The organism is Rhodococcus sp. 852002-51564_SCH6189132-a, from assembly GCF_001665495.1.
Lineage (GTDB): Bacteria > Actinomycetota > Actinomycetes > Mycobacteriales > Mycobacteriaceae > Rhodococcus > Rhodococcus pyridinivorans.
This window is the reverse complement of record NZ_LZMJ01000029.1, coordinates 1-57671: the sequence shown is the minus strand read 5'-3', so window position 1 is coordinate 57671 and position 57671 is coordinate 1. Positions and strand designations below refer to the sequence as shown.

At 67.7% G+C, this 57671-nt stretch carries 45 protein-coding genes, 1 tRNA gene and 1 riboswitch (1 of these 47 running past the window's edge); of the genes, 22 read left to right on the top strand and 24 right to left on the bottom strand.

Translation table 11 applies throughout. The features are described 5' to 3' along the window. The 3 genes in view from brxD to A5767_RS05820 are tightly spaced (each overlapping or abutting the next) and all read right to left on the bottom strand, a layout consistent with a single transcriptional unit that may run on beyond the window. A protein-coding gene (gene brxD / locus A5767_RS05830) for a BREX system ATP-binding protein BrxD (RefSeq protein WP_197483208.1) crosses the window boundary here: on the bottom strand, positions 1-537 show its 5' portion. The gene continues 744 nt to the left of window position 1, outside the view; only the first 537 of its 1281 coding nucleotides appear in the window; the start codon lies at positions 535-537; its stop codon lies off the left edge, out of view. Next, positions 534-3188, bottom strand: coding sequence for a BREX-2 system phosphatase PglZ (pglZ, locus tag A5767_RS05825; protein ID WP_064851909.1), 2655 nt, complete (start codon positions 3186-3188; stop codon positions 534-536). The genes brxD and pglZ overlap by 4 nt, the downstream gene beginning before the upstream one ends. Then, positions 3185-6892 (bottom strand): DUF6079 family protein, encoded by a 3708-nt coding sequence (locus A5767_RS05820; protein ID WP_064851885.1) that lies wholly within the window; start codon positions 6890-6892, stop codon positions 3185-3187. The genes pglZ and A5767_RS05820 overlap by 4 nt, the downstream gene beginning before the upstream one ends. A 1516-nt stretch (positions 6893-8408) precedes the next feature. Here A5767_RS05820 and A5767_RS22490 point away from each other — a divergent pair. Continuing rightward, positions 8409-10133, top strand: a complete 1725-nt coding sequence (locus tag A5767_RS22490) for an AIPR family protein (RefSeq protein ID WP_082937613.1) — start codon at positions 8409-8411, stop codon at positions 10131-10133. Positions 10134-10271: 138 nt separating this feature from the next. Here A5767_RS22490 and pglX read toward each other — a convergent pair whose 3' ends face one another. From pglX to A5767_RS05790, 5 genes are all read right to left on the bottom strand, one after another. After that, complete coding sequence (gene pglX, locus A5767_RS05810) at positions 10272-13820, bottom strand: BREX-2 system adenine-specific DNA-methyltransferase PglX (protein ID WP_064851907.1); 3549 nt, start codon at positions 13818-13820, stop codon at positions 10272-10274. After that, positions 13820-18052 carry a BREX system serine/threonine kinase PglW gene (pglW, locus tag A5767_RS05805; RefSeq protein WP_064851883.1) on the bottom strand — a complete coding sequence of 1411 codons (4233 nt, stop codon included), beginning with the start codon at positions 18050-18052 and terminating at the stop codon, positions 13820-13822. The genes pglX and pglW overlap by 1 nt, the downstream gene beginning before the upstream one ends. 228 nt (positions 18053-18280) lie before the next feature. Then, the gene (locus A5767_RS05800; RefSeq protein ID WP_064851882.1) at positions 18281-19519 is read right to left on the bottom strand and encodes a vWA domain-containing protein; all 1239 of its coding nucleotides are present in this window, start codon (positions 19517-19519) and stop codon (positions 18281-18283) included. Then, positions 19516-20745 (bottom strand): AAA family ATPase, encoded by a 1230-nt coding sequence (locus A5767_RS05795; RefSeq protein WP_064851881.1) that lies wholly within the window; start codon positions 20743-20745, stop codon positions 19516-19518. Before A5767_RS05795 ends, A5767_RS05800 begins: the two co-directional genes overlap by 4 nt. Positions 20746-20826: 81 nt before the next feature. Continuing rightward, the gene (locus A5767_RS05790) at positions 20827-22197 is read right to left on the bottom strand and encodes a hypothetical protein (RefSeq protein ID WP_197483207.1); all 1371 of its coding nucleotides are present in this window, start codon (positions 22195-22197) and stop codon (positions 20827-20829) included. Positions 22198-22374: 177 nt separating this feature from the next. On the opposite strand from A5767_RS05790, the gene A5767_RS05785 reads away from it, so the two are divergent. Next, complete coding sequence (locus A5767_RS05785) at positions 22375-25593, top strand: DEAD/DEAH box helicase (protein ID WP_064851879.1); 3219 nt, start codon at positions 22375-22377, stop codon at positions 25591-25593. Between the two features lie 51 nt (positions 25594-25644). Here the strand turns inward: A5767_RS05785 and mshC are convergent, their stop codons facing one another. The 5 genes from mshC to A5767_RS05760 form a co-directional block, all read right to left on the bottom strand. Further along, positions 25645-26886, bottom strand: coding sequence for a cysteine--1-D-myo-inosityl 2-amino-2-deoxy-alpha-D-glucopyranoside ligase (gene mshC / locus A5767_RS05780; protein WP_064851878.1), 1242 nt, complete (start codon positions 26884-26886; stop codon positions 25645-25647). A gap of 75 nt (positions 26887-26961) precedes the next feature. After that, positions 26962-27768, bottom strand: a complete 807-nt coding sequence (locus tag A5767_RS05775; RefSeq protein ID WP_060654473.1) for an SCO1664 family protein — start codon at positions 27766-27768, stop codon at positions 26962-26964. A 4-nt stretch (positions 27769-27772) separates the two neighbouring features. After that, complete coding sequence (locus A5767_RS05770) at positions 27773-28363, bottom strand: DUF3090 domain-containing protein (protein WP_006551966.1); 591 nt, start codon at positions 28361-28363, stop codon at positions 27773-27775. 45 nt (positions 28364-28408) lie between these two features. After that, positions 28409-29137 (bottom strand): histidine phosphatase family protein, encoded by a 729-nt coding sequence (locus A5767_RS05765; protein WP_064851877.1) that lies wholly within the window; start codon positions 29135-29137, stop codon positions 28409-28411. A gap of 36 nt (positions 29138-29173) precedes the next feature. Beyond that, entirely contained in the window at positions 29174-30019 is an 846-nt protein-coding gene (locus tag A5767_RS05760) for an undecaprenyl-diphosphate phosphatase (protein WP_174556291.1), read from the bottom strand. 211 nt (positions 30020-30230) lie between these two features. Here A5767_RS05760 and A5767_RS05755 point away from each other — a divergent pair, with 211 nt between their 5' ends. The 8 genes from A5767_RS05755 (at position 30231) to A5767_RS05720 (ending at position 37460) form a co-directional block, all read left to right on the top strand. Further along, positions 30231-31169: an aldo/keto reductase gene (locus tag A5767_RS05755; protein ID WP_006551962.1), complete on the top strand. Its 939-nt coding sequence runs from the start codon at positions 30231-30233 to the stop codon at positions 31167-31169. Positions 31170-31264: 95 nt separating this feature from the next. Next, entirely contained in the window at positions 31265-31930 is a 666-nt protein-coding gene (locus A5767_RS05750) for a biliverdin-producing heme oxygenase (RefSeq protein ID WP_064851876.1), read from the top strand. Between the two features lie 3 nt (positions 31931-31933). Beyond that, on the top strand, positions 31934-32959 hold the full coding sequence (locus tag A5767_RS05745) for a heme/hemin ABC transporter substrate-binding protein (RefSeq protein ID WP_064851875.1): 1026 nt from the start codon (positions 31934-31936) through the stop codon (positions 32957-32959). 7 nt (positions 32960-32966) lie between these two features. Further along, entirely contained in the window at positions 32967-34064 is a 1098-nt protein-coding gene (locus A5767_RS05740) for a FecCD family ABC transporter permease (RefSeq protein ID WP_019289327.1), read from the top strand. Beyond that, positions 34055-34927 (top strand): heme ABC transporter ATP-binding protein, encoded by an 873-nt coding sequence (locus tag A5767_RS05735; RefSeq protein ID WP_064851874.1) that lies wholly within the window; start codon positions 34055-34057, stop codon positions 34925-34927. Before A5767_RS05740 ends, A5767_RS05735 begins: the two co-directional genes overlap by 10 nt. Before the next feature lie 139 nt (positions 34928-35066). After that, positions 35067-36089: a hypothetical protein gene (locus tag A5767_RS05730; RefSeq protein ID WP_024100855.1), complete on the top strand. Its 1023-nt coding sequence runs from the start codon at positions 35067-35069 to the stop codon at positions 36087-36089. Then, on the top strand, positions 36089-36343 hold the full coding sequence (locus A5767_RS05725) for a DUF5703 family protein (protein ID WP_006551956.1): 255 nt from the start codon (positions 36089-36091) through the stop codon (positions 36341-36343). Before A5767_RS05730 ends, A5767_RS05725 begins: the two co-directional genes overlap by 1 nt. 46 nt (positions 36344-36389) lie before the next feature. Next, positions 36390-37460, top strand: a complete 1071-nt coding sequence (locus A5767_RS05720; protein ID WP_064851873.1) for a quinone-dependent dihydroorotate dehydrogenase — start codon at positions 36390-36392, stop codon at positions 37458-37460. Between the two features lie 57 nt (positions 37461-37517). On the opposite strand, the gene A5767_RS05715 is transcribed toward A5767_RS05720, so the two are convergent. After that, on the bottom strand, positions 37518-38060 hold the full coding sequence (locus tag A5767_RS05715) for a YbhB/YbcL family Raf kinase inhibitor-like protein (protein ID WP_064851872.1): 543 nt from the start codon (positions 38058-38060) through the stop codon (positions 37518-37520). A 30-nt stretch (positions 38061-38090) separates the two neighbouring features. Continuing rightward, a complete protein-coding gene (locus A5767_RS05710; RefSeq protein ID WP_019289324.1) occupies positions 38091-39443 on the bottom strand; it encodes a M20/M25/M40 family metallo-hydrolase in 1353 nt (450 codons plus the stop codon). A 133-nt stretch (positions 39444-39576) separates the two neighbouring features. Here A5767_RS05710 and A5767_RS05705 point away from each other — a divergent pair. After that, a tRNA-Leu gene (locus tag A5767_RS05705) sits at positions 39577-39662 on the top strand. A gap of 63 nt (positions 39663-39725) precedes the next feature. On the opposite strand, the gene A5767_RS05700 is transcribed toward A5767_RS05705, so the two are convergent. Then, the gene (locus A5767_RS05700) at positions 39726-39959 is read right to left on the bottom strand and encodes a PLDc N-terminal domain-containing protein (protein WP_033096644.1); all 234 of its coding nucleotides are present in this window, start codon (positions 39957-39959) and stop codon (positions 39726-39728) included. A gap of 86 nt (positions 39960-40045) precedes the next feature. Here A5767_RS05700 and A5767_RS05695 point away from each other — a divergent pair, with 86 nt between their 5' ends. From A5767_RS05695 to A5767_RS22485, 6 genes are all read left to right on the top strand, one after another. Further along, positions 40046-41515, top strand: a complete 1470-nt coding sequence (locus A5767_RS05695; RefSeq protein ID WP_006551546.1) for an SDR family oxidoreductase — start codon at positions 40046-40048, stop codon at positions 41513-41515. A gap of 109 nt (positions 41516-41624) precedes the next feature. Further along, positions 41625-41993: a universal stress protein gene (locus tag A5767_RS05690; RefSeq protein WP_019289321.1), complete on the top strand. Its 369-nt coding sequence runs from the start codon at positions 41625-41627 to the stop codon at positions 41991-41993. 61 nt (positions 41994-42054) lie between these two features. Beyond that, positions 42055-42435, top strand: coding sequence for a DUF2784 domain-containing protein (locus A5767_RS05685; RefSeq protein WP_019289320.1), 381 nt, complete (start codon positions 42055-42057; stop codon positions 42433-42435). Between the two features lie 14 nt (positions 42436-42449). Next, on the top strand, positions 42450-43685 hold the full coding sequence (locus A5767_RS05680; protein WP_033096643.1) for a saccharopine dehydrogenase family protein: 1236 nt from the start codon (positions 42450-42452) through the stop codon (positions 43683-43685). A gap of 293 nt (positions 43686-43978) precedes the next feature. Then, entirely contained in the window at positions 43979-45016 is a 1038-nt protein-coding gene (locus tag A5767_RS05675) for a sulfite exporter TauE/SafE family protein (RefSeq protein ID WP_064851871.1), read from the top strand. 298 nt (positions 45017-45314) lie between these two features. Continuing rightward, complete coding sequence (locus A5767_RS22485; RefSeq protein WP_082937612.1) at positions 45315-45524, top strand: hypothetical protein; 210 nt, start codon at positions 45315-45317, stop codon at positions 45522-45524. On the opposite strand, the gene A5767_RS22480 is transcribed toward A5767_RS22485, so the two are convergent. From A5767_RS22480 to A5767_RS05655, 4 genes are all read right to left on the bottom strand, one after another. Beyond that, positions 45506-46033, bottom strand: a complete 528-nt coding sequence (locus A5767_RS22480) for a lysoplasmalogenase family protein (RefSeq protein WP_082937611.1) — start codon at positions 46031-46033, stop codon at positions 45506-45508. The two genes, A5767_RS22485 and A5767_RS22480, sit on opposite strands and share 19 nt — an antisense overlap. Positions 46034-46159: 126 nt before the next feature. Continuing rightward, positions 46160-47209, bottom strand: coding sequence for a methylmalonyl Co-A mutase-associated GTPase MeaB (gene meaB, locus A5767_RS05665; protein ID WP_006551539.1), 1050 nt, complete (start codon positions 47207-47209; stop codon positions 46160-46162). 7 nt (positions 47210-47216) lie between these two features. Further along, entirely contained in the window at positions 47217-49463 is a 2247-nt protein-coding gene (gene scpA, locus A5767_RS05660) for a methylmalonyl-CoA mutase (RefSeq protein WP_006551538.1), read from the bottom strand. Next, a complete protein-coding gene (locus A5767_RS05655) occupies positions 49464-51329 on the bottom strand; it encodes a methylmalonyl-CoA mutase family protein (RefSeq protein WP_064256280.1) in 1866 nt (621 codons plus the stop codon). Between the two features lie 277 nt (positions 51330-51606). On the opposite strand from A5767_RS05655, the gene A5767_RS05650 reads away from it, so the two are divergent. Next, a complete protein-coding gene (locus A5767_RS05650; protein WP_006551536.1) occupies positions 51607-52278 on the top strand; it encodes a TVP38/TMEM64 family protein in 672 nt (223 codons plus the stop codon). Here A5767_RS05650 and A5767_RS23005 read toward each other — a convergent pair. Both A5767_RS23005 and A5767_RS22475 read right to left on the bottom strand, forming a co-directional pair. Beyond that, a complete protein-coding gene (locus A5767_RS23005; protein ID WP_064851870.1) occupies positions 52257-52568 on the bottom strand; it encodes a hypothetical protein in 312 nt (103 codons plus the stop codon). The two genes, A5767_RS05650 and A5767_RS23005, sit on opposite strands and share 22 nt — an antisense overlap. Positions 52569-52580: 12 nt before the next feature. Then, a complete protein-coding gene (locus A5767_RS22475; protein ID WP_231913128.1) occupies positions 52581-52991 on the bottom strand; it encodes a thioesterase domain-containing protein in 411 nt (136 codons plus the stop codon). Here A5767_RS22475 and A5767_RS05635 point away from each other — a divergent pair. The 3 genes from A5767_RS05635 (at position 52974) to A5767_RS05625 (ending at position 54490) form a co-directional block, all read left to right on the top strand. Continuing rightward, positions 52974-53315 (top strand): DUF6875 domain-containing protein, encoded by a 342-nt coding sequence (locus A5767_RS05635; RefSeq protein WP_019289313.1) that lies wholly within the window; start codon positions 52974-52976, stop codon positions 53313-53315. The two genes, A5767_RS22475 and A5767_RS05635, sit on opposite strands and share 18 nt — an antisense overlap. A gap of 81 nt (positions 53316-53396) precedes the next feature. Further along, complete coding sequence (locus tag A5767_RS05630) at positions 53397-53978, top strand: SatD family protein (RefSeq protein ID WP_064851868.1); 582 nt, start codon at positions 53397-53399, stop codon at positions 53976-53978. Further along, on the top strand, positions 53975-54490 hold the full coding sequence (locus tag A5767_RS05625; protein ID WP_006551531.1) for a hypothetical protein: 516 nt from the start codon (positions 53975-53977) through the stop codon (positions 54488-54490). The genes A5767_RS05630 and A5767_RS05625 overlap by 4 nt, the downstream gene beginning before the upstream one ends. A 17-nt stretch (positions 54491-54507) precedes the next feature. On the opposite strand, the gene A5767_RS05620 is transcribed toward A5767_RS05625, so the two are convergent. Both A5767_RS05620 and A5767_RS05615 read right to left on the bottom strand, forming a co-directional pair. Then, positions 54508-54717 (bottom strand): DUF2945 domain-containing protein, encoded by a 210-nt coding sequence (locus A5767_RS05620; protein WP_064851867.1) that lies wholly within the window; start codon positions 54715-54717, stop codon positions 54508-54510. Positions 54718-54794: 77 nt separating this feature from the next. After that, on the bottom strand, positions 54795-56120 hold the full coding sequence (locus A5767_RS05615; protein ID WP_197483205.1) for a DUF2254 domain-containing protein: 1326 nt from the start codon (positions 56118-56120) through the stop codon (positions 54795-54797). Between the two features lie 132 nt (positions 56121-56252). Continuing rightward, a riboswitch (glycine riboswitch) is annotated at positions 56253-56342 on the top strand. 142 nt (positions 56343-56484) lie between these two features. Here A5767_RS05615 and A5767_RS05610 point away from each other — a divergent pair. Continuing rightward, positions 56485-57552, top strand: coding sequence for a DMT family transporter (locus A5767_RS05610; protein WP_064851866.1), 1068 nt, complete (start codon positions 56485-56487; stop codon positions 57550-57552). Positions 57553-57671 lie beyond the last annotated feature (119 nt).

Genomic DNA, 57671 nt, shown 5'->3' with positions numbered 1-57671 from the left:
GGCGCCGTCGTTGTCCCCTTCCGCCACCATCCGGCGATAGGCCCGAATCGCCATGGGAAACACCGGTGCTCGCGCGGCGACGTCCGCGAGGCGACGTTCGAGGAGATCGTCGACGCTCACACCCTGCTGGGTCGCGTCGTCTTCGATGGTGAACAGCCACGCATCGAGGATCGGACGCAGCGCGGACGGCGGAATCGAGGCAGTGCGCAGAGATTCGATGCTGCGCCGATACACGGTTTCGAGCTTGTGCAGTGGCGTATCGATCTCGTTGATCTGCACTTCGGCGACGGCGAAACCGCGTTTGGTGGCGCGATCGGCGAGCCAGCGGGCGAAGAACGTTTTACCGGAGCCGTAGTCGCCGCGCACGGCCTTGAACATCGCTCCCCCGCCGGCAACCACCTCGAGCTCGGCGTCGAGTTCGGATTCGAACCGACCGAGTCCGACGGCGAGCTGGTCGAGACCGTTCGCGGGGACGGTGCCGCGTCGCAGCGCGTCGAGGATTTCTCGTCGCCTCCGTGGCGACACCGCCGCGCTCACGATTCGATCCCGAACTGTTCGCGCAGCGCCGCTTCGTCGAGTCCGACAACACCACTGTCGAGCAGCAACACCTCGTAGCCTTCGACGTCCAGAACCCGCTTGATCTGTAGCAACGCCCCACCGACTCGGCTCGGGGCCAGTCCGAGGAGAGCCGCTGCATGGGCGGTGGTCAGTTCCCGCGCGGGTGCCGCAAGCAGTGCAGCCAGCAGCGCGCGAATCTGGTCGGGACGCACCACGATCCGGCCTGCCAGCCGGATCTGATCGGCAAAGACCGTGGTGGCGAGCACCTGATCCGCCACATCCCCACCGGCGTCTGCAACGACGGGATCTTCGCTGTCGAAGAGGGTGGGTGCCGCATGCTTCGCTGCCGGTGTGGGGTGCACCTGGGGCGCATCGACCTGGACGGGACTGTGCCACCAGTGTGGCTCGACCGGACCGAGTGCGGTGAGCGTGTCGGGACGCACTCCGGTGTGCAGAGCGAGCACGGGCACCACTACCTCTGCGGGACTGGCCCCGCCGTGGTAACCGGCGTTGACGGGTCCGTAGCGGATGGTGTCGTCGACGGCGAGCACCACCGAACGACTGTCGGTGAGTACCCGCGGTCCTCGAACCACGATTTCACCCTCGTCCACCCGGTCGAGGTCACCGTGTGCGCGCTGCCCGTACACGGTGACACGGTCGCGTTTGACGGAGGTGCGGCGCTCGATGATGTGCCCGTGGTCGGAGGTGATGATCACCGCGCGACCTGCTCGCTGCGCGGCCTGCAGCAGTGGGCGCAGGTGGGTGATGGTGTCGATGCCCCAGTGGGTTCCACCAGGGTCGGTGTGGTGGAGGGTATCGTCGACGAAGTTCAGCACCGTAGCCACCAGCGGGCGGCCGGTGGTGTCGGCGATGGCATTAGCGACGTCGGTGGCCAGATCCGCTCCGGCGGGCACGGTGTCGAGTGCCTTCTTGTGGAAGATCGGGTCGGTGCGCCCCGGTGCCGCTTCCAGCTTCGCGTCCCGCAGGAGCTCGAGGAATCCGGTGCGTTCGGCAGCGTCGTTTCCTTCCCGCAGGTCACCGGCCAACAGTGAACAGCGGCTCCGTTGCGTGAGAGTGGGCAGGACAGCAAGTGCGCCCGTTCGCCGGGAGGATCCGAGGACACCCGCCTCCATCCAGCCGGATTCTGCGGCGGCCGCGGCAAGCTCCGTTGCGGCCGCGACCGACAACGCATCGACCACGATCAGCAGCGTGGGCGTCGACTTGGCCAGGGGCAGCACCACGGTGGGCAGTAACTGTTCGACCAGTACGCCGGTGGGGTGCGGCGTGTCGGCGAGGGCGGCTGCAAACCGACGATCGTGACCGCGGCGGTGCGCGGTGACCAAGGCGATGACCTGGGTGATCGCCTCGGCGAGACGCCGATGATCCGAACCGCGATGCGCGGTCACGAGGGCGGCATCGACCCAGCCGTCGACGTCGACATATCGGCGGGTCAACGTGTCGAGCCCACCGTCGGCCGGGGTGTCCACGGCGAGCCACCGCAGCAACCGCACGGCGGCTTCGGCCGCTCGGCAGGAGGTGGAGGTGCGGGCGGACAGATGTTGCAGCACCCCCTCCCATGCCCGTTCGACACCGTCGATGCCCTCATGTTTCGGTCCGCGGGCGGCGGCGGGCAGGGCGTTCTCGATGGCCTTCGCCAGCTCGTCGAGGCGGGCGGTCAAACCCTGGGGAAGAAGTTCGGACCTCTCGGCAAGATGTTCGACGTTCAGCTCGCGCACGTGTCCTGCGGCGGATTCGAGAACCGCGCGGCGTTCCCGTTCGACGAGGCTGCCGACAACCAGGCCCGAGGTGTCGTCGTACCACGCGGCGAGATCGTCGGCACTGAGGCTGTCGAGGCCGAAGCGCTCGAGAAATACTCCGAGTTTGAGATGAGTGGTGGGGTCGGAGAACAACCCCGCAATGAGACCGAGTGGCACAAGCTCGGTGATCCGCTGGGCTTTCAGCAGCGCCGCCACGGGTTTGCTGAGTCGCCCTGCTCGTTCGGCGAGCCATGCGGCGACCGTCTGCGTGACCTCGGTGCCTCCATCTGCGCGGAGCCGAGCGAGGTTGTCGGTCACGTCGGCACGACGGCTCCATTCGAGGATCGCTAAGGTGTCGATCTCGGTGGCGGGATCGTCGGTGATCGCGAGTACGGCGCGCGCGAGGGTGGACATCACGTGCGTGCGGGTGAGCACACCACCCGGCGCGGGGGTGGTCGCGGCGGTGGGAATCGCCGCGAGCAATCCGAGAGCCAAGGCCCGGTCGTTGGGTACGCGGTAGAGGGCGGGCTCGATGGTGGTGGCCGCGAACGTCGAGCGCAGCGCGTCCCACGGGTCGGGGCTGAGGAGCCGGCCGTCGATGAGGTGGGACAGCACCCCGTCACCGAGATCCTTGTCGTCGACGGGGGTGAGGATGACGAGCCACTGGTCGTCGGCGCGGGATTCGAGGGCCTCCCACACGGCGAGGGTGGATGGGCACGGCACGACCGTCACCGGGGTTCCGTCGTGCTGGAAGGTACCGCCGTCCCATGCAGGCGCGGCACGGAGACCGAGAACACCGCTCTTGTAGCGCTTTTCGACGGCTTTCGCGAGCTTGGCAGTGATGATCGGACGGGTTGCGGTGAGCGTGTTCACTGCACCCACCACTTCACGTGCAGGCGTTTGCCATGCTTCTTGTGGGCTGCGCGCAGTCGTTTGGTGACATTTTCGATGTCATCGATATCGTCAAGGGTCACTTCGTCGGGGTCCGTAACGACCTCGTCATCCGAGGTGTCGTCCTCGATTTCGTCGTCAGTGTCATCGTCGGGATCGTCGGCGATGCGTTCGCTCACTACCCACTCGACCACTCGGGTCTCCGTGCGGTTGAGCTGGTCGGCCAGGGAAACTCCCGGAGTGGTGATCAGCTCCTTCAGCTTCTTCACGATCACCCGCGCGGATTCGCCTCGCTCACCGTCGGCTTCGGCACCGGCGAGCAATGCTCCGACCAGTTTCCATTGGAAGCCTCGCAACGCTGCTGCGTCGTGCGCCGCTTCCGTCCGCATCCGACCGGCGGATTCCGCCGAGCCCGGCACAGGTTCGGTGGCGAGCAGGTCGATGAGCGCGACGTTACCGGAGGTGCCGGCGAGGGTGTCGAGGTAGTCGACGAGCGCCCGAGCGACGCTGATCCGATCGGTGTCGGTGACGTCCAGTTTCAGGACTCGGTGGGCGTTGGCCAGCCGGTCGGCGAGCTGCCGGAGATCGGCGGTCTTCTCCCCGGCCCTGGCGCGTACCTGTTGCGCGAAGTCTGCGACGTTCGCGCCCGTGAGGAAGGTGCGCGGCATCGTGTAACCGAGTAGGTAGCTGACCGTGGTGCGGGCGGCGTCCCACGCCGCCTGTTCGGGCAGTTCCTCGGCGCGCAGTTCGATGCTCTCGCGCATCCGTCCGAGCGGCGGTGCCGGGACGGGCGCGCCCGCCTCGAACCAGGCACGTTTCCGGAGCAGTGCCCACGCAGCCACGATCAGGTCGCGCGCTTCGGGCCGCAGTCCCCAGGCGGGACTTATCGAGTCGATGCGGTGCTGCAGCACGCCGACGGTGACGCGGTCGGTCTCTGCGGCCGCTCGGTCGAGTTCACCGGCCCAGTACGCGAAGGTGTCTTCACCGAACAGGAAGTGGTCTTCGGTGGCTTTGCCCACCTTCAGCGGCGCTGCGATGCGCTGCGCGACCTTGCGTTCGGCGCCGGCTGTGGGTACCCGGCCCTGACGGTCAGCGACGGCCTCCTCGACGAAGCCGCGCACGATCTCGTAGTGACGGGAGGTGACCTCGTCGTCCGGGCTCGCGTATTGCGGATGGTTCGGATACAGCGCCGTGAATGCTTGGTCGATGACCTTGTCGAAGGCGTCCCGCAGGTTCACTGCGGTGGGTAGTTTCGGGCTGAAGTCCTTGCTGAGGGAGGTGAGGATCTCGGTGTGGCCGGGGTCGTCGACGAAGTACTTCGGGTCGGCTGCTTCGATGCCGTAGGCCTGCTCGAGAAGCCGCTCGAAGGCATTGAGCGTTCCCCGGTAGAGATTCTCGAGGATGCCTCGGGCCTGCGCCCGGTCGGCAGGCGAGAGGTGGTCGGTGTTCTCCTGCCAGCGATCTCCGGTGCCGCCGAACAGCCAGTCGAGCTTGACGAGCAGTGCGAGGTCTTGCCTGGCTTCGTCGGAGAAGAACTTCGGCAACCACACGATGGTGTGCCGGTCGCCGCCGGACAGGAGTCGGTCGATGCGGGCGATGTCGTCGGCGGCCGAGAATTCGCCCTCGTCGAAGGGGTAGTCGACAACGAGTCGCCAGGTGCCCGGCCGGTTGTCGAAGTTCTGTTCGGGCACGGACGAGGCGTCGCGGACGTTTCCGAACACCACATCGACCTCACGACGGGAACCGCGCCAGATGACGGTGCGTGTGGCGCCGCCGGCGAGATCGTCCTGTCTGGTGTCGACGCCGAGCGCCTTGTGCACGAGAGTGCGGATGAGCACCTTGCGCTTGCCGGAGTTGTCTTCGCCCCGGATGCGTTCGAGGACGGAGTTGTAGTCGACGTTGGACAGCTGCACCCGAATGATCGGGTTGGCGCCCTCGGAGACGGTGATCTCGGGGATGTCCTTGGCCCATTCACGGACCACACCCAGGACGACGCGGGCTTCGCCGCCCTTCATGCGGGTCTTGATGGATCCGTGGTTGAGGGCCGCGAGCCGGGAGGCGGTGATGTCGCGCAGCGCCGGGACCTTCGGGGCGATGGCGGACAGCAACAGGGTCTTGGCGATCCGGTCGTGAGCGCGGAACCCGGCGGGCACCGAGTCGGGGTCGGTCTCGAGTTGCTCCTGGGTCACCTGGTGGCGGGTGAGCAGCAGGGGAAGCATCTTGTCGCGGTAGAGGGATTCGGCCGCTTTGAACAGGGTGGATGCCACACCGTCGATGGGTTCCTCGCCGTCGACGATGGGACCGAAGGCGTCGCCGACGGGGATGAGGTCGGCGGTGGTGAGGGTGTCGCGGCGTTCGACGAGCATGCGCTGCATCACCTTCAGCGCGGTGCGGTCGCGCTGCATCACGGAGGCCAGTTCGCGCAGCGTGGATACCAGTGCGGGCGAGAACGGGTAGGTGAGTCGGAATTCCTGCTCGGAGGATCCGCGATGTTCCTCGGTGGTGTTCATCGAGTCACGCAGCACGTCCCACACTTCGGGGCTGCGGGTGACGGTGCGGAATGCCTCGTCGAGAGCCTGCTTGGCTTCGCCGTTCTTCGGTTGCAACAGGCGGATGTTCGCAACTTCGGCGAGATTGTCGTTGCCGAGTTCGATGGTGCGGAATCGGCCCTGCTGGTATTGCAGTACACGATCGGATGCGTCCTGCTCGGCACCAGAGGCGCCGGCATCGGCGAGCCATTTGCGCAGGTCCATCTGGCGCGAGATGAAGGAGACCAGTGGGATCGGCCGCGGGTTGCCGGAGCCTTCGACGAGCTTGGTGATCTTCTGCGATTCACGGCTGAAGATCTCGTTGTTGCGCACGTAGAAGATCAGCCAGAGGATGAGTTCGTCGAGGAACAGCACCACGGCGTCGTAGCCGAGTTCTTGGGCGTGCTCGGAAATGACGCTCAGGCCACGATCGAGGTCGACGTACTCGGCCTGCTCGAGGAACGACGAGAAATAGTTGCGGACCAGCGCGGAGACGAGTTCCTTGCGCCGCTCGCTCTCTGCGTGTGCTGCGCGCCCGGCCTGGTACCGCTCGAGCGTCCAACTATCGGAGACCAGTCCGCCCCAATCGTCGTCTCCGCCCGCACTGTCGCCGCCGAGTCCGGCGAGGAACGGGCCGTCCCCCATCTTGTGGCGCAACTGCTCGGCATCGGCGAGAAGCGTGTCGGAGACGTGCAGCGCGGGCAGAGGCGCCTCGGGATGGAGGCGTCGGATCTGTTCGACGTAGCCGCGGAAGATCGCTTCTTCCATCGACTTGGCGCCGAGGAAATGATAGGTGAGGCCCAGGATCTTCTTGCCCCCGATGTCGGCGTCGTAGCGGGCGGTGAGATCGCGGAACCGTTCGGTGCGCAAGGCCGGATGGTTACCGAGCAGGGCGTAGAGCACAGCCATGAAGTGCGATTTACCGGAGCCGAACGAACCCGCGAGATAGGCACCGCGCGAGGTCTTCTTGCGGATCGCGTCGGAAATCAGGGAGATAGCGGACGCGAAGTTGTCCTTGAGCGACTCGGTGAGCACGTACGCCTCGACCGTCGCGCGGATGTGCGCGTCGTCGTCGGTGCTGTCGGTCAAGCGCAGCACGTAGTCGTCGGCGCCGACGCGTTCAGGAATGTCGATGACGTCCCGCAGCAGAATGCTCACGCCTGCTCCGCCCCTCCTATATGGTCCTCGAACCAGCGGCCGTGGTGAGGTCGCTGTGCACTTCATCCTGCCCAAGGACGCCAACGTTACCGGCCACCCCCAACGCCCTTGCACGCATGCTGGACGATCCCGCATTTTCGGGGAAGTGTGTGTAGGCCGAGCCTCGAAATCCGGCATCTCAGCGCGCCTGCGACACGAACATCTGTTCGAGGTTGACGCTCAACACCGCGCGTGGGACCATCCCTGCACCGGCCTGGATACAGGTCGACCCCGGCTGGTGCGGGAACACCGAACCGGGGTCTGGGCACACGACAGAACGGAACTGTCATGCACCGTAGGGTGGAGTCTATCCACACGCCCCCAGGGCGCACTTCTCATGGTTCGGCATTCGACGCCGACCTTGTTCTTCTCACCCCACCGGGGTCCTCACTGACGTCCTGACTCACCGAGCCTCTCGACCCTTCCGGTCGAGAGGCTCGAGGAGTTTCGCTGCGACGTGTGCGCGCCTTTCCGGTAGCCGCGGCACGTCGGCATTCGTCGCTCATCTCCCGAGGTCCGACGTCAGCGCTTCGACGCTGCGCGCAGGGGTGCCATTCCCGTGCGCGAAACCGACTGGGCGCCAGTACCCTTCGTCTCCATTCTGGCGGTGGAGCACCCGATCGTGAGGGTCGACACGAACGACCGGGTCCAGCGCAAGCCGCACGTCATCTCCGACGTGGGGCCAGAAGTGCTGGCCGAGATGGTCTATCGGGGCATGGCGACCGGGCAGCGTTGGGGAAGGGGCCAAAGGCAATACAGGGACCCGTAGGGTCTCCGATCGGTCGGGGGCAGCCGCCCGCAGGGCGTCCGTCTCATCGGCCCAGGTTATGGGACCTCAACCGTAAGTCGCCTCTCGATGTCTAACTCTGGTCCACCGACCGCGACGGTCAGATTCTGACCTTGCCCGCACGAGTACCTGCGCGGTCCGCCGCCGAACCTGGGTGACGGCACCGGCCTCGGGCCCCAGTGTGAAGATCGGCCCAACCCAACGAAAGCAACCCGTTCCCAGCCCCTTCCGCTAATGGGTTTGATCAGAGCCGCCTGGTCGGTGCCAGCACGACTCGCATGTGAGCTGGAGGAATCGGTGCAGATTGCCTCGTTGACTGATGTCACGGCACTGCAATAGAGACCTGCCGCCTGCTGTCAGCGACAAGAAAACCGCGGGCATACCCGTCAGACTCATCTGACACCAGTCCTCGCGCCACAGGACATCGAGATTCTCGTGGCGGCCTCGACCCGTCCGGAGCGCTTCCCGCGCCTTTGTAACCCACCCGACGAAGTCAGATCGAACGGAAGGAACCACTTTCGGAGCCATGGACCCGGTATAACTCAGACGGACCGAGCAGCTTGGCGTGGCTGGAAACAGAAGCCACGGTCGCCACGGTCAATCGAAAGCACCATGCCGACGCGTAAGCCACCCGAAGACAATGCGGGATAGTATGCCCTAGCAACGCTTGGACCACTGGGAAGGCACAGAATGGACAGAGTCACGCAAAGTCTACTGAAAAGCTATGTGGATGCCGCAGGTTTGGAGAACCTCAGCGAAACACAGCAATTCGAGCGCTTCACAACACATATAGCGCTGTCCAAACTCTACGGCGGGACCTTCTCGGCTGATGATTTCTGCGTCGGCGACGGAGTGCAGGGGTTTGATGCTGTTGCACTTTCCGTTAACGGTGCGCTAATCAGTGACATCTCCCAACTTGACGATATAATGATGGATAGTGGTCCAATTTCCGCGGAATTCGTATTTGTCCAAGCAAAAACATCTTCAAAATTCGAACTCGGCGATCTGAGTATTTTTGCTGACGCTTCCGAGTCGCTGATTAGATCTCAGGACCCCTCTTTACACCCTGAGTTTTCCGAAATGCTGGACCTACTATGGGAGAAATCCGATATGTTCAGCGAGAATCCGGTGATCCGATTGTACTACGTTTCTACAGGAAAGTGGGAATCACCCGCCCCGATTGAAAAGAAGATTGCACAGACAAAGCAGAGCCTCCTGGATTCGAATCTCGTGTCGCGAGTTGAATTCAGCACCTGGGGTGCAGCCGAAGTGCAATCAAATTGGCGAGCAATTGATCGCGGACTTAAAAAGACCATTCTGTTCGAGAGCAAGACCACGCTACCAGAGATGCCACGGATTGAAGAATCGTTTCTCGGAATCCTCCCCGCTAGTGAGCTGCTCAAACTGGTAACTGACGAGGATGGCGAAATCCGCAAAGCGCTGTTCTACGATAATGTACGCGATTTCCAAGGGGACGTGGATGTAAATGCCGATATCCGAAAAACACTCAGGTCAGCGGATCGCACGCGATTCTGTGTGTTAAATAATGGCGTGACGGTTGTTGCAAAATCTCTCAAGACTACCGGTAATCGATTCACCCTCCACGAGTACCAGGTGGTTAACGGTTGCCAAACAAGTCACGTATTACATGCGGAGAGAGATAATCTCGAAGACGTGCATATCCCCTTCCGGTTGATTGTAACGGCTGATGACGCGGTTGCAAGATCCATCACGACAGCAACCAATCAACAAACGCAGGTGAGCAAGGAAAATCTCCTCGCGCTACTTGATGAACAAAAAGCGATTGAACAATACTTCAATACGTACAAGTCAGACGAAGATCGACGCATATACTACGAACGGCGTTCCAAGCAATGGGTAGGTTCTCAGCAGGTTCGCGGGGCGTGGAGAGTCATCACTCTCCGAAACCTTTTGCAATCATTCGCCTCAATGTACCTAAAAGTGCCGCACACGGCGGCCCGGTACTACGGGGACCTTCGCGATCGAGCGAAAAGCGAGGTCTTCACAGCATCCCACCACCCTGCTTACTTCTACTCGGCCGCGTACGCCTACTGCAAACTCGATCACTTCTTCCGAAACGAACAGATCGATCGAAAATTCAAACCGGCACGGTATCACCTCCTCGCAGGCGTCCGAACTGCGTTCACTGGCACTCGGCACGTTGACGCGATCGAAAGCAAGGAAGCCAAGGCCGAGCGCGCACTGGATTCCTTTAATCGATTTCTGTGGGACGACAAGAGATATTTGGGTGCACTCTTGTCAGTAGCTGCGGTAATCGACGACGCCGCCGGCGGAGAGATCACCCGAGAGTTTGGACGGAACAGGGAGCAGACCGAAGCTCTACTCGACGCAGTTACGGAGAAAGTACGCATACCGCCGAACCAACGATCGTGAATCACTACAAACTGGCACACAATTTCCTATTTCCTTCCCCGTGGAATGCTCCGGAACAAGCCGAATGATGCATCAGCAACACCACGCCTTTAGCGAATACGATACTGTCTGGCCAAGAGTTGGCTTCCATTCTTCCCCTCAAGCCCTTGGTCCACGTGTGTGTCCTGGCCGCCAGGTAGCGAGATAATCGGGGGTTAGGCCGAGTTCTGCGCTGTGGGAGCGCAGGACTGCTTCGATGGTGTCGGCGACGGACTCGCCGTACTCGGGGTCGATCTCGCCGTGCCATTGCCGCACCCACGGCAACAGTTCGGCGAGGCCCGCCAGCATCGGAGTCAGCTTCTCGGAAGATGCCTGATCCCAACCGTCGGTCACGATGCGTTCATCGACGAGTCCAGCGAGCGCAAGGGCCTGCTCGGCGTGATCCCACCCCGCCCAGCCGAGCAGCATCGTTGAGTCGGTGTCGCGGTTCGCATTCGGGTACGAGATGAACCGCTCCTTGGGCACATCAAGTTTGCCGCGCCGCGACCAGTACGACGTGTTGAGGAAATCGGCGGGCTTGTACTTCGGCGGCACCGGAATCGGACCGTCCAACTTCTCCCCCGCGTCCTCGCGACGCTGAAGTTCCCAGGTATGTTCCCACGCTTCGCGTTTGACGAGACCGGACGGCTTGTACCGCAACGCCGCCAGAAACGGAACGCCCTCTTCTTCGAGAAGCTTGGCCAAAGCTGCTGAGGTGGATACCTCATTATTGCCGACCCACAACCGCAGTACCTGACGGAAGTCCTCATCACGGTCGAGCCGGTCGGCGAGTTGTGCGATGCTACGTGGGGTCGGATGGTCGCCTTCGAACCACAGATCGCGGCTCTCCACTCGATCCAGCAGCCAGTCGCGCAGTGCTTCGATGACGCGCTTGTCCCACGGCTCGGAGGCCCACCGCCGCTTGTGCTCCGGCTTCTCCAACAAACGTATGTGCGGATTCTCCGCGATCACGTCAAGGCGGCGCTTCACGAGGTCGCGGTAGTCGGCGGGCAGATACGACGGAATTTCGGTGATCGGAGCGGAGCGGTGTCGTTCGAACCACGCGGTGTGCTCGCCGGATTCGACGGCGCACGCGAGGACGATCTCGAATGCACGCTCCCCCAGATCAATTCCAGGCAGTTCACCCGAGTAGGTGAGATCTTCGTCGATGAGGCCGTAGAGGCGGTAGCACTCCCAGTCGAGTTCCTCCTGGTGCGCGATCATCAACGCGCGAATACGCTTCATCTCCGTGCGCGCATGTGCCAGCGCTTCTGCGGTCGGTACACCAGTCGCGACGACGGCCGCGGGGGTGTGAGCGGCAAGTTCCTGCGCGAGGGAGTTGAGGATGCGGGCGCGTTCGAGAGGGTGAGACGCTGGAAGGGGAAGTTCCTTTACCTTAGTGCCGTTGAATTGGTAACGCTGCTCCCAATGCTCGTCCGAATCGCCGCGACCGATCCCTCCGCCGGCCTTGTTCTGACAGTTCTGCTTCAGCCAGAAGCACGCCAACGAGCTATTGAGCAACCCGATGATCCGCAGGTGATCGTCCTCACTCGCGTCCGAAGCCAAAGTCAGTACTGGCGAGGTCTGATTGAAAACCCGGTCGGACACATCGATTACAAAATGGTTGTGAGAGGCAATTTCCGAAAACGCGATACGCCGACCAACCACATACCGATCTCGGATGAACCTACTCCACTCATACCATGTGAGCCCGATCTCCAATTGCGACCCGTTCGGTTCACGCCTGCGAATCAAATCCTGTTTGGACGGCCATAGCCACCTCGCTACCTCCGAGGTCGCATGAGCAGCGGAGTCGTTTTCATACGGGAATACAATCTCAGTCTTAGTAGTGACTTGATAGTCACGAATCGCTGCACCATCCACTAGTTCACGCATGTGTCTTGGCTTGATCCCACGTCGACTGAGGGCGCCTGCCAATGCCAGGTAGGCATCATCGGCTCGCGACATCATCACGTATCCGCAAGAAGACACTGAATCATTGAGTTTACCGATTGCGTTGGTATTGATTGCTCTTAGGAGTTCAATCGCGCCCCCACCGGCGAGAGACCAGGGATGCCGTTTCAGCGATGGCCGAGCGAGGTTTGCCACGCTTATCCAGCCATTCTCGAAACCAGGCTCGTCAATATTCTCGACGATTGCCGACCACACGATGCCTTTGGCCGGGTCCTCCGGTCGGCCAGGCTCTCCTCGCACCCCGAGCACCCCACGGACTGTCTCACCCACTGGGGTCCGGTTGCGGCCCACCAAAATTACTGTCGGTGTCCCATGGCCCGGAATGTACGCGCCGGACGTGTCTATAACCCGCTTCAAGTCACGGGTACTCAGGAAATCCTCGATAAGTTTTGACCCGAACTCCCGCTTCATGAACGAGTTCGACGTGATCTGCCCAACCCAACCTGGCTTGCCATCGGAATCGTTCTTGGCGAGGTCGAAGAACAATTCCATGAACGGTACTGTCAACGCGTACTGCCGATGGCAAGTAGAGTAAAGTTGCCGATATGTCGCGTTGAGTGCCGCATCTTTGACCGTGATGTACGGCGGGTTGCCAACCACCACATCGTGTTCCCGCTGCAAGATGGCCTTGAGCGCGTCGGCATTCTCCGTCGCGTAGGCCATCTGCTCCGAATCTGTGGACCACAGGTCGTCCGCAAGTGCCTGCTGCCGCGCACCCCACAGCAACGAGTCACCGGCCGCGAGGTTAAGTTCGATGTCAATCAACTTCTCAATCGACTGGTCGCCACTTGCATCCAGCGCCGCGACCATGAGCCGGAACCGCGCAATCGCGACGGCGAAGGGGTTGATGTCCACGCCGAACACCGACGCTAGGGCCTTCTGCACCAGTACGCGACGGCCGAGTGCGGGCGCCTCGTTCTCCCAGCGCTCCAGCAACCGGTGGAACGCTCCGAGCAGGAAGTGACCGGACCCGCAGGTCGGGTCGATCACCGTGAAACCCTCGAGGGGCCGCTCTTTCAGCGCCGGCTCAAGGGTCTGGTCGAGGATGAACTCCTCGACGAACTCCGGCGTCTGCAACAACGCGTAATTCTTCTTTGCGAACTCCGACAGGTCCTGATACACGTCGCCCAGGAATCGGGTATCAACACCGGCGAAGCCCCACAGCGGCTCGCCGGATGCGTCCTTGTCCCACCAGAATTCGAGAAGACCACGCGCTGCGTCGCCCGACGGCGCCACCTGGTGCATCGGCGAGTAGCTGTCGACCAACCCGCGGGTGGCTTCCATCTTCGCGAAATGTGCGGTGATCGTGTCGAGCCACTCGCGGTCGGTGTGCTCCGGGAACTCCGTGAAATACGCGCGCCGCGCGTCGAGTGCCTGCTGGCGTGCGTCGGGGTTCGGGCCGCCGATCCACGCCTTCGACACGAGGCCGTGGTCTTCGCAGTAGCGCGCGAACACCGTCAGCAGCACCCACGCGACCGCGGCCTGCGTGATTCGTTCGTCGCGCCACGCCTGCCACGACGCCGCCGTCCGGTTCGCGTGCAGTGCAGCGGTGTACTCGGCGCGCCACCGCTGCTCCACCCCCGACTGGCGGGTGTCGACGTCCGCACCGTCGACGCGGGCACGCAGATCGTCCTCGAGGACCGTGACCTGCTTGCGCAGCGCCTTCACCAATTCGGTCGCGGAAATGTCCGCCATCACACCTTCTCGCTCTCAACAGCCCCAGTCTTCCAGAGCGGGTACACAACGAATTGTCCACCGGGCGAACCCAACTGGATCGGCTGACCATCCACCAACGCGCCACGCTGGCCACGCATCTGCGGCAGCACCACCCACACCGGACGGCGGCGCGGCGCCGACAGATCGGCCAACCGCGCCAACACGTCGAGGTAGCCGTAGCGGGCGAGCGGCGACACCTCGGTGAGCACGAGTGGCTTGGGCTGCGCGGAATCCCCGAACACCCGATCCTCGAGGCCGGCGCACACGCGCGGCATCACCTGCTCGAGCACCGCACGCAGGCCTCGCGCATCCTTGCTTCCCGGCGCGGCAGCATCGGCACTTCGCACGAGATCCCACGACACACCCCGCGCGGACGAAAAGGTGCGCATCGCATCGATGATTGCTCCGGTGACGTCGACGACCTCGCCGCCGTGCGCGTCGACGAGTTCCCGGGCGACGATCTGATGGTCGCCGGGCCGGTGGACGGGCACCCCGAACACCAGGAAGCCGTTCTCCGCCAAGGACCGCGCCACCAGCGAGTTCCGCGCCGCGCCGCCGTCGCCGGTCGCGGCGGACGCGACGGCCCCGGCGGGCGGACCGGTGTGGGTGGCGGTGCGGGTGTGCAGTGAGGTTTCGCTCGGCGGCGCGGCCTGCTCGTAGCGGTAGGCGGTGCCGTCCCAGGTGAGGCCGAGTCCGGCACGGTCGATGTGTGCATCGAGGGCGGGGCGGCCGGGCAGCCGGTCGAGTTCCGGGAATCGCGCGGCAACGCGCGCCCGGATCTCCGTCGGCGACAGCGCTTCGGTCTGGGCGAGGCCGGCGAGGGCGATACGCAGCGCATCCGACGGGCCGAGGCTGAGGCTGTGGAGTTCCCCGCGACCGGAAACTGCGGCGAATTTGGAGATCGCTGCCGCCAAGCGCACCAGACGCCCGTCCGGAGGCAGCGGCACCGGCACGTCCGGTCCGGCCGCGGCAGAGTAGGCGTGGGTGAACGCGCCGCGCAACTCACGTGCCGCGGTGCCCATCGGGACCACCTGGGACATCGGGGTGGCAACCATGCGGTCGTCGGCGCGGCGACCCGCGGCTTCGGCTCCGGCGAGCAGGAGTTCGTCGTCGGCAATCAACGCGAGACGGCCGCCGTGACGGCGCCGCACCCACCTGCGGGTGCCCTCCGCGGTTTCGTGTTCGGTGAGTCGATCCAACGCGACGCGCAGCAACCCCGCGGCAGCGCGCTCCGCGAGACGCGGGGCCAGGGCGTCGGCAGCACCGGTGTGCGCCTGGGGCAGCCGCGCCCGAATTTCGGCGGTGAGAGTGGAGATCGCCACTACCCCACCGGAATCGCGGAGGACCTGGTCGACGAGGTCGATGAGTTCGTCGAGAAGTTCCCGGGCGGCCGGTTTCTCGGCCCAGTCGGACTGCAGTTCCTTGAGCAGTTGGTTTCCGCGGGGACTGCTCTTCCTCAACGCCGAGGCCAGTTCGTTGCCCGAAGCGAACGCGTCGAAGGTGCCGGTGACACCGAGGAGCAGTTCCGCGGCGCTGCGACGGGTGCCGGCACGCCCGGTGCCGACCGCCGACACCAACAGTGCGACGGCGTCGTCGAGACCGAGCAGACCCTGTTGCGCCTGCGGCTTGGCGGCGGACCGGCCGAGTTCCTTCACCCACGCGCGGTGCCGGTCGCGGATCTCGGTGCGGGTGGCCTTCGCTTCCTTCGCGACCAGCCGGTTGAGTCGGGTGGAGTCCAGCGCCAGCAGCTCACCAACCGTGGTGACCTGCGCCGCGGACAGGGCCGACACGGCGCGCGCACTCAGCCCGGCGGCGACGAGCGACGTGGTGGGTTCGACCTTGACGGGGCGAGCGGGTTTCTCGGGCTTCGCAGGGGCGGCGTCGAGGTCGGTGAACACCCGCCGCCAGTCGCGGAGCATCTCCTCGGCGGTATCGGGGCGGGTGGCGACGTCGCGAGACAGCGCCGAGGTGAAGTACGCGGTCAGACCTGCTGCGACGGGCGCCTCGAACATGCCGGGTTCGACGGTGACGTCGTCGTCGACGGTGGCGGGGTTCGCCTGCGGGTCCGGCCCGTACTGCGGCACGGCGCCGGTCGCCATCTCGTACAGGACGACAGCGGCGCCGTAGCGTTCGGCGGACGTGTCGTACTGGGTGCGGCCACCGATTCCGAGGAACGGGTCGAGATAGGGCGGGGTTCCGGCGTCGGTGTTGCGCAGATCCACCCCGGCCATCGAGAAGTCGAACAGGCGAAGGTGCGCGTCGGCGCGCGAATTGGACTGGTGCACCCCGAGATTCGAGGGCTTGAGGTCGCGGTGCACCACCCCGGCTCGTTCGAGGGCGACGAGCGCCTGCAATAGATCGGTGCCCCAGCGTTCGAGCAGGTCGATGGACAACCGTCCGCCCTTGGCGGCGAGTTCCTCCGCGAGGGTGGTGCGTCCCGCGTAGTGCACGACGAGGGCGGTGCGGCCGCCGACGTTCTCCTCGGAGGCGAGTTGCACGATGCGGGGGTCGTCGAGTTTGCCGAGCACCTGCGCTTCGGCGTGCAGGCGCGCGGCGGCCTCGTCGTCGCGAGCGACCTTGAGGACACGCTCGTGGTCGCCGGCCTTGCGGTCCACCACCAGAATGCCGACAGCGGTCGATCCCGCACCGAGACGACGCTTGTAGACGAAGCGGCCGTCACCGAGTTCGTCGCCCGGCTTCGCTTCGAGGGGATCGGTTTCCCCTTCGGCGCGGAACAGATCCGAGCGCACTGCCTCGAGTCGCTCGAGGAAGTCCGCGACCGACGAGATCCGTTCTGAGGGGCTGGGATCGGTGGCGTCGAGCACGAATTGCCGCAGGATCGACGGAACTTGCGGCAATTCCACCGCCAGGTCGAGACCGCCGTCACGGCGCAACCGGTCGAGCAGTTCGCCTCGTTCCGTCGCCGGTGACTGTCCACCGGTGAGCAGGTAGAACGCGAGCGCACCGAGCCCGAAGACATCCATCCGGGCCGGGTCGGCGGGGTTCACGCCCTCGGGCGCGGTGAACAGCCGGGCCTGGTCGCTCAGGCTGCCGGCCATGAGGCTCAGCGGCCCCGCGGACAGGCGGGTGACTCCGGTTTCCGCGTTGGCGGGCAGCACACCGGCAGTGTCCCAGTCGGTGACCTGCGGTTGCGGGCCGGTGTTGCGGTCGCGGACGACGATCGCCCGTGGGTTGAGGGTGCGGTGCACCACGCGGTGCCGGTGCGCGTAGTGGACGATCTCGGCGATCTCGGTGAGCGCCGCGAGTTGCCGCTCGAGCGTCATCTCGCCGTGGTGGTCCGCGAGCCACAGGTCCAGGCGGACGTCGCTCTCGGATTTCGGGAACACCAGGCCGATGCCGAGTTCCTTGTCCTTGACCACGTCGACAGGCACCTGCAGACCGTCGTGCTTGAGCCGCGACAACAGCTTGTACTCGTGCTCCACACCGCGCGCCCGGGCATGCTCCTCCGCGGACGTCGCGCCGGGCTTGGGCAGGTAGAAGCGGATGCGGGCCGCGCGTTCCATGTCGACGTGATGGAAGGCGGGCCAATCCTGCCAGCCCTCGCCGTCGCCGAGTGGCTGATCGTCGATCACCCAAGAGCCGACTTCGCGCTGGCGGCGTGGGGCGAGACCGATGGCGGTCATCAGGTCGCGGATCAACAGCGACTTTTCCTCGGAGACCGGTTCGTGCTTGGCCGGTGCCAGGAGGCGTTCGCTGAGGCCAGGCAGTCGGCTGCGGTGTTCGTTGCCGTCGATGCCGTAGAGGTTGATCTTGGAACTGGCGGGCAGCATGCACTCGAGGTCCGGATGATGCAGGTACACGAGTTCCTGCACGAACGGGATGATGCCCTTGAGGTTCTTCTGCCCGGTCTTCTCTGCCAGCCGGTCCTTCAACAGCGACGAGAAGTACTGCGCCTTCTTGCGCGCAAGCAGCAGCGGCGAATCCTCAGAACGGTAGTTTCCGCGACTCCACACATGGTCGTTGCCGCGCAGAACGCCGCTGTAGTACTTGAGTTCGATCAGGTACAGAGTGTCGCGGGCAAGAACCAGCAGGTCCACCTCGTGCCAGCGGCCGCGGTTGTCGCGGAACTCGAAGTTCGACCACGCCCGAAACGGCGGGGCGTCGGGAAGGATCTCCTTGATCCGTTCGAGCCCTTCGCGTTCATGGTCGAACGGGGAAGGGCTGACCTCGACCCACCGGTCACTGTGCACCGGGTGCCCCCTCTTTCATCCGATCGTTCACGTCCGTCACAACTTACCCGGACACACGCAGTGCGGATCAGCGGCTATCCGGATCAGGACAAGGACGCTCGGACGCCTCGACCACCGGGAGCATTCGACGCCGGAGAGCTCAGACCGATGAAGCTGGATGACCGTCCCATCCGAAAGCACCGGCAAACGCCCAAGATCTCATCCAGCATGGTTTCGTTTCGGTCCCATTCAGATCGCAGGTGTGCCGATCTCCACCACACGCGCCCATTCCGGCGGCCTGTCCGGAACGAAGTCGGGGTTCGATTCGCTGCGGGTCGCAATGCGGGGGAACAGACCGACGATCGTCCGGCACCCCGGACGGCTGCTGGGCCAGGGGGTTTCCCCGTCGGTGAGCACCACCATTACATCCGGCCGGGGCCGAAGACGCAGCATCCGGGCGAATCCGGCGCGCAGATCCGTGCCACCGCCTCCGACCAGCGGAATGTCCTCGGCCTGACACAGCGGGTGCACGATCCGCGCGGCCGCGTCACAGGACAGCACCGTGACCAGGTCACGACGCCCTCCCACGGCCCGCGCGATAGCGGCGACCTCGAGCAGAGCACTGCCCAGATCCGCGTCGCTCACCGAGCCGGAGGTGTCGACGATGACACCGACCCGCGGCGGGGTTCGCCGCAGGCTCGGCAGCACCGCTCCGGGCACGGCAGCAGAGCGCCGTGCCGGCCGGCGGTAGGTGTAGTCGTCACCGGCGCCGGACGCGGAGGTGGTCGAGCGGATCGCCGCCCCCAACAGAGTTCGCCACGGCTGCGGCGGGTGCAGAGCCTCCTCCGCCCACCGCTGCCACCCGCGGGGTGCACTGCCCGGCTGCCCGATGATGCTGTGCGCCACCCGGAAGCGCACAGCGTCCCGTTGCTCGTCGCTGAGCGCGTTCGCCCCTTCCGGTCCCCACTCCCACTCACGGCTCAAGCCGTCGGCACCGCTGCCGCAGTCGAGCCAGGCCAGCCTGTCGGTGCACGGACCGAGGCCGAACTGCTGCAGATAGTCCTCCATGAGCTGACCGGCGGGCAACTGCAGGGTCGACGGCAGAACGGCGTCGTCGGGTAGGGGCAATCCGTCACCGAGCGCATCGTCGTTGATCTCCGCGTCGGCGGCGATGTTCATGCGTAGTCGATCGGCGCGACCACCCAGGTCGTGCGCGCGGGCGTAGCGGTCGCTGCGGCCGTGGTGGTCGCGCAGCACGTGCGAGACCAGGTGAACAAGGACTGACGCCAGTTCCTCGACCGGCCGCTGAGCGACGAAGACGGGTGAGATGTAGCAGCGCCAGTGCCGGTCCACACCGATCGTCGGTACGCGAGGCGATGCGACGATGTGCAGCGCGTGCAAGGCGGTCGCGAGATACGGCCGGGCGCGCACGGCATACAACCGTGCGGCGTAGATCCTGTTCGCGTCGAATGCCGGTGACGTCGTCATCGGCCGACCTGCGCGGCAGCGTCGTCCGCTGATCGCGCAACCGAGACGACACCGGCAAGCTCGTCGATCGATGCCGGCACCTCCCAGCCGTCGCGGCGCAACGTGGCCAGTGTGGTCGCCGGCACAACAACGAGATCGGGCGGCCCGGATTCCACCGCAGTGGCCAGCAGTGCCCACGCCGCGTCCCAGCGGGATTTGTCCGGCCGTCGGCGGACCGCGGCAACCACCGCGTCGAGCACGGCCTGGCGCAGATCGCCGCGCTCGGGAAGATCGGCAGCCGCCGGATCGGCGAGCAGCGCCTCCGGATCCGGAAGGTCCATACGCTCGATGGCGGCCAGCAGCTCGAAACCGGGTCCGTCACCGACACTCCCCCGAACCAGGAGGGACAGCACATCCTTCGACGACGAGGTGGCGGTGGCGAACGCGATCAGCCGCACGGTCATGTCCCAGCTCCGCGGCGACGGCCAGGCACTGCCACGACGGGTCTGACTGCTGGGGAGTTGATGTACGAGGGCGGGCCGGGCGGCGAGGAGTTCACAGACCGCGCGGCGGGCGAACGTCACGGCGTCGGAGAACTTTTCCGGATCGAGGCGCGGCAGCGTCGCGCGTGGCCAGGTTCCGCCGAGACCTCGGACGACCACGTCGTGGTCGTAGGTCCAGTTCAGATGCACGAATCGGTTCGCCAACGGTGGACTCAGCTCCCAGCCGTCCGCTGCCGAGGACGGTGGGTTGGCGGCGGCGACGATGCGGATACCGGGCGGGAGTTGCAGTGCCCCGATTCGTCTTTCGAGGACGAGGCGGAGCAGGGCCGCCTGCACGGCGGGTGGTGCCGACGACAATTCGTCCAGGAACAACAGTCCCCGCCCGGCCTGCACGAGCCGGACCGCCCAGTCCGGGGGTGCCATGGGGACTCCGTGAGTTGCGGGATCGTCGCCGAGAACGGGCAGACCCGAGAAATCCGACGGCTCGTGCACACTCGCGATGACAGTGGTCAGCGGCAGGTCGACGGTCTCGGCGAGCTGGGTCAGGGCGGCGGTCTTGCCGATTCCCGGTTCACCCCACAGCAGTACCGGTAGATCCGCGGCGACCGCCACGGCGAGGGCTTCGAGTTGGTCGTTGGGGCGAGGCTCGGTGGTGACCGCGTCGAGCATCGCCGACAACGCTGCAGCACTGTCGAGTTCGTTGTTCGGGGACCGGGCAGGAAGGAGTGTGGAAGACATGTGCATCACCTGTGATGTCGGAAGGGACAGCAGGACACGACCCGTAGGACGCCCTGCGGAACAGTGCGCTTCGAGAAGGAAGGAGATTCAGTGTGATCGGGTGCGACGCGACCGTCCGAGTCTGCGGGGTCGCGATGCGGGCGGTGGTTCCACCGGCTCGGAGACGTACCGGTCGTAGATGTTGCGGCGGTCCGCGGAGGTCCGGAGTTCGTCCAGCAGAGGTCCGTCACGGAGGACCGCGTCGGGACCGAGCAGCCCTTCGACGATTGCCAGCGCCCCGGCGGCATCTCCGTGATCCAGGCGTTCACGAACGCCCGGCAGGCAGTCGGGACGGCGATGCGCCTGGTCGATGGCGTGAAGACACGGCAATGGAGTGCCGCCCAGTCGGGCGAGCAGTTCTTCGCGCCGGATCTCGGCGGGATCATGGTCGAGCGCGGTCAGGACGCCGTCGACCAGCCCGAGCCGGTGCCGTTCACCACGGCAATCGATCAGGTGAGTTCGATTCCCCCGCTTCGGTATCCGGGGTGCTTGCGGCGGTGGCCGACCCGGATCCAGCGCTGCGGCGACCAGCGGGTGCAGACCGTCGGCGGTGATTGCTCCCGACCGGAGCAACGTCAGGTCGGGCGGCACCCAGATCGCGGCCTCGGGCAGCACCGGCAGCGCAGCGAGCCGGCCGCGCGGGTAGTCGCCCACAACACGCAATGCCACGGGATCCGTACCGCCGACCGGTTCCACCACTACGTCGAGTCGACCCCCGCATCGCACCCGCACGGGACCGTCACGGTGCCCGTCCGTGCGGAGCAGGATGCCGGATTCTGCAGCCCAGCGGTCGACGGCGCAGTTCTCCGGGATCATCGCGGCCAGACTGGGGGCGAACGCGGTGGTGGCCGGCACCTGCCCTGTGCCACCGCGTAGTCGCAGTTCAGCGGACCTGCGGACATCCCACAGGTGCCGGTGGAGGTCGAGGCGGAACCGTCTGTTGGGGCGTGGATGGGGATGGTTCGTCAAATCCGAGCCGTCCCACAACGTCAGCGCGATCCGCTGCCCCGCATCCGCCCAGGCCGGAGCGGTCCGAACGATCAGATGCATGGAACTGTTCGCACCGCAGCGTTTTCTGTGCTCATGCGGCCCGTACCGGGCCAGCGAGATGGTCAGCCCCGGGCGTAGTAGTCCGTCGGGAGCTACGCGCGGTAGGTGCCAGCGCAGCAGGTCGGGGGCCAGGTGTCGTAGATCGTCGAGGACCTGCGACGCAACCTCGACGCCGTGCCTGTTGCGCAGTACGCGTAGGTCGAGGTCGGGGTCGAATCCCGCTGCGGCACAAGCGCCACGCCAGTCACCTGCACGGCGTCGGTCGGTCGCGTCCTCGATCATGGACGGCGGCACGGCGAACTCGCGCACGCGCAGCCAGAAGGACAGTCGGGGATCGGTCCCGTTCGCAGTCGGAGGGTGCATCAGCACTCACCGTGTGCGAACTGGGCCCCCAATCTTTGATCAGAGAAGGTTGTCATCGGCGCAATCGTAGCGTGTCGTGGCACGTGCGGCCAGTACGCGCGGCCGGTTGCCGCCTCGGGCGTGCTTCCGGTTGCGCTGGGGGTCGCATTCGCGCACGAGGTGCTGGACATAGACTGCTCACCCATGTCCGGGAATCCCGCCTTCGACCACCTCATCCGGTCCTTGATCGCCGCGGTCGGCGGGCCCACATTCGACCGCGGCAGCCGTTACGCCGAGCGGGGCGCGGTCGTCGATTGCGGATTCGACGAGGACGATCTCGTCGGTTTCGGAAGAATCGCCGGCACACGGATGTATCAGGCCGTCGTTCAACTGCACCCCGGGCCACGGGGACTCGAGTACGAGCACGGCGAATGCTCGTGCCCGGTCGGCTACGACTGCAAGCACACCGTGGCGCTTCTTCTCACATTGCTTGCCCCGCAGGAGGATACGACCCCGAAGACGCCCTCGTGGGAGGCACCGTTCGAAGCGATGTTCGAGGACCACGAGACCGGTAACGGCGTGCCCCTTGCCCTGCAACTGGCGTTGACACAACGAGCACACGCTCCGGCGCCGATGCTCACCGCGCGGGTGCTGCGGCCCGGCCGCACGGGATGGGTGTCCGGCAACATCTCGTGGCAGAACCTGGCCTACACCTACGACGTGAACAAGCAGCATCAGCAGTTGCTGCTCGAATTCGCAGCGCTGGTACAGGCATCGACACGCAGTTACTACAGTTCCGCCTCGAGCACCGTCGACCTGTCCGCAGTGTCGCCGCGACTGTGGTCGCTGCTCGACGATGCCCACCGTCTCGGGATCGAGCTGCGCTACGCGAAGAAGAAGCACGGTGCGGTGCCGCCGCCCGGCACCGCAGATGTGCATGTCGACGTCGCCGATTCGGGTGACGGCCTGACCGTCACCCCAGCCCTGCACATCGGCGACGATTCGACCGGGACCGCCGTCGCGTTCATCGGCACCCCCGCCCACGGCGTCATCTACCTCCCTTCAGGGGATCACGACGGCGGCGCGCCGGCAGATCTACCGTTCCGCCTCGCGCAGCTCCGCAACCCCGTTGCCGCCGGCATGCAACAACTACTGCAGAGCAGCGGTGCGCTCACCGTGCCAGCAGATCAGGTGCCGCGGTTCGCGACCACCTACTACCCGCGCCTGCACCGAGCAGCGACCGTCACCTCCACCGACGGCTCGTTCACAGCACCGACCGTCAGCGGGCCGACGCTGCTCCTACACGTCGCCTTCCGTCCCGAACATCGCGCCGATCTGCACTGGCAGTTCGGCTACACCGTCGGCGACGGCGAGTACACGGTCGAGTTGTACGAACGTCTCGGCGACACCGTCCGCGACCGCGACGCCGAAGACGCGCTGCTCACCGAGATCCGGCCGGTGGTCGCCCCGTTCGGCCTGGACAACTCCGTCGACCGGCGGCTGTTCCCCCGCGTCGCCATCACCGACCTCGACACCGCACGACTGGTATCCGAACTGCTGCCCCTGCTGACCGGCCGTGACGATGTGCAGGTGCGCGTCGACGGCACCCCTGCCGATTACCGCGACGTCGGCGACAGCCTGCGCATCGGACTGTCCACCGAGGCCACCGCCGACTCCGACTGGTTCGACCTGAACATCACCATCGAACTCGACGGGGCCACCCTCCCTTTCCGGGAGGTGTTCACCGCACTCAGCGAGGGCGCGGCAACTCTGATGCTGCCCGACGGGGCCTACCTGCCCCTGGACAAACCCGAACTGCAACAACTGCGCCGACTCGTCGACGAAGCCCGCGCACTGCACGAAAACAACGATCCGGATCGATTGCAGCTGAGCCGATTCCAAGCCGGGATCTGGGAGGAACTGGCGGCGCTCGGTGTCGTCGACAAGCAGGCCGCAGCCTGGAAGAAACAGGTACAAGGCCTTCTCGACATGAAGGCGACAGCGAAGACCCGGGTGCCGAAGGCGGTACAGGCGACGCTGCGGCCGTACCAGCTCGACGGATTCCGGTGGTTGACGTTCCTGTGGACGCACGGACTCGGCGGAATCCTCGCCGACGACATGGGCCTCGGCAAGACCCTGCAGTCGCTTGCACTGATCTGCCACGCTCGCGCGAAGCGACCCGCGGATGCTCCGGTACTCATCGTGGCGCCGACATCGGTGGTTCCGAACTGGGCCACCGAAGCCCGGCGATTCGCACCGGACCTGAACGTCGTGGCGATCACCGAGACATCCGCCAAACGCGGTGTGTCGCTGGGTGATCTGCTCGACGGGATCGACGTCGTCGTCACGTCGTACACGCTGCTGCGCCTGGATATCGACGAGTATCTCGAACGGGCTTGGTCGATGCTGCTGCTCGACGAGGCACAGTTCGTCAAGAACCACCGGGCGAAGGCATATCAGTGCGTGCGGCAGATCGAGGCACCGCTGAAGGTCGCGATCACCGGAACTCCGATGGAAAACAACCTGATGGAGTTGTGGTCGCTGCTATCGATCACCGCACCCGGCCTGTTCCCCCATCCGACGAAGTTCCAGGACTACTACCGCAAACCCATCGAAAGCGGCAGCCACCCCGAACTGCTGGTGCAGCTGCGGCAGCGCATCAAACCGCTGATGTTGCGTCGCACCAAGGAACAGGTCGCCACCGACCTGCCGGAGAAACAGGAGCAGGTACTCGAGGTGGAACTCACACCGAAACACCGTGCCGTCTACGACCGGCAGTTGCAGCGCGAGAGGCAGAAAATTCTCGGGCTCGTCGACGACCTCGACAACAACCGCTTCACGATCCTGCGGTCGCTGACCCTGCTGCGGCAGATGAGCCTCGATCCGGCCCTCGTCGACGACGCGCATAACAAGGTCGGCTCCGCAAAGATCGATGCGCTGCTCGAACAGCTCGACGACGTGATCGTCGGCGGGCACCGAGCATTGGTGTTCAGCCAGTTCACCGGGTTCCTCGACCGCGTCCGGGCACGGCTCGACGCCGCCGGAATCGACTACCTGTATCTGGACGGCAAGACCCGCAAACGCGGAAAAGTACTCGAGGAATTCAAGTCCGGAGCGGCACCGGTGTTTCTCATCAGCCTCAAGGCCGGCGGATTCGGCCTGAATCTGGTGGAAGCGGACTACTGTTTCCTGCTCGACCCATGGTGGAATCCCGCGACGGAGGCGCAGGCCGTCGACCGTACCCACCGCATCGGGCAGACCCGCAACGTCATGGTGTACCGGCTGATCGCCCGCGACACCATCGAAGCGAAGGTGCGGGCGCTGCAATTACGCAAGGCGGAGCTGTTCTCGTCGGTCGTCGACGACGGAGAGATGTTCTCGTCGGCATTGACCGCCGACGACATCCGCGCCCTGCTGGCGTAGCTACGGTGCGTGGTCCTGGTGATGCCTGCTACCACACCACGCACCGACGCCTCAGCGCAGGTTCACACCAAGCAGCGCGTCGACCGCGTCGGCGAACAGACCCGGCGCCGATGCGTCGTCTCCCCCGCGCTCGACGGCGAAGGTCGCCCACCCGTCGAGGGCATCGAGGGCCTTCGGGGTGTCGAGGTCGTCGGCGAGGTGCTGGCGCAGGCGCGCGACCGTGTCCTCGGCGGAGGCGGCCGACGGCAGCGCCGCCGCCTGCTTCCACAACGCCAGTCGCGCCGCGGCGGCGGCGAGGACCTCGGCCGTCCACGGCCGGTCGACGCGGTAGTGGCCCGACAGCAGGCCGAGGCGGATCGCGGCCGGGTCGACACCTTCCCCGCGCAGCTTGGAGACGAACACCAGATTGCCGCGCGACTTCGACATCTTCTCGCCGTCGAGGCCGATCATGCCGGTGTGCACGTAGTGCCGAGCGAAACGCCGGTCGCCGGTGACGGCTTCGGCGTGCGCGGCGGAATACTCGTGGTGCGGGAAGATCAGGTCGCTGCCGCCGCCCTGCACGTCGAAGCCGGAGCCGATGCGGTTGAGGGCGATGGCCGCGCACTCGATATGCCAGCCGGGGCGTCCGGCACCGAAGGGCGACGGCCAGGCCGGTTCGCCGGGACGCTCCGCGCGCCACAGCAGGGCGTCGAGCGGGTCGCGCTTGCCGGGGCGCTCCGGGTCGCCGCCGCGCTCGGCGAAGAACCGCATCATCGTGTCGTGGTCGTAGCCGGACTCGTAACCGAACTGCTCGGTGGCGTCGGTCCGGAAGTAGACATCCGGGTACTCGGCGTCGTCGACGATGTAGGCGGCACCGGAGGCGACGAGCTTCTCGACGAGTTCGACGACCTCGTTCACCGATTCGACGGCACCGATGTAGTCGCGCGGCGGCAGCACGCGCAGCGCCTCCATGTCCTCGCGGAACAGGGCCGTCTCGCGCATACCGAGGACGACCCAGTCCTCACCGTCGCGCTCGGCGCGTTCGAACAGCGGGTCGTCGACGTCGGTGACGTTCTGCACGTAGTGGACGTCGTGGCCGGCGTCGCGCCAGATGCGGTTGACCAGATCGAAGGTCAGGTAGGTGGCGGCGTGGCCGAGGTGCGTGGCGTCGTAGGGGGTGATGCCGCACACGTACATCGTCGCGGTGTCGCCCGAGGTGACCGGACGCACCGCTCGGTCCGCGGTGTCGAACAACCGCAACGGAGGCCCCTGACCGGGGACGGACGGGATCGCGACGTCGGACCAAGATTGCATGACTACGAGCCTAATGGAGTCGCGGGAGTGCTCCGCGCGGGCACCCGGGCGTGCGGTAGGCGAACGGCTGGGACGTCAGAAGGCGGGCCAGGGAATGCGCCGGTCGCCGCGCGGATGCGGCATCACGGGGTGTTCGAGCAAGCGGGTGATCCTGCGCTGCAGGGCACGCACCTCGATGGCGGTGATGTGCTCGCACAGTTCCTCGGCGAAGCCGCCGTCGAACCGGCGCAGCAGCTTGTCGAGGTCGGCGAGGAGGACCGGGTCGACCGGGTCGCCGCTCCACCCCCACAGCACGGTGCGCAGCTTGTCGTCCTGGTGCAGGCAGATGCCGTGATCGACGCCGTAGACGTGTCCGTCGAGACCTTCGAGGACGTGGCCGCCCTTGCGGTCGGCGTTGTTGAGGACGACGTCGAGCACCGCCATGCGTTGCAGGCGCGGATCGTCGGCGTGGACGAGCACCACCTCGGCGCCGTCCAGATCGCGGGCACGCAGGATCGGCAGCCACCCCTGCGCGACCGCACCGGCCGGGCACAGGTCCACCAGATCCAGGCGTTCCGTTCCGCCCTGCGCGGAGTCGACCGTGTCGATCCAGCGCTGCACCATGCCGGGACCGTACGGGCCGTCGCGCAGCACGGTGAGCGGGATGACGTCCCAGCCGAGCGCCTCGGAGATCAGGTACGAGGCGACCTCGCGTCCGGCGAGGGTGCCGTCGGGGAAGTCCCACAACGGCCGCTCCCCGCGGACGGGTTTGTAGACGCACCGCACCTCGGTGTCGCCGAGCTGCGCGTCGCACACGAGGGTCGCGTTGCTTGCGTGTGCGATCTGCCCGACGACGTCGAGGTCGCCGTCGGTCAGCACACTCCGCACGTCCGGCGCCGTCACGCGGTCAGCTTTCTTCCTCGCCGAACCACGCGGCCGGATCGAATCCGGGGGTACGCAGGTAACCGTTGGTGCGGACGCAGATGTGTCCGTCGGCGCCGATCGGTTCGCCGCACAGCGGGCAGGGCGCGCGCCCGGCCGAGACGACGAGTTCGGAGCGGGCCGCGAATTCGCGGGCCTGCACCGGGGTGAGGAATACCCGCACCGCGTCGGGACCTTCCTCGGTGTCGTCGAGCACCACGGACTCGTCGAGTTCGGTGTCGGTGACCGCGAGCAACTCCACCACCACCGATCCGGCGTCGGCGTCCCAGCCCAGACCCATGGTGCCGACCCGGAACTCGGCCTCGATCGGTGTCACCAACGGGCTGACGTCGACCTCGGGGTCGTCGGGGATCACGGTGCCGAAGCGGCGCTGTACCTCTTCGAGCAACAGCCCCATCCGGTCGGCCAGGATCTGCACCTGCTGCTTCTCCAGAAGCACGCTCACTACACGGGACTCGTGCACGGCCTGCAGGTAGAACACCCGGTCGCCCGGTTCACCGACAGTGCCGGCGATGAACCGATCAGGTGTTCGAAACACGTGTATCGCGCGGGCCATCACACCTCCTCGAGTCCCCACACTCTGCCATGACGGACACTGCCATTATCCGCGTGCCGTCTCCTGTCGGTGCCCCTGCGGTGGGTCGCCGGGTTCCTCGACCGCGCCGGGCACTTCGCCGCCGGGCACGGACTTGGGTTCGGACGGCCCGGCAAGCCCGGACAGGTCCGAACCGGTGTCGTTCACGCGCAGCACGAACGGCCGGGTGTCGGTGTAGCGGACGACGCTGAGCGACGCCGGCTCGGCGACGATCCGCTGGAAGCTGTCGAGATGCGTCGCGAGCGCGTCGGCGAGGATCGACTTGATGACGTCGCCGTGGCTGCACGCGATCCACACGACGTCCTTGCCGTGCGCCTCGCGCAGACGCCGGTCGTGTTCGCGGATCGCAGCGACCGCGCGGGACTGCACCTGCGCGAGCCCTTCACCGTCCGGGAAGACCGCTGCGGAGGCGTGCTGCTGCACGACCGCCCACTGCGGTTCCTTGACCAGTTCCTTCAGTTCGCGTCCGGTCCACTGCCCGTAGTCGACCTCAGCGAGTCGCTCATCGACGACCGGTTCGAGTCCACGATCGGTCGCCAACGGCTGCACTGTCTGCCGGCACCGCAGCAGCGGCGACCGCACGATCTCGGTGATCTCGAGCCCGGCCAACCGGGTGACGAGATTCTTCGCCTGGACGTGGCCGACCTCGTCGAGTTCGACACCGAGGGAACGACCGGCCAACACGTGCGAGGTGTTCGCCGTCGACCGTCCGTGCCGCAGCAGGATGACCGTCATGCGCCCAGCCTAGAGGTACCGCCTGTCGGCAGCCTCTCAGGTGGCGGAGACCACGCCGGTGGCGAGCAGTCCGAGCACGATCACGCCGAGGATCACGCGGTAGCCGACGAACCAGTACATCGAGTGGTTGACGACGAAGCGCAGCAACCAGGCGATCGCAGCGTAGCCGACCGCGAAGGCGATCACCGTCGCGACGAGCAACTGCGCCCCCGAGGCATTGAGCCCCTCCCCGGCCGGTTCGAAGGCGTCCGGCAGGCTGAACAGACCGGAGGCGACGACGGCGGGGATGGCGAGCAGGAACGAGTATCGGGCGGCAGCCTCGCGGGTGAGCCCGAGGAACAGACCGGCGGAGATGGTGCCGCCGGAGCGGGACACGCCGGGGATCAGGGCCAGCGCCTGCGCCGAACCCATGATCAGCCCGTCCTTGAGGGTGAGCTGACTCACGTCGCGCCGCTGTTTGCCGAAGTACTCGGCAGCTGCGATGACGATCGAAAACACGATGAGCATGGTGGCGACGAGCCACAGATTGCGGGCGACGGTGCGGATGTCGTCCTTGAACAGCACGCCGAGGATGCCGATCGGGATGGTGCCGAGGATGACGTACCAGCCCATCTTGTAATCGTGGTCGGAGCGGTGCTCCTTGTGGAACAGGCCGCGGAACCAGGCCCGCAGGATCCGCCAGATGTCCCCGGCGAAGAACACCAGAACGGCGGCCTCGGTGCCCAACTGGGTGACTGCCGTGAAGGACGCGCCGGCGTCCTCTCCGAAGAAGATCTCCGAGACGATCCGCAGGTGGCCGGACGAGGAGATCGGCAGGAACTCCGTGAGGCCCTGCACGATGCCGAGGACGATCGTCTGCAGCCAGGTCATCGATTCGCCGATCATGCGGCGACCCCCGGCACGAAGGCTGCGGTGGGGACGGATCGGTGGTCGCGGATGCAGGGAGCAGTTCTCACTCGGCGAAGGGTACGTGGAACCCGACCGGTCGGCGCGCCGGACGCTGCCGCGCGCCTGTTGCGCATTAGGGTGCAGTACCAGGGTCGTGGCCGAGCGCGGCGACGTCCCGTCGTGTCGGGAGGAAACGCGGACGGTTATGGAATACAGGACAGTCGGTGCGAGCGGCCTGCGGGTTTCACGGCTCGGCCTGGGCACCTTGACGTGGGGTCGTGGAACGGACGGCGACGAGGCCGCAGCCCAGTTGTCGGCCTTCGTCGATGTGGGCGGCACGCTCGTCGACACCTCCCCCGCCTACGGGGACGGGGTCGCGCAACGGATCCTCGCCGAACTGCTCGACGACGTGGTGCCCCGCGACCAGCTGGTGCTGTCGGGCAGCTCCGGCATCGACACCACCACACTCGGTTCCGGCCGCGTGGACTGCTCCCGCTCGGGCCTGCTCAACCAGCTCGACGCGACCCTGCGTGAACTCGGCACCGACCACCTCGACGTGTGGCAGGTTGCGACGTGGGATCCGCACACCCCCGTCGACGAGGTGATGGACGCCCTCGAATTCGCCGTCACCAGCGGGCGCGTGCGATACGTCGGGGTGCGCGGCTATCTCGGCTGGCAGCTCGCGACCGCCGCGGCCGCGGCCCGGCGTCCGGCTCCGCTGATCAGCACGCAGGTCGAGTACTCCCTGCTCGCCCGCGGCGTCGAGGACGAGTTGATCCCCGCCGCGGCCCACCACGGCGTGGGTGTGTTCGCGGCCGTGCCGCTCGCCGGCGGTGTGCTCACCGGTAAGTACCGGTCGGGGGTGCCGGCGGATTCGCGCGGCGCCGACGACGTGCACACCGAGGAAGTGCGCCGTTATCTCACCGAATCCGCGGTACGCGTGGTCGACGCGGTCGCCACGGCCGCCGACGGGCTGGGCACCTCCCCGCTGGCCGTCGCGCTGGCGTGGGTGCGCGACCGGCCGCACGTGGCCTCGACGCTCGTGGGTGCCCGGGATCTCGCGCAACTGACCGGAGTGCTGGTCGCGGAGGAGTTGGCGTTGCCGCCGGCGATCGCCGCGGCGCTCGACGACGTGAGCGCGTGATCTCCGCGACACCGCCCGCACCCTGCCCTTATCCGGAAGGTTAGGCTAGCCTGCCGAGTACATTCGGTACAGGCAATGTGAGGGGAGGTCGGTCGATGGCCACGACCGAAGTCGTCGGATTCGCCGAACGGATCCGGCTCGAGACCCAGCAGGCGCACAGTGACACCGAGAACTCGGTGTTCGTCTCGGAACTGCTCGGCGGCAAGCTGTCGACCGAGGCCCACGCCGCGCTCATCGCGCAGACCTGGTTCGTCTACGACAGCCTCGAGCGGATCGGCCGCAGCTACGCCGACGACCCGATCGCCGGTCCCTTCCTCAGCGACGAACTGCTCCGCACCGCCGCGCTCGAAGCCGACCTCGACTTCCTCGTCGGCTCCGACTGGCGCGACCGCATCACGCCGCTGCCCGCAACGGTCGCCTACGTCGACCGGCTCGTGCAGGTCGCGGCGGTGTCCCCGGAAGCCTTCCTCGCGCATCACTATCTGCGCTATCTCGGCGACCTGTCCGGCGGCCAGATCATCCGCCGCATGCTCGAACGCGCCTACGGCTACGAGCGCGACGGGTTGCGCTTCTACATCTTCGACGGGATCCCGAAGACCAAGCCGTTCAAGGACGCCTACCGCGCGAAGCTCGACGCCGCACCGCTCGACGGCGACCAGCAACAGACCGTCATGGACGAGGCGAACCTCGTGTACGGGCACAACGGTGCCCTGTTCGCCGACCTCGCGCGCGATATCGACCGGTATCGGGTGCGTGCATGACCGATGTTCCGTTCCCTCCTCCGCCTCCCGGTCGCGCTGATCGCAGTGCTGGGTGTCCTCCTCGTCGCCGCATGCAGCGCCCCCACCACCGACGGCACGACCGTCACCGACGTCGCGACCGGTCCGCGCACCGCCGTGGTCGATGCCGAACCCGAGCCGATCACCTCCGACCCGGCACCCGCGCTGCCGGCCACGGTGCGCGGCGTGGACGGCGTCGAGACCACGATCACCGACATCTCCCGGATCGTGGTGGCCGACCGCTCCGGCACCCTGGCGCAGACCGTGTACGCCCTCGGACTCGGCGACAAGCTCGTCGGCCGCTCCACCGCGTCCTTCCCCGCGATCCAGGACGTCCCCAACGTCACCCCCGGCGGGCACGGTCTCAACGCCGAGGCGATCCTCGCGTTGAACCCGACCGTCGTGCTCACAGACACCTCCATCGGTCCGCTCGCGGTGCAGGAACAGATCCGCGCGACCGGCGTGCCGGTGGTGTTCGTCGACCCGGAACGCTCCCTCGACACCGTCGCCGACGACATCGACGCGGTCGCGGCCGCGCTCGGTGTGCCCGAGGCCGGCGCCGCGCTCGCGCAGCGGACGCTCGACGAGATCGCCGCGGCGAAAGACTCGATTCCCGCCGACCATCCCGAACCGACCGTCGCATTCCTCTATCTGCGCGGTTCGGCGATCAAGATGCTCGGCGGCCCCGGATCGGGGGCCGATGCGCTCGTCGCGGCCGCCGGTGGTCGCGACGCCGGCATCCTCGCCGGCCTGGACTCGCAGTTCGTGCCCATCACCAGTGAGGCGATGATCGCCTCGGCGCCCGACATCATCCTGGTGATGACGCACAGCCTCGACTCGGTGGGCGGGCCGGAGGGGCTCTCACAACTCCCGGGGGTCGCGCAGACCCCGGCCGGGAAGACGGGCACCATCGTGGACATGGACGATTCGACCCTCCTCAGCTTCGGTCCGCAGACCGGCAAGGTCCTGGCCGCTCTGGTGGAGGCGTTCTACCCGTCGGACCGGTCGTGATCACCGGATGTCCGTGAGCGGAGAAGTCACCGAGGCCACCGGCCTTCCCGAGCGGGCACTGCGGAAGGCCGGACGGGGACGCACCACCGTCGTCCTCGTCGGTCTCGTCGTTGCCCTGCTCGCCCTGGCCGTCGCGTCGGCGTGCCTCGGACAGGTGCCCACGAGCCCGGCCGAGGTGGTCGGCAGTCTGCTGCACCGCATCGGGTTGGACCTCGGCCCGGTGCCCGCGCATCCCGCCGGGGAAGTGACCTTGTGGGAGGTGCGCTTCCCGCGCGTGGTGCTCGCGATGCTCGTCGGTGCCGCCCTCGGTTGTTCCGGGGCGCTGTTGCAGGGCATCTTCGCCAATCCCCTCGCCGAACCCGGCGTGATCGGTGTGTCCTCCGGCGCCGCCGTCGGCGCGTCGGCGGTGATCGTGCTCGGCGGCGCATTCACCACCGGCTGGGCGCTGGCCGGCGCCGCACTCGTCTCCGGTCTGATCACCACCGTGCTGGTCTACGCGCTGTCCCGATCGAACGGACGCACGGAAGTCGTCACGGTGATCCTCACCGGCGTCGCCGTCAACGCCGTCGCCGGCGGGCTCATCGCGTTCTTCACCTTCGTCGCCAGTCCCGCCGCCCGCGACCAGATCGTGTTCTGGCAGCTCGGCAGTCTCGGCGGAGCCACCTGGGAGATCGTCGCGGTGGTCGCGCCGCTGACCCTGGCCGGTGTGCTCGTTGCGGTCCTGCTCGCCCCGAAACTCGACCTGCTGGCGCTCGGCGAGAGCGTCGCCCGGCATCTGGGTGTGGACGTCGAACGCGTGCGGCAATTGTCGATCCTGGCGGTCGCCGTGCTGGTCAGCGGCGCCACCGCCTTCACCGGCATCATCATGTTCGTCGGCCTGGTCGTGCCGCACCTGATGCGCCTGGCGCTCGGCCCCGCCCACCGGGTGCTTGTCGTGGCGAGTGTGCTCGCCGGCTCGGTCGTCCTGCTCGCCGCCGACCTGGGGGCGCGCACGCTGGTCGAGAACGCCGACCTGCCGCTCGGCATGATCACCGCCCTCATCGGTGGCCCGGTCTTCTTCCTGATGTTGCGCCGCACCCGCGCGAAGCAGGGTGGATGGGCATGAGACTGCTCCCCCGCTCCCTCGGATCCGTGGCGACCACCATCCCGGCCCGCTCGGCGCCCGGCACCGCGACGATGCGCGCGGCGGGTGTGCGGCTGCGGCGCGGAGAGCGGGAGATCCTGCACGGCGTCGACTTCGAGGTGCGCACCGGTGAGGTCGTCGCGCTCGTCGGCCCCAACGGCGCCGGCAAGTCCACTCTGCTCGCGGCGTTGTCCGGCGACCATCCGCTCAGCGGTGGCACCGTCGAGATCGAGGGCCGTCCCCTCGATCGGTGGTCGTCGATCGCGCTGGCGCGCCGCCGCGCCGTGCTTCCGCAGCAGCACACGGTCGGTTTCCCGTTCACCGCCCGGCAGGTCGTGCGGATGGGACGGGCCGCGTGGGCGCGCACCCCTAGACAGGACGACGACGACCGCATCGTCGCCGAGGCGTTCGGGACCTGCGACGTCGCCCATCTCGCCGACCGGCCGTTCCCCGCGCTGTCCGGCGGCGAACGGGCCCGGGTGGCGCTCGCGCGGGTGCTGGCCCAGGACACCGAGACACTGCTGCTCGACGAACCCACCGCGGCGCTGGACCTCGGCCACCAGGAGGCGGTCATGCAGGTCGTGCGGGCCCGCGCCGACGACGGGCACGCCGTGGTCGTCGTGCTGCACGATCTCGGGCTGGCCGCCGCCTACGCCGACCGCGTCTGCGTGCTCGAACAGGGCCGCATCGTCGCCGACGGCGCACCCGGCGACGTCCTCACCGAAGAGTTACTCGGCCGCGTCTACCAGTACCCGGTGGCGATCGGCCGCCACCCCGAGACCGGCACCCCGCTCGTGTTGCCGCGACGTCCGAACCGCGACAGGTCCGCCTCGGCGCAGACCTGAGCAGCAGGTCACATCCGACCCGGCGGACGACCCACTGATTTCTTTCCCGCGACCGGCATCAGGAACACTGAAGGTCGGCGCGCCGGGCGCCGGGACGCGTCCGGCAGGTGCGAATCGAATCCGAGGACGAGGAGCAACGATGGGCAGAGCGGGGATCCGAGCGGTCACGATGGTGGGCGCGATCGCGATGGTCGTGCTGGCCGGCTGCTCGTCGGAGAGCACCCCGGACGTGCTGCAGACCATCGAACCCGCCACTCCCGCGGCCGCCCCCGAGGTCGGCCCGTCCCCTGCCGGCGACGTCCGTCCGCTCGACCTGCAGGTCGATGCGCTGGTCGTCGAACCGTCCACGGGTACCTTCGCCGCGCTCGTCGACGACGGAGCACGGGTCGCGTTGTTCGACGACACGGCGTTCGACGGTCCCGGGACGGAACCGCGCCTGGTGGGCCTGCCGTCGTCCGCCGCCACCGTCGTGACCGGCCCCGAGGGCAGTGTGCTCGCGCCCGTGTCCGGGGCCGTGCTGCGCATCGACGTCGCCGACGGCACCATCACCGAGGTCCCGGTCGACGGCAATGCCACGTCGGCGGCCGTGCTGTCCGACGGCCGCTGGGCCGTGGGCACCGACAACGGCCGCGTGCTCGTCGTCGACCCCGAATCCGGCGAGGTGGCCACCACCGTCGGTGGCCTCGCCTCCGTCGACGCCCTCGCCGTCACCGGTGACGCCGTCGCGGCGCTCGACCGCCGGCAGACCTCCCTCACCGAACTCGACCTCGCCGACGCCCATCTCGGGCCCGCGCTGCGTGCCGGCGAAGGTGCGACGCAGCTGACCACCGACCCCTTCGGACGCGTCGTGATCACCGACACCACCGGCGACGAACTGCTCGTCTACACCCTCGACGCGATCGTCCTGCGGCAGCGTTATCCCGTCGGGCCCGCCCCGTACGCTGTGACCTACGACGAGACGCGGGACCTGATCTGGGTGACTCTGACCGGCAGCAACGAGGTCGTGGGCTACGATCTTTCGACCGGGATCCCGCGAGAACGCCACCGCTTCGCAACGGTGCGGCAACCGAATTCGATCGCCGTCGATCCGGCCGATGCGGCACTGGTGATCGCGTCGGCAACCGGTGACGGACTGCAACGGATCCCGATCGAAGGACAGTGATGGCGAACGAGCGACTCGGCCGGTTGACCCGGATGCCTGTCGGTTGGGACACCAGTAACGACGAATACGAATACGTGCCGCTCAAGCTGCCCCGGGACGTGTCCCGGGTGAGCGCGTCGATGCGTCTGGCGATCTCCGCCGAATTCCACGGCTGGGAACTCACCCGGGTGCGTCTGTATCCGGACGGGAGCCGGCGGGTGCTGCTGCGCCGCCGCAAGACCGCCCATCACGTCCCCGAACCCACCGTTGGTTGATAACAGATCCCGGACCGTCGTGGACCGGGCTTGCAGGGAGTAGTTCGTGTACCGCTATCTTCTTCGGCTCATGTTCCTGTTGCCGCCGGAACGAGCCCACCACCTCGCCTTCCTCGCGATGCGCTGGTCGACTCACTTCGGGCCGCTGCGCGCCCTGGTGGCGAAGGTGCTCGTCACCGACGACCCCATCCTCCGCAACACCGTCTTCGGCGTGCAGTTCCCCACGCCGGTGGGCCTGGCGGCCGGTTTCGACAAGGACGCGACCGGTGTCGACGTGTGGGGTCCGCTCGGATTCGGGTTCGCCGAGATCGGCACCGTCACCGCCCAGGCACAGCCGGGCAATCCGCAGCCGCGACTGTTCCGCCTCCCCGAGGACCGGGCGATCGTGAACCGGATGGGCTTCAACAACCACGGTGCCGGGGAGGCCGCCAATCGGCTCCGGCAACGCCGCCGCACCGTCCCCATCGGCGCGAACATCGGCAAGACGAAGGTCGTGCCGGCCGAGCAGGCCGCCGAGGACTACACCGAGAGCGCACGACTCCTCGGCCCACTCGCTGATTTCGTGGTCGTCAACGTCTCCTCCCCCAACACCCCCGGCCTGCGGGATCTGCAGGCCGTCGAGTCGCTGCGCCCGATCCTGGCCGCGGTGCTGGACACCGTGACGGTGCCGGTGCTCGTGAAGATCGCCCCCGACCTGTCCGACGAGGACGTCGACGCGGTGGCCGACCTGGCACTCGAACTCGGGCTCGCCGGCATCGTCGCCACCAACACCACCATCCGCCGCGACGGGTTGAACACCCCGCAGAGCCGCATCGAGGAGATCGGCGCGGGCGGCCTGTCGGGCGCCCCGGTCGCCGAGCGCTCCCTCGAGGTGCTGCGCCGACTGCGCGTGCGGGTCGGCGATCGACTCACCCTGATCTCGGTGGGCGGCATCGAAACCCCGGAGCAGGCGTTCGAGCGCATCCTCGCCGGCGCGTCGCTGGTCCAGGGCTACACCGGCTTCATCTACGGCGGTCCGTTCTGGGCGCGGCGCATCAACCGCGGCATCGCCCGCAAGCTGCGCGCGCACGGCTACCGCTCCATCGCCGACGCGGTGGGCGCCACCGCACGGGTCTGACCTGCAACGGACGGGGCCCGGGTCGCATTCGACCCGGGCCCCGTCCGTCACGACCTGTCAGCGCACCTCGTAGGTGCCGGTCAGCAGACCGCGGGCGATGGCGTGCCCGAAGACGTTGAAGCCGAGGAAGGCCGGGCTCGACTCGGGCGTGACACCCTCGAGCGCCTCGACGTCGAGTGCGTGCACCGCGACGATGTAGCGATGGTGGCCGTGGCCGGCCGGCGGAGCGGCACCGATGAACCCGTGGGCTCCGCCGTCGTGGCGCAGCGTGACGGCCTGCTCCGGAAGAGCATTCGAGTCGGCGCTACCCGCACCCGTCGGCAGTTCCGTGACCGAGGCCGGGATGTTCGCGACGGCCCAGTGCCAGAAACCCGACGCCGTGGGGGCGTCCGGATCGAACACCGTGACGACGAAGCTCTTCGTCTCGGCGGGGAAACCCGACCAGGACAGCTGCGGGGAGACGTCGCCGCCCCCGGGGATTCCGAACGCACCGCTGGCCTGCGGGAGTTTCCATTCCTCGCCCTCGGCGAAGTCCGCGCTGGTCACCTCGAGGATGGGCAGCTCGGGCAGGAACTTGTACGGGTCGTAATCGAAAGCCATTCCGGTCCTTTCGTGACGGTTTCATGTGTTCTAGGCGTGCATGAGGAAGTGTTCCATGACCCGGGTGCCGAAGCGCAGTGCCTCGACGGGGACACGCTCGTCGACACCGTGGAACAGCGCGGCGAAGTCCAGATCGGGCGGCAACTGCAGCGGCGCGAAACCGAAGCAGCGGATGCCGAGCTTGGCGAACGCCTTGGCGTCGGTGCCGGCCGAGAGCATGTACGGCACCGTCCGGCCGATCGGGTCGTGCGCGAGGATCGCGGCGTTCATCGCGTCGACGAGCTCGCCGTCGAAGGTGGTCTCGTACGGCTCGAGGCCGGTGATCCACTCTCTGGTGACGTTGGGCCCGATCAACTCGTCGACGGTGCGTTCGAATTCGGCGAGCCGGCCCGGCAGGATGCGGCAGTCGACGACGGCGTGCGCGGTGCGCGGGATGACATTGGCCTTGTATCCGGCGTCGAGCATCGTGGGGTTCGCGGTGTCGCGCAGGGTCGCGCCCACGATGCGGGCGATCGAACCGAGCTTGGCGAGTGCACCTTCGAGATCGGGCGAGGCCGGATCGAAGTCCAGGCCGGTCTCCTCGCTCACGACGGAGAGGAACTCGGCGACGGAATCGTTGACGACCAGCGGGAAGGTGTGGGAGCCGAGCCGCGCCACCGCGCGGGAGAGGACGGTGACGGCGTTGTCCTCGTGCAGAAACGAGCCGTGCCCGGCGACACCCGTGGCGGTCAGGCGCATCCAGCGCATGCCCTTCTCGGCCGTCTCGACCATGTACAGGCGACGTTCGGTGCCGTCGGGACGCGGCACGGTCAGGGAGAACCCGCCGACCTCCCCCACGGCCTCGGTCACGCCCTCGAACAGCTCGGGTCGGTGCTCGACCAGCCACTGCGAACCGAACTTGCCTCCGGCCTCCTCGTCGGCGACGAACGCGAACACCAGATCGCGCGGGGGCACGATGTTCTCGACCTTGAAGTAGCGGGCGACGGCGATCATCATGCCGACCATGTCCTTCATGTCGACCGCGCCGCGTCCCCACACGTAACCGTTCTCGACGGCCCCGGAGAACGGATGCACGCTCCAGTCCGCGGCCTCGGCCGGCACAACGTCGAGGTGGCCGTGGAGCATGAGGGCACCGCGGCTCGGGTCGGAGCCGGGCAGCCGCGCGAAGACGTTGCCGCGGCCCGGCGCTCCGGATTCGACGTAGGTCGTCTCGTAGCCGACCTCCTCGAGCACGGAGGCGACCCACTCGGCGCATTCGCGTTCGCCGCGGGTAGTGGTGGGTTCGCCGGTGTTCGAGGTGTCGAACCGGATGAGGCGGGAGACGAGGTCGACGACCTCCTCCTCCGCCCGGGACGGCTGGTGGGCGCTCGTGTCAATGGCCATGGCCGTATGTCTACCACCGCCCGTCCGCCATCTCGACAGTTCGGATCACCGCAGGTGGAGGTGGCGATTTGGGACCGTGGGCGTGGTGGGTTACTCTTTCACAGCGCCCACGACGAGTGGGCGCGAGCACCAGGTCCGAGTGGCGGAATGGCAGACGCGCTAGCTTGAGGTGCTAGTGTCCTATTAACGGACGTGGGGGTTCAAGTCCCCCCTCGGACACTCCGAAACCCGAAGGCCCCGAACCGATATCGGTTCGGGGCCTTCGGTCCGTCCGGGGTCCGCTCAGTCCCGGCGGCCCTTGCGGAAGTACCGGATCGGGCCGAAGAAGTTCACCGCGATGGTCAGCGCCCAGCGCAGCTTGCTGCCGTTGATCTTGTCGGCCGGTCGCCTCGCCAGATCGGCCCAGGCCGCGACGGCGAGCGACAACTGCACCACCGCGAGCAGGACCACCAGCACCTGCTGGGGGCGGCTCAGTTCGGCGAACTTCTTCTTGGACAAGGGGGAGCTCGGGCTCATCGTTCCTCCGGTACCTGCACGGGAATTCGGACACGATCATCCTGCCCGATACGATCGGGCGTACAGCAGCACACGGAAAAAGGCAGATGAACCCCCACAGCGACACCACCGCCGAACCCGCCACCGACGGCTTCACCCGCATCGACCCCGACGATCTGGCCACCTGTCTGCGGGTGCTCGACCAGGCAGCGGGTCTCGACGCCGAACATCCCGACGCGATCGCCGTGCAGCGGGCCGTGGGGCACATGTTCAAGAAGTTCAAGCGGCTGCGCCGCAACGAGGCCCGCAAGCAGCGCGTCGACGCCGACCGTCAGGTGCTGTCCGCGACCGCCACCGCCTCCCCCACCCGCATCGACGACGAGACCGCCGGACTCCCGCTGGCGTCGTCGACTCGCGGTGCAAGCGCGGGAACGCTGCTGCGTCCGCGGCACTGCTACATCTGCAAGGACAAGTACACCCGCGTCGACGCCTTCTATCACCAGTTGTGCCCGACGTGCGCCGAGGAGAACCACGCAAAACGCGACGCGCGCACCGATCTGCGGGGCCGTCGCGCCCTGCTCACCGGCGGTCGCGCCAAGATCGGCATGTACATCGCATTGCGGTTGCTGCGCGACGGCGCGCACACCACCGTCACCACGCGGTTCCCCAACGACGCGATCCGCCGCTTCACCGCGATGGAGGACAGCGGCGACTGGCTGCACCGGCTGCGCATCGTCGGCATCGACCTGCGTGATCCCGCCCAGGTGGTCGCCCTCGCCGACGATGTGGCCGCGCAGGGTCCGCTGGACATCCTCATCAACAACGCCGCGCAGACGGTGCGCCGCTCCCCCGGTGCCTACTCGGCGCTGGCCGAGGCGGAGGCCGATCCGCTGCCCGCCGGTCCGCGCCCCGAGGTCCTGACCTTCGGCAAGCCCTCGGACGCCCATCCGGCTGCTCTGGCCGGGTCGCTGCCGGCCGAGTTGTCGGCGCACTCGTTGACCTCGCTGGCACTGGTGGCCGGATCGGCGACACCCGAGCGGGTCGCGGCCGGCGTCGCCGTCGACGCCGGTGGCCTGCTGCCGGATCTCGTGCACACCAACAGCTGGGTCCAGACCGTCGGCGAGGTCGAGCCGCTGGAACTGCTCGAGGTGCAGCTGTGCAACTCGGTGGCGCCGTTCATCCTCGTCAACCGTCTGCGTCCGGCGCTCGCCGCGTCCCCGGCCCGCCGCAAGTACGTCGTGAACGTCTCCGCGATGGAAGGGCAGTTCGGGGGTCGCCGCTACAAGGGCGCCGGGCATCCGCACACCAACATGGCCAAGGCCGCGCTGAACATGCTCACCCGCACCAGCGCCGAGGAGATGCTCACCGACGGCATCCTCATGACCGCCGTCGACACCGGGTGGATCACCGACGAACGGCCGCACCACACCAAGATGCGGCTGGCCGAGGAGGGATTCCACGCCCCGCTCGATCTCGTCGACGGTGCCGCCCGTGTCTACGACCCGATCGTCCAGGGCGAGGCCGGCACGGACCTGTACGGATGCTTCCTCAAGGACTTCCGCCCGGCACCCTGGTGATCCGGACCCGGTGATTTGGGGAGACCGGTTCCACACCGTGGATCGTGGCCCACTCTCCGGGCCGCGGCGATAATGGATAACGTCCCCGCAGGCTCGCACGAGGAGAGTCATGACTGTCGCTGTCGTTCACGCCGATACCCCCGAAGGCCGGATCGCTCTGCAGGCCGCGGTGCGGGAGGCCGCCGACCGGCAGCAGTCGCTGGTGGTGCTCCACCCGCTCGACGAACCCGACGAGGTGGAAGGCGTGCGGGCACAGGTGAGCGAGGTGGCCGGTACCGACGGCTGGGAGTTGCTCGCGGCCGTCCACGACGGCGATCCGGTCGGCACGACCGTCGAACTGCTTGCGCGCAGCGGCGCCGAACGCGTGGTCATCGGCAGCCGCGGGCGCACCGCGACCGGCAAGTTCCTCGTCGAGCGGGCGGTGCAGCGGCTGATCACAGAGTCGTCGGTGCCGGTGCTCGTCATCAAGGCCGGCTGAGGCACCGCCCGCCCTCCGGCAACCGCGTTCGTTCCGAGGCCGTTCGTTCTACCCTGGGCACATGGCGTTCCGGGTGGTCGCCGACCTCACGGCCTTCGTGCATCTGCTCTTCGTGCTCTACGTCGCGTTCGGTGGTTTCCTCGCGTGGCGGTGGCCCCGCACGATCGTCGCGCACGTCGTCGCGGTGGTGTGGGGAGCGGCCTCGGTGGCCGTGGGGTTCGACTGCCCGCTGACCGCGGTGGAGAACTGGGCACGCCGCGAGGCCGGCCAGGAAGGTCTGCCGCCGAGCGGATTCATCGATCACTACCTCACCGGGGTGATCTACCCGGAGTCCGCGCTCGGCGCGGTCCGCGCCCTCGCCGCGCTCGCCGTGCTCATCTCGTGGGTGGTGCTGTGGCGCCGGATCCGTGTGACGAAGGTCGCCCCCGAGCCTTACTCCTGAGTAGGGTGAGGGGCATGACTGTCTCCCGGGATCTCGACATCGTTATCTACGGCGCCACCGGCTTCGTCGGGCGCCTCACCGCCGCCTATCTCGCCGAGAACCTCCCCGACGGCGTCGCCGTCGGACTCGCAGGACGTTCACGCACCAAACTCGAGAAGCTCGCCGCCGACCTCGGAACCGACTGGCGGCTGATCGAGGCGAACGCCGACGATCCCGCCTCGCTGACCGCGCTCGCCGAGTCCACCCGCGTGGTGATCACGACCGTCGGTCCCTACGCCACGTACGGGCTGCCGCTCGTGCAGGCGTGCGCCGAGGCCGGCACCGACTACGTCGACCTCACCGGCGAGGTGCTCTTCCACCGCGAGAGCATCGACCGCTTCGACGACGTGGCCCGGCGCACCGGCGCCCGCATAGTCCACTCGTGCGGTTTCGACTCCGTCCCGTCCGACCTCGGCGTCCATGCGCTCTACCGCGCCGCGGAGGCCGACGGCAACCTGCCGCTCACCGACACGACCTTCGTGCTCGGCTCCTTCCGCGGCGGGGTGAGCGGCGGAACCATCGATTCGCTCCGGCAACAGCTCGACGCGGTCCGCAAGGATGCCGCCGCACGGAAGATCGCCGCGCGCCCGTACTCGCTGTCCCCCGATCGGGCTCGGGAACCCGATCTCGGTCGCCAGAACGACTTCGCGTTCGTCGACGGCAAATCCGTGGCGCCGGAGATTTCGGGGCGGCTCGCACCGTTCGTGATGGCCTCCTACAACACCCGCATCGTGCGACGCAGCAACGCGTTGCGCGACTGGGCCTACGGACGCCGGTTCCGCTACCGGGAGGTGATGAGTGTCGGCTCCTCACCGCTCTCCCCCGTCCTCGCCGGGCTCGTCGGACTCGGCACGGGAGCCCTCGCCGCCGGCCTGTCGTTCCCGCCCACGCGGTTCGTCCTCGACAAGCTCCTGCCCGCGCCCGGTGAGGGACCGTCGGAGGAGACCCGCGAGAACGGTTACTTCACGGTGGATCTGTACGCTTCGACCGAATCGGGAGCCCGCTACACCGCGCGGTTCTCCGCGCAGGGCGACCCAGGTTACAAGGCCACGGCCGTGATGCTCGGCGAGTCCGCCCTCTCGCTCGCCCTCGGCGGCGCGGCCCTGCACGCCGGTGGCGGTGTCCTCACCCCCGCGGTGGCCTTCGGGGACGTGCTGACCGAACGGCTCCGCACGGCCGGTTTCGAGATCTCCGCGCGCCGCCTCGGCTGACCTCGCCTCCGGCGCGCCCGATCGGCGCGCCGGGCCCGCCGAGTGTGGCTCCGTCGCTTCGACGGGCTATGCTCGACCGGACCGGACGATCCGCGCGCGGAACGAGACCTGAGGACGTGACCATGGCTGCGACGAGTACCGAGATGGCTCCGGCCGCTCGTCTCGCGCTCATGCCGTTCTGGCCGACCCGTCGCGGCGCCTGCTTCGATTGTCTGTGTTGCACCCGGGAGTGTTGCTGAGCGCTTCGCCGCTCGTCCAACTTTTCGGGTTCTTCCAGCTTTCGGAGCCAACGCATGTTCAATCTGCTCATCTTCACGCTCGTCGGTGTCGGCGCACAGCTCGTCGACGGCGCACTCGGCATGGCCTTCGGTGTCACCGCGACCACCCTGCTGCTGTTCAGCGGTGTCGGTCCGGCGCACGCGAGCGCCGCCGTGCACCTCGCCGAGGTCGGAACCACCCTCGTCTCCGGTGCCTCGCACTGGCGGTTCCGCAACATCGACTGGAAGGTCGTGCTGCGACTCGGTGTTCCCGGTGCCATCGGCGCCTTCCTCGGCGCGACCGTGCTGTCGGGACTGTCCACCGAGGCCGCCGAACCGGTGACCGCCGGAATCCTGCTGGCCATCGGCGTATACGTCGCGTTGCGCTTCTCGGTACGACCCCCTGCGGTCGCCCACGCCCGCACCTCCCCGCACACCGCGAAATTCCTGTCGCCTCTGGGCTTCTTCGGCGGCTTCATCGACGCGAGCGGCGGTGGCGGCTGGGGACCGATCACCACCAGCACCCTGCTCTCCCGCGGTAAGACGGCACCGCGCACCGTGATCGGTTCGGTGAGCGCGTCGGAGTTCCTCGTCGCGGTCGCGGCGAGCGTCGGCTTCCTGTTCGGGCTCGGCCACGACTCCCTCGGCAATCTCGTGATCGTCGCCGGTCTCGCGCTCGGCGGTGCCCTCGCGGCGCCGGTCGCGGCCTGGCTGGTCAGCCGCGTCCCTGCGACGCTGCTCGGTACCGGCGTCGGCGGTGTCATCGTGCTGACCAACGCGCACAAGCTCGCCAAGACTGTCGACCTCTCCGGCGCGGCGCTGGCGGCGCTCTACCTCGCCATCGTCGCTGTGTGGCTCACGCTGCTGATCGTGTCCTGGAAGCGTTCGCGCCTCACCCCCGCGGAGAAGAGCGGTTCGCTCGAACCGCTGGCGCAGCCGACGCCGGCGGCACTGCTCGAAGGTACCGACGCGACGCCTCTCCCCGGGGCCCGTCCGGAGCCTCGGGAGGTGCCCGGACACAACGAAACTCGCCTGAATTCCACCACGTCACCACGGACTCCCGACGGGGCCTGATAATCGCTGTTATGCCCGCGTGCGGTGGTGCTTCCCGATCCCGCCATCGAAGCGGCCGGCGGATTCGCGCACAGCATGCCGATCGACATGGCCCGGCACCGCCTTCACCGCGGCCGGCGTCGAACTCCCCCAGGCCTGCGTGTCGATCACCGTCGGCGGCCGCGATGCCGCGATGGTCCTCGATCCGGCAGGTGGCGTGGCGGTCGCCAAGCAGCTTCTCGGGCTGTAACGCACGGTGTCGCAGCCCTCGACCGCCCGGGCAGAACCAAGATCACATACAACTCGTACGGACGCTACGATGCGCCGTGGGAATCTGCCCCGATACGCCGTCGCATCCGCGACCCTCGCCGGCGCTCTGCTCCTCGGAGCGTGCTCCTCCGGCGACGACGCCACCTCCGACACCGACACCGTCAGCGAACCGACCGGCCTCGGCAGCGACATCCTCGCCCGCTTCGACTCGTGCGACGATGTCGCGCCCGCCGTCGCCCCCTACATCGAGCGGCACTGAGCCTGCGCTCCTCGAGCGGCGTGGACGAGTACAGCGTCTACTGCGCATGGGAGACCCCGGACAGCGTCACCAACCTCGACGAGATCCGGTCGGTGGAGATCGTCCTGCCACCGGGATCCGGCAACGTCCCGTCGGCGAGCGACCTCGAAACCGGCGGTCTCGAACCACTCCCCGACGCACGACGCGTAGATCGCCACCGGGACGACGAGAATCCCTGCCGCCGAAGCGCACACGGCGACCATGGCGAACACTGCGAAGGTGTAGAGACCGACCACCCATGGGCGGGTCCGCAGCACGCTCGACCGCCGGTGCGGCCGGAACGCGACGATGTAGGTGAGCTGGGCGCACAGGACGAGACCCACCAGCACCAGGAACGCGGCATCACCGTCGACGAGGTCGGGTGCGCTGTCCCCCAGCCATGAGACTCCCAGTGCCACAAGCGCGCCCACGACCAGCCGGTCGCGCGGTGCGGACGTGACGAGAACGAGTCCGAGCGCGAGCAGCGGCATGAGGAACCACTGCGAAACGTCGGTGAACGCCGAATCGGGCGCGAGAGCCCGAAAACGAGATGAGCCGCCGCGACAATCGCGAACGCACCGAGAACGGTGACGGCGATCGTGCGGCGGCTCACGGGATCAGGAGTCCTCGCCGGACGTTCCGGGGTCGTGCACCCCGTCGAAGGCGTCGAGCAGGCGTTGCGCGGCGAGTGCGGCGGTCAGCGAACCGTCGCGCACCCCGGCCTCGACGTCCTTGCGGATCGCCCGCACGCGCGGGGAGGTCTCGAGACGACGCAACAGCTGGTCGTGCACCATCGTCCACGTCCAGTCCACCTGCTGACGGCGCCGGTTCTCGTCGAACATGCCCGCCTCGGTGAGCACTTTCTTGTGCTCGAGCACGGTGTCCCAGAAGGTGTCCAGACCGTTGCCGGTCATGCCGCTCATGGTGATCACCGGCGGCTTCCAGATCGCGTCGTGCGGATGCACCATGCGCATCGCGCCGGCGAGTTCGCGGGCGGCGACCCGCGCGTCGCGTTCGAACTCCCCGTCGGCCTTGTTGACGGCAACGAGGTCGGCGAGTTCGAGCACGCCCTTCTTGATGCCCTGCAGCTGGTCGCCGGTGCGGGCCAAGGTCAGGAAGCAGAAGGTGTCGACCATGTTCGCGACGGTCACCTCGGACTGTCCGACACCGACGGTCTCGACGAGGATCACGTCGAAACCGGCAGCCTCGAGCAGCACCATCGTCTCGCGGGTGGCCTTCGCGACCCCGCCGAGCGTGCCGGCCGAGGGCGACGGGCGGATGTAGGCGTCCCGCTGCACCGCGAGCCGCGCCATCCGTGTCTTGTCGCCGAGGATCGAACCACCCGTGCGGGTCGACGACGGGTCGACGGCCAGCACCGCGACCCGATGCCCCTGCTCGAGCAGATGCATGCCGAGCGCGTCGATGAAGGTCGACTTGCCGACACCGGGCACACCGGTGATACCGACACGAATCGCGTTGCCCGCGTTGGGAAGCAGGCGCAGCAGCAACTGCTGCGCCCGCTCCCGATGGTCGTCGCGGGTCGACTCGACCAACGTGATGGCCCGCGCGAGGCCGGCCCGCTCGTTGGCGAGCACGGCCTCGGCGAGGGCGTCGACGTCGATCTGCCGTCGGCGGGTCTGCGCGGCGCCGACCGAGGAGTCGCTCATGCCGACGTCAGCCTCCGAGGTGGTGGCCGAGCTGCGCGGCGAGCTTGGTCAGCAGACCGGTCGCCGCATCCGCGATCACGGTTCCGGGCGGGAAGATCGCCGCCGCACCCGCCGCGTAGAGCTCGTCGAAGTCGCCCGGCGGGATGACACCACCGACGACGATCATGATGTCCTCGCGGCCCACCTCGGCCAGCGCCTGCTTGAGGGCAGGGACCAGCGTCAGGTGACCCGCGGCCAACGACGACACGCCGACGACGTGCACGTCGTTGTCGGCCGCCTGCTGGGCGACCTCTTCGGGGGTCTGGAACAGCGGTCCCACGTCGACGTCGAATCCGAGGTCGGCGAAGGCCGTGGCGATCACCTTCTGGCCTCGGTCGTGACCGTCCTGGCCCATCTTCGCGACGAGGATGCGGGGGCGACGACCCTCCTCCTCGGCGAACTTCTCGACCAGTTCGGTTGCGGCGGTGATGTTGGTGGCCTTGCCGGCCTCGTCGCGGTACACGCCGCTGATCGTACGGATCTCGGCCTGGTGGCGGCCGTAGACCTTCTCCAGGGCGTCCGAGATCTCACCGACGGTGGCCTTCGCGCGGGCCGCGTCGATGGCCAGCGCGAGCAGATTGTTGTCGAGACCCTGGCTCTGCGCACCGGCGGCGCGGGTGAGCGCGTCGAGGGCGGCGCGGGTGGCCTCCTCGTCCCGGTCGGCGCGCAGTTGCTCGAGCTTGGCCAGCTGCTCGGCCCGCACACGCGAGTTCTCGACCTTGAGGACCTCGATCTCGTGGTCCTCTGTCACCTGGTACTTGTTGACGCCGATGACGGGCTGACGACCGGAGTCGATGCGCGCCTGGGTGCGGGCGGCCGCCTCCTCGATGCGCAGCTTCGGGATGCCCTCCGAGATCGCCTGCGCCATACCGCCGGCGGCCTCGACCTCGGCGATGTGGGCGCGGGCCTTGTCGGCCAGCTCGTGGGTGAGCCACTCGACGTAGTGCGAGCCGCCCCACGGGTCGATGGGCCGCGTGGTGCCCGACTCCTGCTGCAGCAGCAGCTGGGTGTTGCGGGCGATGCGCGCCGAGAAGTCGGTGGGCAGTGCCAGCGCCTCGTCGAGCGCGTTGGTGTGCAGCGACTGGGTGTGGCCCTGGGTCGCGGCCATCGCCTCGACGCACGTGCGGGCGACGTTGTTGAAGACGTCCTGCGCGGTGAGCGACCAGCCGGAGGTCTGCGAGTGGGTGCGCAGCGACTTCGACTTCGGATTCTTCGCCCCGAACTTCTCGACGAGCTCGCTCCACAGCAGGCGACCTGCGCGCAGCTTCGCGACCTCCATGAAGAAGTTCATGCCGATCGCCCAGAAGAACGACAGGCGCGGCGCGAACTTGTCGACGTCCATGCCGGCGTCGAGTCCGGCGCGGATGTACTCCATGCCGTCCGCGAGGGTGTACGCGAGCTCGAGGTCGGCCGTCGCGCCGGCTTCCTGGATGTGGTAGCCGGAGATCGAGATCGAGTTGAAGCGCGGCATCTTCGCCGAGGTGTACGCGAAGATGTCGGAGATGATCCGCATCGACGGCTTCGGCGGGTAGATGTAGGTGTTGCGGACCATGAACTCCTTCAGAATGTCGTTCTGGATGGTTCCGGCCAGCTGCTCGGGCTTGACGCCCTGCTCCTCCGCCGCCACGACGTACAGCGCCAGGATCGGCAGCACCGCGCCGTTCATGGTCATCGACACCGACACCTGCGACAGATCGATGCCGTCGAACAACTGACGCATGTCGAGGATCGAGTCGATCGCGACACCGGCCATACCGACGTCACCCTGTACACGCGGGTGATCGGAGTCGTAGCCGCGGTGCGTGGCCAGGTCGAAGGCCACCGACAGGCCCTTCTGACCGGCGGCGAGGTTGCGCCGGTAGAAGGCGTTGGACTCGGCGGCGGTGGAGAAGCCGGCGTACTGCCGGATGGTCCACGGCTGGTTCACGTACATCGTCGGGTACGGCCCGCGCACGAACGGGGCCAGACCCGGGTAGCTGCCGAGCGGGTAGCCCTCGGCGACGACGGCGTCGCGGTCGGCCTTGGTGTAGACCGGCTTGACGTCGATGCCCTCGGGCGTCGACCACACGACGTCTTCGGTGCTGTAGTTGTTCGCCTCGGCGACGGACTCGACGAGCGCGGCGGCCTGCTCCGCGGTGGGAGCGGTGGGCGCCGGCGCGGCCGGGTCCGTCAACGGGACGTCGGCGAAGCTGCCGATTTCGTGTTCGATGCTCACTTACGCTCCCAGAGTGTTCAGCAGGTCGGTGAGGGCGGCGACGGCGTCGATGCGCGCGGTGAGGAAGCCGTCCGGACGATCGTCCCCCTGCGCGTCCTTCACGGCCTTCTCGGGTCCGGCCAGCAGCACCGTCGTGATCCCCGCCGCACGCAGCGCAGAGGTGGCCGTACCGGCCTGCTCGCCGTAGCGGGTGTCGGTGCCGCACAGCACGGCGACGGACGTTCCGGTGTCGCCCACCAGGGACGACAGGTCGGCGTCGAGATCGAGCGGTCCGGGATTGACCGCTTCGATGCCACCGGCGGCGAGCAGGTTCGTCGCGAAGGTCGCCCGTACGTTGTGTTCGGCGATCGGCCCGAGCGGGGCGAGCAGCACCCGCGGGCGGGCACCGTGCGAGGCCAGGTAGGTGTCCGAGCGGTCGCGCAGCGCCTCGAACGGTGCGGCGTACCGCGCGGCGGACGCGCCGGCCTCGGCGACACCGACCGGCAGCGGCTTCTCGGCCAGGTTCGGGAATTCGTTGACCCCGGTCACCGAGAACGTGCGGTGCGCGATGTCGGACTCGCGGCGGGCACGCGTCTGCGCGACACGCTCGGCGATCAGTCCTGCCTCGAGAGCGGCGCGGTAGCCACCGGCCGCCTCGATCTCCTGGAAGAAGCCCCATGCCTTCTCTGCGATCTGCGCGGTCAGTTCCTCGACGTACCAGGAACCGGCGGCGGGATCGAGAACGCGCCCGAGGTTGGACTCCTCGAGCAGCAGCAGCTGGGTGTTGCGGGCGATCCGGGCGGAGAACGCCTCGGACACCTCGAGCACACCGGCCGGCAGTGCGGAGTCGAACGGCAGGACCGTGACGGCGTCGGCGCCACCGACACCCGCGCCGAACGCAGCGAGGGTCGTGCGCAGCATGTTCACCCACGGATCGCGCTGGGCCATCATCGCCGCGGAGGTCACGGCGTGCTGCGGAGCGTTGCCGGCCTCGGGGGCACCGGCGACCTGGGCGACGCGCGCCCACACCTGACGACCCGCGCGGAACTTGGCGATGGTCTGGAACTGGTCGTCGGTCGCGGCGAGACGGAACTCGAGCTGACCGAGCGCGGCCGCAACGGGAACCCCGGCGTCGACGAGTGCTCGCACATAATCGAGGCCGGCGGCGATTGCGGCACCGAGTTCTTCGGCGTCGGACGAACCGGCGTTGTGGAAGGCGGTGCCGTCCACGGTGAGGGCACGCACCGCTTCGGTGCGGTCGGCGGCAGCCCGTGCCAGCTCGACGGCCTCGTCGAGAGATACGTCGGGACGCTCGGAGAACGCGCTGGTGAGCGGCGCTGCACCGAGGAAGATGCGCACGGCGGCGCGGTCCTCGATATCGGTGCGGTTGTCGAGCACGGAGTACACGGCGGTGGTCGCTGCGACCGCGTCGGCACCGGCGTCGAGACGGACCGGCGCGAGGTCGAGGAGCACACCGTTGAGCGCGGTGTCGAGCGCGTCCACGGGGACCGCGCCGGCGCCGAGACCGAGCCACACCGAACTGACGCCGTTGTTCAGGGCGTCGAGGATGCGCTCGTTGACCGAGGCCGCGTCGGTGCCGGTGAACCGGACGTCGACGAGCCAGCCGGTGTTGACGTCGCGCGTGGACGAGCCGCCGCGGACGAACGGGAACTCACCGGGCAGCGGCGCTTCGTCGCGCTCGTCGCGGACGCCGTACAGCGGCGCGACGGTGACGTCGTCGTAGGTCGTGGTCTCGAGCAGACGCTGCGGCTCGGGTCCGAGTTCGGCCGGGTCGACACGTCGGGACTTGGCCAGCACCCCCGCCACCGCGTCCTGCCACTGCGCATATGCGCGCGCGGCATCCTCGGCTTCTGCAGCTAATGACACGGGCGATTCCTCCTACTGCGGGTTTGCAGGCTTTGTACGGACGGCGTTGTCGGCCGGAGGTGGGCAACCTCGAAATGGGTAGGTTGCCTTCGGTGTGATGCTATCCCCGCACATCGCGCGATCGTTGTGGGGATCACCACAGTTTTTCTAGCGCTCGATAACGACGTCCTCGATCGGAACGTTATCGTGCCGCCTTCGTCACTCTGCTCGCGGGATGCAAGAGACCGCCCGGCCGGTAGTGTGGACGCTCGTGACGAGGCTTGCCGCAGACCGCAGAGTGCTCGGCATCCTGGGCCTGGTGGCGGCTCTCGTCGTCGTAGCTCTCGTGGTGCCGCATCCGACGATCGCCCAGATCCGGGAGTGGTCGGAATCGGTGCACGGCCCGGCAATTGTCCTGGCGTTCTTCGCCGTCCACGCCCTGGTCACGATCGCCCCGATTCCGCGCACGGTGTTCACCCTCAGCGCCGGCGTGCTGTTCGGCAGTGCCGTCGGTATCGGCGTGACGGTCGCCGCCTCCACGGTCAGCGCCGTCCTGGCGTTCCTGCTCGTGCGGGCCGTCGGACGCAAGGCCGTGGAATCGCGCCTCACGCACCCGGCGGCGAAAGCGATCGATCTGCGGCTGGCACGCCGCGGATGGCTCGCGGTCGGCTCCCTGCGGCTGATCGCCGCCGCCCCGTTCTTCGTCGTGAACTGTTGCTGCGCCGTCTCGGCGGTCCGTCTCGTCCCCTACACACTCGCGACGGTCGTGGGCATCCTGCCGGGCACTGTGGCGGTCGTACTCCTCGGCGACGCCCTGACCGGGCAGACCGATCCGCGGCTGATGGTGATCACCGGGGTGTGCATCGCGCTCGGTCTCGCCGGGCTGTTGCTCGAGGCTCGACTCCCCGAGCCCGCCGGTTCGGCGCTCGACGCCGTCGTCGAGCCGGATCAGGATCCGGCGACGAGATAGTCGGCCAGAATCGGGCCGAGGACGGCGAGCACGGCCGGGGTCATCATCTCCAGATGGTCGCAGTCGATCGTGTGCTCGGTGATCGTGCCGGACACCCACGGCCGCCACAGGGCCGGTGACGCAGCGTCGTCCGTGCCGAGCGATCGCGCCGCGGCGACGAACAGCAGGTCGCCGTCGAAACATCGCAGGTCGAGCGTCGGCGCGGCCCGATGGACGTGCGCATAGGCCGTGAGGATCCGCTCCAGGTCGGCGGTGGACAGTCCGGTCTCGTGCCCGAGACTGCGGTTCACCGCGTCGAGCAGCTACTCGGAGGTCATCTCGTCCGGCGTCGCGTGAGGCAGTTCGATGCCCAGTCCCGCCAGCAGCTCCGCGTGGGTGTGGGCACGCCGCTCGCGTTCGAGCGGGTAGTAATCGAGGACGACCAGGTCGACGGTCTCCCCCGCGGCGCGCAGTTCGACACCCATGTGGTGGGCGATCAGTCCGCCCTGGGACCAGCCGAGCACGGTGTAGGGACCTTGCGGTTGCACGGCCCGCATCTCCTCGACGTAGCGGTGCGCCAGTTCGGCGGGCGTCGCGTCGAGGGGTCCGCCCGAGAGGTACGGCAGTTGCAGCCCGTACACCGGCCGATCCGGCAGGTGGCGCAGCAGTCCCGCGTACACCCAGGACAAGCCGATCGCGACCTCAGCGGCTTCGAGGTGATCGACGTCGTCCACACGGAATTCAAGTCGCGGTTCGTCGAACACGGTTTCATGCTCGGCCAGTTCTACCCGGGCTGCACCCAGCCGGGTCTGTGGAATCACGACTTCCATCCACTCGACGCCCCGTTGCCGATGCTGGTCGCCCGCCACATGATGACGACCGATTTCCCGTTTCTCGTTGGTCGCCAGGAATGGCTGTGCGCCTACTTCAAGAAGTTCGCCCCGGCACTGCCGTCGACACTCCGCCTCACCATCGCGAAACGGATGAAGTACGACGGCGATGCGGTGGACGCGATCACCGCACATCATGAGCTGACGGGGAACGAGCCGGGCCGATAGGCTGTACGCGTCCCTGTCCCACATTCCGGTCGTCAAGCTTCAGGTCTTGATTATCGACAATCAAGCCCTCACACTTGACGCATGTTCGTCTTGACGGTCGACCAGCGGAGCAGCCGCCGAGACATCGACCGCGTGGCGGACCTCCTCACCGAACTGCAGGATGTTCCGCTGGTACGGCCCTTCGAGCGCACCGCGGGCGACGAGGTCCAGGCCGTCGCGGACGATCCCGCCCTCGTCGTCGATCTCGTCCTCGACCTCCTCCGGAGGGAACGCTGGAGTATCGGGGTGGGAATCGGCCCGGTGGAGACCCCGCTCCCCGAACAGACACGCGCCGGCCGCGGACCCGCCTTCGAACACGCCCGCACCGCCGTCGAACGCGCCAAGAACGCCCCTGGGCAGGTCGCGGCCGAAGGCGACGACACCGAGGCCACCGCCGACGTCGACGCCGCGCTCACCCTGCTCGCCACCGTCGTCCTGCGCCGCACAGACCAGGGGCACGAGGCGGTCGACCTCGCTCGTCAGGGCCTGTCGCAGGCGCGGATCGCCGAGCGTCTCGGCATCAGCAAACAAGCGGTGTCCCAGCGCCTCGCCACCGCCGGGTGGCAGGCCGAACTGGCCGGACGCGAACTCGTGCGGCGACTCCTGGAAAGGGCCGACCGTTGACCGTCCTCTCACTGGTGTGCCTGGCCGTGGCTGCTCTCGCACCCGCACTCGCGCTGCGCCCGAGCATGCCGGTGTGGCCGGCCGCCTCGTTGAGCATTGCGGGTCTCGCCGGTTCAGCCCTCGCCGCCACCGCGACCACACCGGTTCAGGGAGTCGCGCTCGCGGCCACGCTGATTCTCACCGCCACGGCGGCGATCACCGGGGGCGGACCCGCGGTCCTCGTGGCGTTCCGGATCGCGCGGCGGCAACCCGATGCCGGTCCCGAGCCCACCCCTCCCCCGGGCCCGCTCCGCGGCGGACGCGTCATCGGCGTGCTCGAACGCGGAGCGGTCACCGCCTCGATCCTCGCCGGATGGCCTGAAGGGATCGCCGTCATCATGGCGGTGAAGGGTCTCGCCCGTTATCCCGAACTACGCGAACCGAACGCCTCCGAACAGTTCATCATCGGCACGTCCACCTCGGTGCTGTGGGCGGTCGCGGTGTGCGGAGTCGGGCAGGCGCTGATCACCTGACGCCGGGATCTCCACCGTCAGGTCTTCTTCAGCGCCCTCCCCTTGTGCATCGCGACGTGATCGGTCTTGTCGCTCCGGATCTCGTACTGCGGCTCGTCCTCGCTGCACCGCCGCGTGCGCCCCTTGAACTCCACGTCCTCCGTGTGCTTCGCGATGATCACACCCTCGACGTATCCGGCTTCGGAGTTCCATCGGACATGGTCACCGACGGAGAAGTGGGTCGCCATGTCGTCGTCCTCCCGATCGGCTCGCTTCCTGTGGCAGTCGGATAACCGTCTCCCATCGGTCCTACACCCCAGGACGATCAGTCCGTCCGATGCTCCGCGGGATCCGCGGACCCCTCGGCGACGGCACGGAAACGTTCGAGGTCCTCCGGACGGAACTCGGGCCGGGCGACCACCGCGTCGACGAGCAGACGCAACTGGTGCTGCAAGGCCGGCACCGACCCGGTGCGCCCCTGCTCGGAGAGATGATCGATGAGCATGCGCAGCACCCGGGCGAGCGCCGTGGCCACGTGCAGCTGCGCCGAGCCGGCCTGCCGGATCTGTTCGAAGGCGTGCTCGATGTACTCGTCGGGCGACAGGATCCACGGACGCAGCAGAATCCGGCCGTCCGCACCCCCGATCGCCGGCACCGGACTGTCGGTGACCAGCAGGGTGCGCAGCAGACTGCCGAGCCGGAGCACCACCTCGGTGGCGGTCGTCGGGTCGTTGATCGCCTGGCTCAGTGCGCGCAGCGCGATGTCGACGAGTTGCCGCAGCGCGAAGTCCACGTCCTGTTGCATGGTGCGCGTGTTCGAGATCTCCACGGCCGCCTCGAGCCGCCGCAGGACCACCGCCCGTTCCGGCTTCGGATGGATCCGCAGCAGCGGTTCCCCGCAGTGAATGTACGCGCCGGGACGCGTCTCCATCCGCACGACCGAACCCGGCGGTACCACGGCGAGAACGAGCTCGGCCGGCGCCTGGGTCACCCAGCCGTCGCGCCGGGCGTACACCGTCGCCCCCTCGGTGAAATCCGGCTCCGGCACCCGGTCGACGTGGATCTCGCCGCGCGAACTCCGGCTCGTGTTCGAGATGACCTTCTCGGCCTCCGAGGCGATGCTGCGCACCACCTCCCCGACCTGCAGACCGTGGGCCAGCCGGTTGAGATAGGCGATGATGAGCACCACGGTCGACACCGCGAGGACCACAGCGAGGGTGGTCGACAGTGTCGGGGCAGGTGCGGCGTCGTCCGCGCCGATGTGGCGCAGTGTCAGCACGCAGTAGACGAAGGTCGCCACCAGCACCCCGATCACCGTCTGGCTGGCCCGATCCCGGATGAAGGACCGCATCACCCGCGGCGAGAACTGGCTGCTGGCCAGCTGCAGGCTCACGACGGTCAACGAGAAGACGACACCGGCGGTGGTGATCGTGGCACCCGCCACGGTGCTCAGCAGCCAGATCGCGGCGTTGCTGTTCATCTTCATGCCCCACGCGAAGGGGCCGAAGGCCCGATCGATGTAGCCGCTCACCTCCGCGAGCACGGCTCCGGCGACGACGACCAGCGCGGGCAGCGCGAACAGACTCTCCCGGAATCGGTATACGCCCGCGGCGATCCGCAACTGCATCCACGGTCTCGGCAGAGCACTCATGTCGACCAAGCTAACCATCCGCAATCCGTACCGCGGGCACTCGCAGCGAGCTGTGGGCACACGCACCGGATGTCCCCTACGGCACGGTTACGGCAAGTCCATGAGATACTCGACGGACAATTGAACAGCCACCGAACCGCGGCGGGAGAGTCCCGCACACAGCGGGCGCCGAAGGAGCAACCTCCCCGGGAATCTCTCAGGCCCCCAGACCGCCACGGCGAGGCTCCTCTGGAAAGCAACTCTTCCGGGTTCACCGAAGGTGTAAGCGGCTCCGTCCGCGAAAGCTCTCAGGTCCGATGACAGAGCGGGGAACGACAACACCCGCTGGTGCTCGTTTCGTGCACCCTGGACCCGAGGTAGACGTGTGACCGTTTCCCTGGGCGCGCCCCTGCGCGCCGATGATGCCCTGGGCGCGCCTTCGCGAGCCGATCATGCCCTGGGTGCGCCTTCGCGAGCCGAGCATGCGCTGCTCGAGCAGCGCGCCGAAATTGCACCGACCGAGTCGCGTGGCACTGTTCTCCCTTCCTCCCTCGCCCCGAAGTCGCCGCCGCGTACGAACCGGCGACTCGGGATCGCCGCGATCGTGCTGTCCGCGACCGCGATGGGCGCCGCAGGATTGTTCGGCCGCAAGGCCACTCCCGAAGGCGCGGTGCTCGGTGAAGCACTGACGCTCGGGCGGATGGCGGTCGGAGCGATCGGCATGCTCGTCCTGATCGCGCTGTCCCGCCGCCTCGGACAGTTGCGCCGGACCCGCCTGTCCTGGTCGGTCGTCGGTGGCGGTGTGCTCCTCGGACTGTCCCTCGCGACCTATCTGTCCGCCACGGTGTTGACCGACCTGTCCCGTGCCGTGGTTCTCCATTACCTCGGCCCCGTCGTCGCGACGGCCCTCGCCCGGGTGTTCCTGAAGGAGAGGGTCGGTCGCCTCGACGCCCTGTCGATCGGCACGGCGTTCGCCGGCATGTTGCTCGCCGCCGGCCTGGTGGGCGGTGAATCGTCCGGGGGCGAGCACGAGACGCTGGGTACCGTGCTGGGCGCCGCCTCGGGAGTCTTCTACGGCGGGGCCCTGCTGTGCTACCGCTATCGCACCGACATGCCGTCCGACGTCCGGTCCCTGTGGAACTTCGTCTTCGGCGCCGTCGCGGCAGGTGGGATGGTCGCGGTGACCCGACCCGACCTGTCGGGGATGACCGCGACGCACTGGTTGTGGGCCGGTGGGTTCTTCGTCGTCTGTGGTCTGTTCGCGCTGGGGCTGCTCGTCGTCGCAGGCAAGCACCTCCGCGCCGCGGAACTGTCCGGCCTGTCCTACCTCGAAGTCGTGGTCGCGCTGATGATCGGCATGGTCGCCTTCGGAGAGTCCGTGACCGTGCTCGCCGCCGCGGGCGCCTGTCTCATCGTGGTGGCGATGGCACTGCCGATGCTCGGCCGCCGATGACGAGTGGGAGGGGGGGGGGGGGGGGGGGGGCCGCCCCCCCCCCCCGGGGGGGGTTGGGGGGTTGGGGGGGGGGGGGCGGGGGGGGGGGGGGGGGGGGGGGGGGGCGCGCCGGGGCCCGG

What these genes read in the sequence shown, in the direction of transcription:
- A5767_RS22485 (WP_082937612.1), top strand. Translation starts at nt 45,315, where the DNA reads ATGCGCCGTGGGAATCTGCCCCGATACGCCGTCGCATCCGCGACCCTC.
- A5767_RS05710 (WP_019289324.1), bottom strand. Translation starts at nt 39,443, where the DNA reads ATGGCCATTGACACGAGCGCCCACCAGCCGTCCCGGGCGGAGGAGGAG.
- A5767_RS05630 (WP_064851868.1), top strand. Translation starts at nt 53,397, where the DNA reads ATGTTCGTCTTGACGGTCGACCAGCGGAGCAGCCGCCGAGACATCGAC.
- A5767_RS05730 (WP_024100855.1), top strand. Translation starts at nt 35,067, where the DNA reads ATGGGCAGAGCGGGGATCCGAGCGGTCACGATGGTGGGCGCGATCGCG.
- A5767_RS22480 (WP_082937611.1), bottom strand. Translation starts at nt 46,033, where the DNA reads ATGCCGCTGCTCGCGCTCGGACTCGTTCTCGTCACGTCCGCACCGCGC.
- A5767_RS05695 (WP_006551546.1), top strand. Translation starts at nt 40,046, where the DNA reads ATGAACCCCCACAGCGACACCACCGCCGAACCCGCCACCGACGGCTTC.
- A5767_RS22490 (WP_082937613.1), top strand. Translation starts at nt 8,409, where the DNA reads ATGGACAGAGTCACGCAAAGTCTACTGAAAAGCTATGTGGATGCCGCA.
- A5767_RS05675 (WP_064851871.1), top strand. Translation starts at nt 43,979, where the DNA reads ATGTTCAATCTGCTCATCTTCACGCTCGTCGGTGTCGGCGCACAGCTC.
- A5767_RS05755 (WP_006551962.1), top strand. Translation starts at nt 30,231, where the DNA reads ATGGAATACAGGACAGTCGGTGCGAGCGGCCTGCGGGTTTCACGGCTC.
- A5767_RS05800 (WP_064851882.1), bottom strand. Translation starts at nt 19,519, where the DNA reads ATGACGACGTCACCGGCATTCGACGCGAACAGGATCTACGCCGCACGG.
- A5767_RS05615 (WP_197483205.1), bottom strand. Translation starts at nt 56,120, where the DNA reads ATGAGTGCTCTGCCGAGACCGTGGATGCAGTTGCGGATCGCCGCGGGC.
- meaB (WP_006551539.1), bottom strand. Translation starts at nt 47,209, where the DNA reads ATGAGCGACTCCTCGGTCGGCGCCGCGCAGACCCGCCGACGGCAGATC.
- A5767_RS05715 (WP_064851872.1), bottom strand. Translation starts at nt 38,060, where the DNA reads ATGGCTTTCGATTACGACCCGTACAAGTTCCTGCCCGAGCTGCCCATC.
- mshC (WP_064851878.1), bottom strand. Translation starts at nt 26,886, where the DNA reads ATGCAATCTTGGTCCGACGTCGCGATCCCGTCCGTCCCCGGTCAGGGG.
- A5767_RS05750 (WP_064851876.1), top strand. Translation starts at nt 31,265, where the DNA reads ATGGCCACGACCGAAGTCGTCGGATTCGCCGAACGGATCCGGCTCGAG.
- A5767_RS05745 (WP_064851875.1), top strand. Translation starts at nt 31,934, where the DNA reads ATGTTCCGTTCCCTCCTCCGCCTCCCGGTCGCGCTGATCGCAGTGCTG.
- A5767_RS05685 (WP_019289320.1), top strand. Translation starts at nt 42,055, where the DNA reads ATGGCGTTCCGGGTGGTCGCCGACCTCACGGCCTTCGTGCATCTGCTC.
- A5767_RS05740 (WP_019289327.1), top strand. Translation starts at nt 32,967, where the DNA reads ATGTCCGTGAGCGGAGAAGTCACCGAGGCCACCGGCCTTCCCGAGCGG.
- A5767_RS05690 (WP_019289321.1), top strand. Translation starts at nt 41,625, where the DNA reads ATGACTGTCGCTGTCGTTCACGCCGATACCCCCGAAGGCCGGATCGCT.
- A5767_RS05770 (WP_006551966.1), bottom strand. Translation starts at nt 28,363, where the DNA reads ATGGCCCGCGCGATACACGTGTTTCGAACACCTGATCGGTTCATCGCC.
- A5767_RS05725 (WP_006551956.1), top strand. Translation starts at nt 36,089, where the DNA reads ATGGCGAACGAGCGACTCGGCCGGTTGACCCGGATGCCTGTCGGTTGG.
- A5767_RS05700 (WP_033096644.1), bottom strand. Translation starts at nt 39,959, where the DNA reads ATGAGCCCGAGCTCCCCCTTGTCCAAGAAGAAGTTCGCCGAACTGAGC.
- pglX (WP_064851907.1), bottom strand. Translation starts at nt 13,820, where the DNA reads ATGGCGGACATTTCCGCGACCGAATTGGTGAAGGCGCTGCGCAAGCAG.
- A5767_RS05735 (WP_064851874.1), top strand. Translation starts at nt 34,055, where the DNA reads ATGGGCATGAGACTGCTCCCCCGCTCCCTCGGATCCGTGGCGACCACC.
- A5767_RS05795 (WP_064851881.1), bottom strand. Translation starts at nt 20,745, where the DNA reads ATGCACATGTCTTCCACACTCCTTCCTGCCCGGTCCCCGAACAACGAA.
- A5767_RS05785 (WP_064851879.1), top strand. Translation starts at nt 22,375, where the DNA reads ATGTCCGGGAATCCCGCCTTCGACCACCTCATCCGGTCCTTGATCGCC.
- A5767_RS05765 (WP_064851877.1), bottom strand. Translation starts at nt 29,137, where the DNA reads ATGACGGTCATCCTGCTGCGGCACGGACGGTCGACGGCGAACACCTCG.
- A5767_RS05680 (WP_033096643.1), top strand. Translation starts at nt 42,450, where the DNA reads ATGACTGTCTCCCGGGATCTCGACATCGTTATCTACGGCGCCACCGGC.
- A5767_RS05620 (WP_064851867.1), bottom strand. Translation starts at nt 54,717, where the DNA reads ATGGCGACCCACTTCTCCGTCGGTGACCATGTCCGATGGAACTCCGAA.